55 protein-coding genes (2 of these 55 only partly in view) are annotated in these 54,737 nt (G+C 68.7%); 11 read left to right on the top strand and 44 right to left on the bottom strand.

The features are described from left to right. Positions 1-619: the 5' portion of a rod shape-determining protein RodA gene (gene rodA, locus ACSQ9I_RS25590; protein WP_093104041.1), read on the bottom strand. It extends 536 nt beyond the left edge of the window; 619 of the gene's 1,155 nt are visible here — the first part of the coding sequence; its start codon is at positions 617-619; its stop codon lies beyond the left edge, outside the window. 49 nt (positions 620-668) lie between these two features. Between rodA and ACSQ9I_RS25595 the strand changes: the two genes are divergently transcribed. The 8 genes from ACSQ9I_RS25595 (at position 669) to ruvC (ending at position 8,329) form a co-directional block, all read left to right on the top strand. Next, entirely contained in the window at positions 669-1,265 is a 597-nt protein-coding gene (locus tag ACSQ9I_RS25595) for a YqiA/YcfP family alpha/beta fold hydrolase (RefSeq protein ID WP_436314939.1), read from the top strand. Between the two features lie 49 nt (positions 1,266-1,314). Further along, positions 1,315-3,378 carry a ribonuclease catalytic domain-containing protein gene (locus tag ACSQ9I_RS25600; protein WP_436314940.1) on the top strand — a complete coding sequence of 688 codons (2,064 nt, stop codon included), beginning with the start codon at positions 1,315-1,317 and terminating at the stop codon, positions 3,376-3,378. Beyond that, a complete protein-coding gene (locus tag ACSQ9I_RS25605; protein WP_093104036.1) occupies positions 3,375-4,238 on the top strand; it encodes an energy transducer TonB in 864 nt (287 codons plus the stop codon). Before ACSQ9I_RS25600 ends, ACSQ9I_RS25605 begins: the two co-directional genes overlap by 4 nt. Before the next feature lie 2 nt (positions 4,239-4,240). Continuing rightward, positions 4,241-5,083, top strand: coding sequence for a shikimate dehydrogenase (gene aroE / locus ACSQ9I_RS25610; protein ID WP_436314941.1), 843 nt, complete (start codon positions 4,241-4,243; stop codon positions 5,081-5,083). After that, on the top strand, positions 5,080-5,829 hold the full coding sequence (locus ACSQ9I_RS25615) for a transglycosylase domain-containing protein (RefSeq protein ID WP_436314942.1): 750 nt from the start codon (positions 5,080-5,082) through the stop codon (positions 5,827-5,829). The genes aroE and ACSQ9I_RS25615 overlap by 4 nt, the downstream gene beginning before the upstream one ends. Positions 5,830-5,947: 118 nt before the next feature. Beyond that, positions 5,948-6,706, top strand: a complete 759-nt coding sequence (locus ACSQ9I_RS25620; protein WP_436309736.1) for a lysophospholipid acyltransferase family protein — start codon at positions 5,948-5,950, stop codon at positions 6,704-6,706. Beyond that, complete coding sequence (locus ACSQ9I_RS25625) at positions 6,703-7,773, top strand: phosphatidate cytidylyltransferase (RefSeq protein ID WP_436305447.1); 1,071 nt, start codon at positions 6,703-6,705, stop codon at positions 7,771-7,773. Before ACSQ9I_RS25620 ends, ACSQ9I_RS25625 begins: the two co-directional genes overlap by 4 nt. Before the next feature lie 7 nt (positions 7,774-7,780). Next, complete coding sequence (gene ruvC / locus ACSQ9I_RS25630) at positions 7,781-8,329, top strand: crossover junction endodeoxyribonuclease RuvC (protein WP_436314943.1); 549 nt, start codon at positions 7,781-7,783, stop codon at positions 8,327-8,329. A gap of 10 nt (positions 8,330-8,339) precedes the next feature. Here the strand turns inward: ruvC and ACSQ9I_RS25635 are convergent, their stop codons facing one another. From ACSQ9I_RS25635 to ACSQ9I_RS25780, 30 genes are all read right to left on the bottom strand, one after another. Beyond that, the gene (locus ACSQ9I_RS25635) at positions 8,340-8,738 is read right to left on the bottom strand and encodes a PIN domain-containing protein (protein ID WP_436314944.1); all 399 of its coding nucleotides are present in this window, start codon (positions 8,736-8,738) and stop codon (positions 8,340-8,342) included. Continuing rightward, the gene (locus ACSQ9I_RS25640; RefSeq protein WP_170855529.1) at positions 8,735-8,995 is read right to left on the bottom strand and encodes an AbrB/MazE/SpoVT family DNA-binding domain-containing protein; all 261 of its coding nucleotides are present in this window, start codon (positions 8,993-8,995) and stop codon (positions 8,735-8,737) included. Before ACSQ9I_RS25640 ends, ACSQ9I_RS25635 begins: the two co-directional genes overlap by 4 nt. 35 nt (positions 8,996-9,030) lie before the next feature. Beyond that, positions 9,031-9,207 (bottom strand): hypothetical protein, encoded by a 177-nt coding sequence (locus tag ACSQ9I_RS25645; RefSeq protein WP_170855528.1) that lies wholly within the window; start codon positions 9,205-9,207, stop codon positions 9,031-9,033. 18 nt (positions 9,208-9,225) lie between these two features. After that, positions 9,226-10,149 (bottom strand): UDP-3-O-acyl-N-acetylglucosamine deacetylase, encoded by a 924-nt coding sequence (lpxC, locus tag ACSQ9I_RS25650; protein WP_093104026.1) that lies wholly within the window; start codon positions 10,147-10,149, stop codon positions 9,226-9,228. 78 nt (positions 10,150-10,227) lie between these two features. Further along, complete coding sequence (ftsZ, locus tag ACSQ9I_RS25655) at positions 10,228-11,436, bottom strand: cell division protein FtsZ (protein ID WP_093104025.1); 1,209 nt, start codon at positions 11,434-11,436, stop codon at positions 10,228-10,230. A 158-nt stretch (positions 11,437-11,594) separates the two neighbouring features. Further along, positions 11,595-12,824, bottom strand: coding sequence for a cell division protein FtsA (gene ftsA, locus ACSQ9I_RS25660; RefSeq protein ID WP_214697744.1), 1,230 nt, complete (start codon positions 12,822-12,824; stop codon positions 11,595-11,597). A 16-nt stretch (positions 12,825-12,840) separates the two neighbouring features. Beyond that, positions 12,841-13,623, bottom strand: coding sequence for a cell division protein FtsQ/DivIB (locus ACSQ9I_RS25665; RefSeq protein WP_436314945.1), 783 nt, complete (start codon positions 13,621-13,623; stop codon positions 12,841-12,843). Positions 13,624-13,715: 92 nt separating this feature from the next. Continuing rightward, positions 13,716-14,675 (bottom strand): D-alanine--D-alanine ligase, encoded by a 960-nt coding sequence (locus ACSQ9I_RS25670; protein ID WP_436314946.1) that lies wholly within the window; start codon positions 14,673-14,675, stop codon positions 13,716-13,718. Then, a complete protein-coding gene (murC, locus tag ACSQ9I_RS25675; protein WP_436314947.1) occupies positions 14,672-16,129 on the bottom strand; it encodes a UDP-N-acetylmuramate--L-alanine ligase in 1,458 nt (485 codons plus the stop codon). The genes ACSQ9I_RS25670 and murC overlap by 4 nt, the downstream gene beginning before the upstream one ends. Next, positions 16,126-17,187 (bottom strand): undecaprenyldiphospho-muramoylpentapeptide beta-N-acetylglucosaminyltransferase, encoded by a 1,062-nt coding sequence (murG, locus tag ACSQ9I_RS25680; RefSeq protein WP_093104017.1) that lies wholly within the window; start codon positions 17,185-17,187, stop codon positions 16,126-16,128. The genes murC and murG overlap by 4 nt, the downstream gene beginning before the upstream one ends. Further along, on the bottom strand, positions 17,184-18,476 hold the full coding sequence (gene ftsW, locus ACSQ9I_RS25685) for a putative lipid II flippase FtsW (protein WP_093104016.1): 1,293 nt from the start codon (positions 18,474-18,476) through the stop codon (positions 17,184-17,186). The genes murG and ftsW overlap by 4 nt, the downstream gene beginning before the upstream one ends. Then, entirely contained in the window at positions 18,473-20,158 is a 1,686-nt protein-coding gene (gene murD / locus ACSQ9I_RS25690; RefSeq protein ID WP_436314948.1) for a UDP-N-acetylmuramoyl-L-alanine--D-glutamate ligase, read from the bottom strand. Before murD ends, ftsW begins: the two co-directional genes overlap by 4 nt. A 5-nt stretch (positions 20,159-20,163) precedes the next feature. Further along, positions 20,164-21,342 (bottom strand): phospho-N-acetylmuramoyl-pentapeptide-transferase, encoded by a 1,179-nt coding sequence (mraY, locus tag ACSQ9I_RS25695; protein ID WP_093104012.1) that lies wholly within the window; start codon positions 21,340-21,342, stop codon positions 20,164-20,166. Between the two features lie 16 nt (positions 21,343-21,358). Next, positions 21,359-22,804, bottom strand: a complete 1,446-nt coding sequence (locus tag ACSQ9I_RS25700; RefSeq protein WP_436293628.1) for a UDP-N-acetylmuramoyl-tripeptide--D-alanyl-D-alanine ligase — start codon at positions 22,802-22,804, stop codon at positions 21,359-21,361. Continuing rightward, positions 22,801-24,285, bottom strand: a complete 1,485-nt coding sequence (locus tag ACSQ9I_RS25705) for a UDP-N-acetylmuramoyl-L-alanyl-D-glutamate--2,6-diaminopimelate ligase (protein ID WP_436314949.1) — start codon at positions 24,283-24,285, stop codon at positions 22,801-22,803. Before ACSQ9I_RS25705 ends, ACSQ9I_RS25700 begins: the two co-directional genes overlap by 4 nt. Further along, positions 24,285-26,045, bottom strand: coding sequence for a peptidoglycan D,D-transpeptidase FtsI family protein (locus tag ACSQ9I_RS25710; RefSeq protein ID WP_436314950.1), 1,761 nt, complete (start codon positions 26,043-26,045; stop codon positions 24,285-24,287). The genes ACSQ9I_RS25705 and ACSQ9I_RS25710 overlap by 1 nt, the downstream gene beginning before the upstream one ends. Further along, positions 26,042-26,404, bottom strand: a complete 363-nt coding sequence (ftsL, locus tag ACSQ9I_RS25715; protein WP_093104006.1) for a cell division protein FtsL — start codon at positions 26,402-26,404, stop codon at positions 26,042-26,044. The genes ACSQ9I_RS25710 and ftsL overlap by 4 nt, the downstream gene beginning before the upstream one ends. Before the next feature lie 2 nt (positions 26,405-26,406). After that, positions 26,407-27,327, bottom strand: coding sequence for a 16S rRNA (cytosine(1402)-N(4))-methyltransferase RsmH (rsmH, locus tag ACSQ9I_RS25720; RefSeq protein WP_093104004.1), 921 nt, complete (start codon positions 27,325-27,327; stop codon positions 26,407-26,409). 8 nt (positions 27,328-27,335) lie between these two features. Beyond that, positions 27,336-27,764, bottom strand: coding sequence for a division/cell wall cluster transcriptional repressor MraZ (gene mraZ, locus ACSQ9I_RS25725; RefSeq protein WP_093104177.1), 429 nt, complete (start codon positions 27,762-27,764; stop codon positions 27,336-27,338). Between the two features lie 259 nt (positions 27,765-28,023). Continuing rightward, on the bottom strand, positions 28,024-29,349 hold the full coding sequence (gene hslU, locus ACSQ9I_RS25730; protein ID WP_436314951.1) for an ATP-dependent protease ATPase subunit HslU: 1,326 nt from the start codon (positions 29,347-29,349) through the stop codon (positions 28,024-28,026). Between the two features lie 19 nt (positions 29,350-29,368). Beyond that, positions 29,369-29,914 (bottom strand): ATP-dependent protease subunit HslV, encoded by a 546-nt coding sequence (gene hslV / locus ACSQ9I_RS25735; RefSeq protein WP_436293632.1) that lies wholly within the window; start codon positions 29,912-29,914, stop codon positions 29,369-29,371. Between the two features lie 161 nt (positions 29,915-30,075). Further along, complete coding sequence (locus ACSQ9I_RS25740; protein WP_436314952.1) at positions 30,076-31,665, bottom strand: STAS domain-containing protein; 1,590 nt, start codon at positions 31,663-31,665, stop codon at positions 30,076-30,078. A 32-nt stretch (positions 31,666-31,697) separates the two neighbouring features. Beyond that, positions 31,698-32,342, bottom strand: coding sequence for an RNA polymerase-binding protein DksA (gene dksA, locus ACSQ9I_RS25745; protein ID WP_093104176.1), 645 nt, complete (start codon positions 32,340-32,342; stop codon positions 31,698-31,700). A 565-nt stretch (positions 32,343-32,907) separates the two neighbouring features. Continuing rightward, the gene (locus ACSQ9I_RS25750; protein ID WP_436305458.1) at positions 32,908-33,954 is read right to left on the bottom strand and encodes a CobW family GTP-binding protein; all 1,047 of its coding nucleotides are present in this window, start codon (positions 33,952-33,954) and stop codon (positions 32,908-32,910) included. Positions 33,955-34,033: 79 nt separating this feature from the next. After that, positions 34,034-35,236: a class I SAM-dependent rRNA methyltransferase gene (locus tag ACSQ9I_RS25755; RefSeq protein ID WP_436305459.1), complete on the bottom strand. Its 1,203-nt coding sequence runs from the start codon at positions 35,234-35,236 to the stop codon at positions 34,034-34,036. Continuing rightward, on the bottom strand, positions 35,233-36,249 hold the full coding sequence (locus ACSQ9I_RS25760; RefSeq protein WP_436314953.1) for a tyrosine recombinase XerC: 1,017 nt from the start codon (positions 36,247-36,249) through the stop codon (positions 35,233-35,235). The genes ACSQ9I_RS25755 and ACSQ9I_RS25760 overlap by 4 nt, the downstream gene beginning before the upstream one ends. Further along, the gene (locus tag ACSQ9I_RS25765; protein ID WP_436314954.1) at positions 36,233-36,850 is read right to left on the bottom strand and encodes a YdcF family protein; all 618 of its coding nucleotides are present in this window, start codon (positions 36,848-36,850) and stop codon (positions 36,233-36,235) included. Before ACSQ9I_RS25765 ends, ACSQ9I_RS25760 begins: the two co-directional genes overlap by 17 nt. After that, a complete protein-coding gene (locus tag ACSQ9I_RS25770; protein WP_093103992.1) occupies positions 36,847-37,536 on the bottom strand; it encodes a DUF484 family protein in 690 nt (229 codons plus the stop codon). The genes ACSQ9I_RS25765 and ACSQ9I_RS25770 overlap by 4 nt, the downstream gene beginning before the upstream one ends. Next, the gene (gene dapF, locus ACSQ9I_RS25775) at positions 37,533-38,399 is read right to left on the bottom strand and encodes a diaminopimelate epimerase (RefSeq protein WP_093103990.1); all 867 of its coding nucleotides are present in this window, start codon (positions 38,397-38,399) and stop codon (positions 37,533-37,535) included. Before dapF ends, ACSQ9I_RS25770 begins: the two co-directional genes overlap by 4 nt. A gap of 7 nt (positions 38,400-38,406) precedes the next feature. Continuing rightward, complete coding sequence (locus ACSQ9I_RS25780; protein ID WP_436314955.1) at positions 38,407-39,042, bottom strand: 2-hydroxychromene-2-carboxylate isomerase; 636 nt, start codon at positions 39,040-39,042, stop codon at positions 38,407-38,409. Positions 39,043-39,063: 21 nt separating this feature from the next. Between ACSQ9I_RS25780 and ACSQ9I_RS25785 the strand changes: the two genes are divergently transcribed. Further along, the gene (locus tag ACSQ9I_RS25785; RefSeq protein WP_436314956.1) at positions 39,064-40,602 is read left to right on the top strand and encodes a SidA/IucD/PvdA family monooxygenase; all 1,539 of its coding nucleotides are present in this window, start codon (positions 39,064-39,066) and stop codon (positions 40,600-40,602) included. Beyond that, positions 40,602-41,498 carry a LysR family transcriptional regulator gene (locus ACSQ9I_RS25790; RefSeq protein ID WP_436314958.1) on the top strand — a complete coding sequence of 299 codons (897 nt, stop codon included), beginning with the start codon at positions 40,602-40,604 and terminating at the stop codon, positions 41,496-41,498. The genes ACSQ9I_RS25785 and ACSQ9I_RS25790 overlap by 1 nt, the downstream gene beginning before the upstream one ends. Here ACSQ9I_RS25790 and ACSQ9I_RS25795 read toward each other — a convergent pair. The 5 genes from ACSQ9I_RS25795 to ACSQ9I_RS25815 form a co-directional block, all read right to left on the bottom strand. After that, positions 41,486-42,472: a tripartite tricarboxylate transporter substrate binding protein gene (locus ACSQ9I_RS25795; RefSeq protein ID WP_436314959.1), complete on the bottom strand. Its 987-nt coding sequence runs from the start codon at positions 42,470-42,472 to the stop codon at positions 41,486-41,488. The genes ACSQ9I_RS25790 and ACSQ9I_RS25795 overlap by 13 nt on opposite strands. 49 nt (positions 42,473-42,521) lie before the next feature. Next, the gene (locus tag ACSQ9I_RS25800) at positions 42,522-43,352 is read right to left on the bottom strand and encodes an amidohydrolase family protein (protein WP_436314960.1); all 831 of its coding nucleotides are present in this window, start codon (positions 43,350-43,352) and stop codon (positions 42,522-42,524) included. Further along, a complete protein-coding gene (locus tag ACSQ9I_RS25805; protein ID WP_436315828.1) occupies positions 43,327-44,199 on the bottom strand; it encodes an isocitrate lyase/PEP mutase family protein in 873 nt (290 codons plus the stop codon). Before ACSQ9I_RS25805 ends, ACSQ9I_RS25800 begins: the two co-directional genes overlap by 26 nt. A gap of 2 nt (positions 44,200-44,201) precedes the next feature. Continuing rightward, positions 44,202-45,167: a tripartite tricarboxylate transporter substrate binding protein gene (locus ACSQ9I_RS25810; RefSeq protein WP_093103982.1), complete on the bottom strand. Its 966-nt coding sequence runs from the start codon at positions 45,165-45,167 to the stop codon at positions 44,202-44,204. Between the two features lie 142 nt (positions 45,168-45,309). After that, positions 45,310-45,753, bottom strand: a complete 444-nt coding sequence (locus tag ACSQ9I_RS25815) for a helix-turn-helix domain-containing protein (RefSeq protein ID WP_436314961.1) — start codon at positions 45,751-45,753, stop codon at positions 45,310-45,312. Between the two features lie 75 nt (positions 45,754-45,828). Between ACSQ9I_RS25815 and ACSQ9I_RS25820 the strand changes: the two genes are divergently transcribed. Then, the gene (locus tag ACSQ9I_RS25820) at positions 45,829-46,683 is read left to right on the top strand and encodes a class I SAM-dependent methyltransferase (RefSeq protein ID WP_436314962.1); all 855 of its coding nucleotides are present in this window, start codon (positions 45,829-45,831) and stop codon (positions 46,681-46,683) included. 161 nt (positions 46,684-46,844) lie between these two features. Here the strand turns inward: ACSQ9I_RS25820 and ACSQ9I_RS25825 are convergent, their stop codons facing one another. The 8 genes from ACSQ9I_RS25825 to ACSQ9I_RS25860 form a co-directional block, all read right to left on the bottom strand. Further along, a complete protein-coding gene (locus ACSQ9I_RS25825; RefSeq protein WP_093103977.1) occupies positions 46,845-47,873 on the bottom strand; it encodes a Bug family tripartite tricarboxylate transporter substrate binding protein in 1,029 nt (342 codons plus the stop codon). A gap of 103 nt (positions 47,874-47,976) precedes the next feature. Further along, positions 47,977-48,468 (bottom strand): nucleoside deaminase, encoded by a 492-nt coding sequence (locus ACSQ9I_RS25830; RefSeq protein ID WP_436314964.1) that lies wholly within the window; start codon positions 48,466-48,468, stop codon positions 47,977-47,979. Between the two features lie 14 nt (positions 48,469-48,482). Continuing rightward, positions 48,483-49,685, bottom strand: a complete 1,203-nt coding sequence (locus ACSQ9I_RS25835; protein WP_093103974.1) for an amidohydrolase family protein — start codon at positions 49,683-49,685, stop codon at positions 48,483-48,485. Beyond that, complete coding sequence (gene corA / locus ACSQ9I_RS25840; RefSeq protein WP_436314966.1) at positions 49,682-50,656, bottom strand: magnesium/cobalt transporter CorA; 975 nt, start codon at positions 50,654-50,656, stop codon at positions 49,682-49,684. Before corA ends, ACSQ9I_RS25835 begins: the two co-directional genes overlap by 4 nt. A 135-nt stretch (positions 50,657-50,791) precedes the next feature. Then, entirely contained in the window at positions 50,792-51,571 is a 780-nt protein-coding gene (locus ACSQ9I_RS25845) for a slipin family protein (RefSeq protein WP_436315829.1), read from the bottom strand. Positions 51,572-51,573: 2 nt separating this feature from the next. Next, positions 51,574-52,920: an NfeD family protein gene (locus ACSQ9I_RS25850; protein WP_436293649.1), complete on the bottom strand. Its 1,347-nt coding sequence runs from the start codon at positions 52,918-52,920 to the stop codon at positions 51,574-51,576. A gap of 20 nt (positions 52,921-52,940) precedes the next feature. Next, positions 52,941-54,230, bottom strand: a complete 1,290-nt coding sequence (locus tag ACSQ9I_RS25855; RefSeq protein WP_436314967.1) for a dihydrolipoamide acetyltransferase family protein — start codon at positions 54,228-54,230, stop codon at positions 52,941-52,943. Beyond that, on the bottom strand, positions 54,231-54,737 hold the 3' portion of the coding sequence (locus ACSQ9I_RS25860) for an alpha-ketoacid dehydrogenase subunit beta (RefSeq protein WP_093103968.1). The gene runs 507 nt beyond the window's last position; the window shows 507 of its 1,014 coding nt (coding positions 508-1,014); its start codon lies off the right edge, out of view — the gene reads right to left on this strand; the stop codon is at positions 54,231-54,233.

A 54,737-nucleotide genomic window follows, 5' to 3' on the forward strand; every position in this document is an offset into this window, starting at 1 on the left:
ACTCGAAGCCGACGATCAGCGCCACCGCGACCAGCCCGATCACCACCGGCGGCACGATCAGTTTCCACGAGAGCCCGGCGAAGAAGATCACCGACAGGCCGGCCGCCAGCACCAGCAGCGAGGTGCCCAGGTCGGGCTGCTTCATGATCAGGCCGACCGGCACGGCCAAGAGCACGGTGGCGACCACGAAGTCGAGCGTGCGCAACTGGCCCTCGCGGCGCTGGAACCACCAGGCCAGCATCAGGGGCATCGCGATCTTCAGGATTTCGCTCGGCTGGATCACCATGCCGACATTGATCCAGCGCGTGGCGCCCTTCTTGGTGATGCCGAACAGCGCCACCGCGATCAGCAGCCCCACGCCCAGGGCGTAGAGCGGCACGGCAAAGAACATCAGGCGCTGCGGCGGCACCTGCGCCACCACGAACATGATGAAGCCGGCCAGGAGCATGTTGCGGCCGTGGTCCGCGAAGCGCGAGCCATGGTCGAAACCCGACGAATACATGGTCAGCATGCCGGCGCAGGCCAGCAGCAGCACGGCGAAAGCGAGAAAGCCGTCGAAGCCCTGGAACACGGGGACGATGCGACGCGCGAGCGACGGCTGGTTGAACACGGCTGACATGGGCGCGGATTATCCGCGTCCCGGCGCGCTTCCGTAACAATCCAGCAGCATGAACCCGTTGCCCACCACCCATTTGTTGTATCTCCATGGCTTTCGCTCCTCGCCGCTGTCGACCAAGGCGCGGCAGATGGCGCAGCGCGTGGCCGAACGGCACCCGCAACTGCAGTGGTGGTGCCCGCAACTGCCGCCCTCCCCCCGCGAGGCCATCGAACTCGTGATGAACGGCATCGCGCCATGGCCGCGCAGCTCGATGGCGGTCGTGGGTTCCTCGCTCGGCGGCTTCTACGCCACCCATGTGACCGGCATGACGGACTGCCGCGCCGTGCTGCTGAACCCCGCGGTCCATCCGGCACGCGACCTGGCGAACTACATCGGCGAGCAGAGCTCCTGGCACGACCCGGCCGAGCACTTTTTTTTCCGGCCCGAGTACATCGATCAACTGCGTGCGCTCGAACTCGGGCCGCTGGCACAGCCCGAGCAGGTCTTCGCCGTCATCGCCAAGGGCGACGAGCTCCTGGACTGGCGCGAGATGTCGGCCCGCTACCCCGGAAGCCGCATCAAGCTGCTCGAGGGCAGCGACCATGCGCTGTCCGATTTCGAGCGCCATCACCTGGCCGATGTGATGGCCTTCATCGACCCGGCCTGAACGCGGTCCGCGGCCGGCGTTCATCGCCGCGCATGGGACAATCCGCGCCATGTTTGTTTTGTTCGAAGAAGCCGGCAAGTACCTCGGCGGCCGCGTGTTGTCGGAGGCCGAGGCCTCGGCGCAGGTCGAGCTCGAGTCCGGCAAACGCGTCAAGGTCAAGGGCGCCAACATCGTGCTGCGCTTCGAGAAGCCGGCTCCGGCCGAATTGCTGGCCGAAGCGCGCACCCTGGCCGCCGGCATGGATCTCGACCTGGCCTGGGAATTCGCGCCCGAAGGCGAGTTCGCCTTTGCCGAGCTCGCGGTTGACTACTTTCAGGCTCATCCGACGCTGGCGCAGCAGGCCGCCGCGCTGCTGGCGCTGTTCGAGGCGCCGCACTATTTCCGCCGCGCGGGCAAGGGCCGCTTCAAGAAGGCGCCGGCCGAGATCGTGCAGCAGGCGTTGGCCGCTATCGAGAAGAAAAAAGCGGTACAGGCGCAGATCGCCGAATGGTCCGCGCAGCTGGCGCAAGGCGTTTGCCCTGCGCCGGTGCGCGAGCAGCTCTTCAAGATCCTCTTCCGGCCCGACAAGAACGCGCCCGAGTACAAGGCCGTGGTCGAAGCCGCGCGTGCGACGCAGCGGCCGCCGCTCGAGTTGCTCAAGCAGGCGGGCGCGATCGATTCGCCCTACCAGTTCCACTGGCGCCGCTTCCTGTTCGAGAACTTCCCCAAGGGCACCGGCTTCCCGGCCCTGCAAGCGCCAGCCATCACCGACGAACTGCCGCTCGCCGAGGTGCAGGCCTTCTCGATCGACGATTCGCAGACCACCGAGATCGACGATGCGCTCTCGGTCACGGGCCTCGGCAGCGGCACGGTGCGCGTCGGCATCCACATCGCGGCGCCCGGCCTGGCGCTGGCGCCGGGCAGCCCGATCGACCAAGTGGCGCGCGCGCGCATGTCGACGGTCTACATGCCGGGCCACAAGATCACCATGCTGCCCGACGACGTGGTGGAGGCCTACACCCTGCAGGAAGGGCGCGACTGCCCGGCCGTCTCGCTCTACGCCAGCTTCGACGAAGCGACGCTGGAACTGAAAGGCGCAGAGACCCAGCTCGAGCGCGTGCCGATCGTGGCCAACCTGCGCCATGATCAGCTCGATGGCGTCGTCACGCAGGGCTGGCTCGAAGATGCCTCGGTGGACGGCGAGAACACGCCCGAGGTCGCGAAACGCGCGCGCGCCCCGCTGTCCTTCCTGTTCCGCCTCGCGAAGCAGCTGAAAGCGCAGCGCGAAGTGGTGCGCGGCAAGCCCGAGAGCTTCAACCGGCCCGACTACAACTTCCGACTGATCGGCAACGACAGCGAACCCACCGGCAACGAGCAGGTGCAGATCAGCACCCGCCAGCGCGGCGCACCGCTCGACCTGATCGTTTCCGAGGCCATGATCCTGGCCAACAGCAGCTGGGGCGGCTGGCTCGGCGAACTCGGCGTGCCCGGCCTCTACCGCAGCCAGGCCAGCCTGGCGCCCGGCATCAAGGTGCGCATGGGCACGCGGGCCCTGCCGCATGCCGGCCTCGGCGTGAAGAGCTACGCCTGGAGCACCTCGCCGCTGCGCCGCTACACCGACCTCGTGAACCAGTGGCAGATCATCGCGGCCGCGCGCCACGGCAAGACCGCGGCGTTGGCTGCGCCTTTCAAGCCCAAGGACGCCGACCTGTTCTCGATCCTCTCGGGTTTCGACGCGGCCTACGCCGCCTACAACGCCCACCAGGGCGGCATGGAGCGCTTCTGGACGCTCAAGTACCTCCAGCAGCGGGGCATCGCCGAACTCGACGCGACCCTGATCAAGGACGTGGGCAACGGCGCCCTGGTGCGCGCCGACACGCTGCCGCTGGTGTTCCAGGTCACCGGCACCCAAGGCTTGATGCGCGGCGCTCGCGTGCGCGTCAGGCTCGGTGAGATCGACGAGATCGCGCTCGACGTGCACGGCACCGTCATCGAGCGCCTCGATGCGGCGCCGGCCGAAGCTGCCGCGGAAGACGAGAGCGGCGAGGACGAGGAAGAAGTGGCCGGGCCGATCGCCATTGCGGTCGACCTCGCCGACAGCGACGAGGCTGCCCCGGAGAAGGTAACAGCATGAACCTGCGCGACCTGAGCAGCCTGCAGATCGCGCTCGGCCTGTCGGTCGCGGCGCACGCGCTGCTGCTCGGGCTGCGCTTTGCCGACCCGGAGACTTTCAACCGCGTGTTCACCGAAACGCCGCTCGAGGTCATCCTGGTCAACGCCAAGACCAACGAGCGCCCCGACAAGGCCCGGGCCATCGCCCAGACCTCGCTGGCCGGCGGCGGCGATCTCGAACGCGGCCGCGCCACCAGCCCGCTGCCGCCCTCCACCTTCACCGCCGTCGGCGACTCGATGGAAGACGCGCAGCGCCAGGTGGAGGCGATGCAGGCGCAGCAGATGCTGCTTTTGGCGCAGATCAAGCAGCAGCTCGCCGCCATGCCGATGCCCGACCCGCGCAACCAGGGCAGCCCGAGCGAGAACGCGGCGCGCGAGGAAAAGCGCCGCCAGCTGATCAAGATGCTGGCCGAGATCGAACGCCGCGTGAACGAAGAGAACGCGCGGCCCAAGAAGCGCTATCTGAGCCCGGCGACCCGCGAAGCCACGTATGCCGTCTACGTCGACGCGCTGCGCAGGCGCATCGAGCAACGCGGCACCGAGAACTTCCCCGAGCTCGCCGGCAAGAAACTGTACGGCGAGCTCACGATGATGGTGACCGTCAACTTCGACGGCTCGATCCTCGGCACCGAGGTCATCGAAGGTTCGGGCAACCAGGCCTTGGACCGGCGCGCCCAGGCGATCGTGCGCAGCATCGGCAATTTCGGCAAGTTCACCGACGCGATGCGCCGGCAGACCGACCAGATCGTGCTGCCCTCGCGCTTCAAGTTCACCCGCGACGAGACGCTCGAAACCCAGGTGTCTTCCTCATCGAGGCAATGAGCATGGACCAGTACTGCGTGATGGGCAATCCGGTGGAGCACAGCCGCTCGCCGTGGATCCATGCGCGCTTTGCCGAACTGACGGGCCAGACGCTGGACTACGGCCGCCGGCTGGTGCCGATCGACGGCTTCGACGAAGCGGTGGCGGCCTTCCGCGCCGAACCGGCCGGCACCGCGCGCGGCTGCAACATCACCGTGCCCTTCAAGTTCGACGCGGCGGCGCTGGCCCAGCACCTGAGCCCGCGCGCCGCGCTGGCGCGCGCCGTCAATGTGCTGAGCTTCGAGGAAGACGGCATTCATGGCGACAACAGCGACGGCGCCGGCCTCGTCAACGACATCACGGTCCATGCAGGGGTGTCGCTCGCCGGCAGCGAGCTGCTGCTGCTCGGCGCCGGCGGTGCCGCGGCCGGCGTGCTGGGCCCGCTGCTGGAAGCCGGCCCGCGCCGCGTGGTGGTCGCCAACCGCACGCTGGCCAAGGCCATCACGCTGGTGCAGCGCCATGCGGCGCTCGCGCTTGCGCACCACGTCACGCTGGAAGCACAGGAACTGCACGCGGTGCCCGGCAACTTCGACATCGTGGTGAACGCCACGGCCTCGAGCCTGGCGGGCGGCGAAGTGCCGGTCGCGGCGAGCGTGCTGAAGCGCGGCGCGCTGGCGGTCGACATGATGTACGGCCCGGCCGCCGCGGGCTTCATGAACTGGGCGCGCGACCACGGCGCCGTGCCGCGCGACGGCCTCGGCATGCTGGTCGAGCAGGCGGCCGAGGCCTTTGCGCTCTGGCGCGGCGTGCGGCCGCCCGCGGCACAGGTGCTGGCCGAGCTGCGCGCCATTGTTGATCGGACGTGAAAGCGCTTCTTCGCTGGGCGCTGTGCCTGATCGTCGCGGGCTTCGCGCTCGAAGTCTTTTTCATCGCGCGCATCGCCGCGATGGCGGCGATCGATCCGCAGTCCTCCGCCTTCCAGCGCTCCGAGGCCTGGCAACTCGCCACCGAGGGGCGCAGCAATGGGGAACGGGACTGGAAGCAGCGCTGGGTCCCCTACACGCAGATCTCCGACACGCTCAAGCGCGCGGTGATCGCCAGCGAAGACGACCAGTTCATCTACCACCAGGGTGTCGAGTGGGAAGCGATCGAGCGCGCGCGCCAGCGCAATGCCAAGGCCGAGCAGATCGCCGCGCGGCGTGCCGCCAAGATGCGGGCACGCGGCAAGGAACCGCGCCCGCCCCAGCTGCGCGGCGGTTCGACCATCACCCAGCAGCTCGCGAAGAACCTGCTGCTCTCGGGCGAGCGCACGCTGCTGCGCAAGGGCCAGGAGCTGGTGCTGGCCACGGCACTGGAGCTTCTGCTCGACAAGGAACGCATCCTCGAGATCTACCTCAACAGCGTGGAATGGGGCGAAGGCGTGTTCGGCGCCGAAGCGGCCGCACAGCACTACTTCAGGAAGCCGGCCGCGCGGCTTAGCGCCGGCGAAGCGGCGCGGCTCGCGGTGATGCTGCCGAGCCCCAAGTGGTACGAACGCCGGTCCGGCTCGGCCTATCTCTCGGGCCGCGCGGCCACGATCGCGGCGCGCATGCCGTCGGCGGAACTGCCCTGAGTTCCCCAAACCGTTCGGGCTGAGCCTGTCGAAGCCTTGCGCAGCCCTTCGACCCTTCGACAAGCTCAGGACAGGCCAAGCTCTGGGTGAACGGGTTCGGGCCCGTATCATCGCCGCCATGCTTGCAAAGTTCACGGGGTGGGCCCTGCTGGTCGTGATCCGGCTCCTCACCGGCGCCCAGGCGCGCTGGTGGGGCTGCCCGCCCAAGGCCGAGCAGCGCATCTATTTCGCCAACCACCAGAGCCATCTCGACCTGGTGATGATCTGGGCCGCGCTGCCCGAAGAACTGCGCAGCATCACGCGGCCGATCGCGGCGCGCGACTACTGGGCCACGACGCCCTTCAAGCGCTGGATCACGACCGAAGTGTTCAATGCGATCTATGTGGAGCGTGGCGGCAGCGCGCCGGTTCCGCCGCCCACCGCGGCGCCAGGGCCCGCGGAGCGCATCGAGCCCTCGTTCGACGGGGTGGTGCAAACGGAACTGCCGCTCGCGCCGCCGGCGGCCGAGATCGCGGAACCGGCGGCTGCGGTAGTGCCCGGCAGCGCCGAAGCCCTCGCGCCGCTGCAGCCCCTGATCGAGGCGCTGCAGAGCGGCGACTCGATCATCATCTTTCCCGAGGGCACGCGCGGCCACACGGGCGAGCCGCAGAAGTTCAAGTCGGGCCTCTTCGCGCTGGCCCAGATGTTCCCGGAGGCGGTGCTGGTGCCGGCCTGGATCGACAACGTGCAGCGCGTGATGCCCAAGGGCGAGGTCGTGCCGGTGCCCATTCTTTGCTCGGTCACTTTCGGCGAGCCGGTTCGCCTCGAAGAAGGTGAAGAGCGCCGGCCCTTCCTCGATCGGGCGCGCGAAGCGGTCGTCGCGCTGCGCTACGTATGAACGAATACCTGCGCCATCTCGCGCCGAACCACCAGGTCGCGGCCCTGTTCCTGATCGTCTTCGGCCTGCTCGTCATCGTCAGCACCGTGGCCTTCCTGCTGACCTTCAGGGAGCGCCGCAACCCGGTGCACGACGAGACCTGGCAACGCGAACTGCTGCACTTCCTCACCCTGCTGCGCACCACCTGGGTCATGGTGGTGATCTTCTGGATCGGCTGGGCGCTGGGCGAAACGGTCGCCACCGTGCTGTTCGCGCTGATCTCTTTCTTCGCGCTGCGCGAGTTCATCACGCTGTCACCGACGCGGCGCGGCGACCATCGCAGCCTGATCCTGGCCTTCTTCGTCGTACTGCCGATCCAGTTCTGGCTGGTCGCAACCGCGCACTTCGACCTGTTCACCGTGTTCATCCCGGTCTATGTGTTCATCGCGATTCCCGTGGTGAGCGCGCTGGCCGACGACCCCAACCACTTCCTGGAACGCAACGCCAAGCTGCAGTGGGGCATCATGGTCTGCGTCTACGGCATGAGCCATGTGCCGGCGCTGCTCCTGCTGTCCTTTCCGGGCTACGAGGGCAAGAGCGCCTTCCTCGTGTTCTTCCTGGTGTTCGTGGTCCAGACCTGCGTGCTGACGCAGCATCTGATCTCGCGGCGCAGCACCATGCCCGGGGATGCTTCCGCACCGGCGCCCGAGGAACAGGCCAAGGCCCGGCTCGGCAAGCTCGGGCACTGGCTGTTCCGGCAGGAACCCGTCGCACCCCACGTGAGCCGCAGCTTCAACTGGACCAGCTGGGCGATCGGCATGGGCATCGCGAGCCTGGTCGGCGCGCTGTTCTCCTTCATCACGCCCTTCAAGTTCGCCCAGGCGCTCGCGGTGTCGCTGATCGCCTGCGTCGCCGGCTCGATGGGCCACCTCGTGATGAAGGCGCTCAAGCGTGACCGCGGCATTCCCAACTGGGGGCAACGCGGCGTCGGCGTGACGGGCGCCAACGGCCTGCTGGACCGCGTCGATGCGCTCTGCTTCGCGGCACCCGTGTTCTTCCATTCGGTGCGCTGGTATTTCGGCGCATAAGGCTCGCATGCGCATCCTCGGCATCGACCCCGGCTTGCAGACCACCGGCTTCGGCGTGGTGGACATGGACGGCCACACGCTGCGCTATGTCGCGAGCGGCACCATCAGCACCAAGCGCGTCGCGCAGGGCGAGCTGCCGGCCCGGCTGAAGGTGCTGTTCGACGGCATCTGCGAAGTCGTCGAGCGCTACAAGCCCGATGCAGCAGCGGTGGAGATCGTGTTCGTCAACGTCAATCCGCAATCGACCCTGCTGCTCGGGCAGGCGCGCGGCGCCTGCCTCACGGCGCTGGTGACGAGCAACCTGTCGGTCGCCGAATACACCGCGCTGCAGATGAAGCAGGCGGTCGCGGGCCACGGCAAGGCCGCGAAGGCGCAGGTGCAGGAGATGGTCAAGCGCTTGCTGCAACTACCCGGCCTGCCCGGCAGCGACGCGGCCGATGCGCTCGGCATCGCGATCACGCACGCCCATGTCGGCAGCTCGATGGCCCGACTCGGCCAGGCCGCGGTGCTCGCACGCAGCACCAACGGGATGTACAGGCAGGGGCGCACGCGCTGATTCGGGCGCGTCAGCGCAGCAACCGATGCGTTGGTGTTTTGGCCGCCTTCTTATCGAAGGTCAGCACCGGCGCGTAGCCGGCGGCCTGCGCACGCACGGCCAGCAGGTAGTCCGAAAAGTCGGCCGGACCAGCTTCGTACAGGCCAAGCGCCTGCCGAACCAGGCCCGGTGATTCGACCTTGAGTTGATCATGGTTCAGCAATGCGCTCATGGCTTGGTGAACAGCATCACGCGCGTAGCCATAGCTGCGCTCCAAGACCCAACTCAGCTCGCAAAGAACGCCGTGATCGACGTAAGCCGGTGAACGCGCGCTGGCGTTGTCGCGAAGCCAAGCTTCGGCTTTGGCCGCCTGCCGCGCATCGTCGTTGGTGAGGAGCCTCACCAACAGGTTGGTATCGAGCGCGATCACTTCGCCGTGCCGGGGCGATGTTTCTCGCCCAGGTGGGCTGCAACCCCAACGTCCATCTCTTCGACGGTCAGCGCCCGCTTGGGCCGCGCCAGCAGACCCCGCAGCGCCTTGACAGGCGTTGGTGTCGGCCTTTTCAGAACGATGGTGTCGTCGTCCACCACCGTCACCAGAAGCCGATCGCCTGCCTCCAGGCCTAGCCGCGCCCTGGCGGCACTTGGCAGCGTCATCTGGCCCTTTGATGTCAGGGTGGTTTGCATACTAACCTTCCTTACCAAAAGGTAAGGATATCAGGTCAAACCACGCGCTCCGCGATCAGCACCGCGAAGAAGCCGAAGGCCGCGAACAGCGTCCACTTGAGCACGATCCAGCCGAAGCGCTTGTACTTGGGCTGGCCGGTGCCGGCGAAGAAGGCGAAAGAGATGCCGGCCACCAGCAGAAGCAGCAGGATGGCCCAGCGAAACAGCAGCATCGTCTGGAAGGCCCCGCGCTACCAGGCGCGCGCGACTTCGGCGAAGCCAGCCGGCGCGCGACTCTGGTCGTCGAAAGTGACGATCTCGTAGGCGTCTTCGTGCGCGAGCAGTTCGCGCAGCAGCTTGTTGTTGAGCGCGTGGCCCGAGCGGAACGCGCTGTAGGCCGCGAGCAGCGGCCGGCCGATGACGTAGAGGTCGCCCATGGCGTCCAGAATCTTGTGCTTGACGAACTCGTCGTCGTAGCGCAGTCCGCCCGCATTCAGCACCTTGGTGTCGTCCATCACGATCGCGTTGTCGAGCCCGCCGCCGAGCGCCAGGCCCTTGGAGCGCATGTACTCGACCTCCTTGGTGAAGCCGAAGGTGCGCGCGCGTGCGATGTCGCGGCTGTACGAGCCCGACCCCAGGTCGAACTCGACGCGCTGGCCGGTCGAATTGACCACGCGATGATCGAAGTCGATCTCGAAGCTGAGCTTGTAGCCGTGGTAGGGCGAAAGCCGCGCCCACTTGGTATCGGCCCCCTCGCCTTCGCGCACCTCGACCGGCTTGGTGACGCGGATGAAGCGGCGCGGCGCCTTCTGCAGCTCGATGCCCGCGCTTTGCAGCAGGAACACGAAGGACGATGCCGAGCCGTCGAGGATCGGCACCTCGTCGGCGGTGATGTCGATCAGGAGGTTGTCGATGCCGAGGCCCGCGCAGGCCGACATCAGGTGCTCGACGGTCTGGACCTTGGCACCCTTGGACGACACGGTGGACGCGAGCCGCGTGTCGGTGACGGCCTCGGCCGTCATCGCGATCTCGACCGGTTCCGGCAGGTCGACGCGGCGGAACACGATGCCGGCATCGATGGGCGCCGGCCTGAGCGTGAGTTCCACGCGCTGCCCGCTGTGCAGCCCCACGCCGACCGCGCGGGTGATGGATTTGAGGGTACGTTGTTGGAGCACGGCAGCGATTTTAGGAGGGCGAGGCGCCCGGCGTGCCGTGCGCCTCGCTATGTCCGTGATAGCTGCCATCTGGGACGGTCAATCGGCCTGGCGGCGGAGAAAGGCCGGGATCTCGAAATCATCCATCCCACCCGAGGACAGCGCATCCACTTTGGCAGCGGCCATGGTGCGGTTGGTGCGCCACACGCTGGGCACCGCCATGCCGTCGTAGTTGGGCTGGCCGCTCGCATGCCCGTGGCCCGCGCCGCCGAGCGTCGGCACGTTGAACGGGATGTTGTCGGTGCCGGTGCGGATCACTTCCAGCGTCGGCGCCTGGCGGCGCGCATCCGCGCGCGAGAGGCCGGTCGCGACCACGGTCACGCGCATCTCGTCGCCCAGGTTGTCGTCGTAGGCAGCGCCGTAGATCACGTGCGCGTCCGGCGAAGCGTAGGCACGGATGGTGTTCATCGCGAGCTTCGATTCGCTGAGCTTCAACGAGGACTTCGACGCCGTCACCAGCACCAGCACGCCCTTGGCGCCCGAGAGGTCGATGCCTTCGAGCAGCGGGCAGGCCACGGCCTGTTCGGCGGCGATGCGCGCGCGGTCCGGGCCGGCGGCCGCGGCGGTGCCCATCATGGCCTTGCCGGGCTCGCCCATCACGGTGCGCACGTCTTCGAAGTCGACGTTCACGCCGCCGTACTCGTTGATGATTTCCGAGATGCCGCCGACCGCGTTCTTGAGCACGTCGTTGGCATGCGCAAAGGCCTCGTCCTGCGTGACGTCCTCGCCCAGCACGTCGAGCAGCTTCTCATTGAGCACCACGATCAGCGAATCGACATTCGCCTCGAGCTCGGCCAGGCCGGCATCGGCGTTGGTCATGCGGCGGCCGCCTTCCCAGTCGAAGGGCTTGGTCACCACGCCCACGGTGAGAATGCCCATCTCCTTGGCCACGCGCGCGATCACCGGCGCCGCGCCGGTGCCGGTGCCGCCGCCCATGCCGGCCGTGATGAACAGCATGTGCGCGCCGGCGATGGCTTCGCGGATGTCGTCGATCGCGGCTTCCGCGGCATCGCGCCCCTTCTCGGGCTTGCTGCCGGCGCCCAGCCCGTTGGTACCGAGCTGGATGGTCTTGTGCGCGTTGCTGCGCGAGAGCGCCTGCGCGTCGGTGTTGGCGCAGACGAACTGAACGCCCTGCACGCCGCGCTCCATCATGTGCGCGACCGCATTGCCGCCGCCGCCGCCGACGCCGATCACCTTGATCTGCGTGCCTAGGTTGAACTCTTCGATTTCGATCATTTCGATGGCCATTTCTGACTCCTTGGATATTTGCAGTTGCCGTGTATGTATGAGTGAATTTTTTCTAGGGAACCGTCAACGATCGAGCGGTGGGCCGGTTCGTCGCCATCGCTCGTTGAAATGACGTTGAGGACTTCCGCGTGCCAACCAAAGTGGGTAGAAGTTCATGATCAGAAGTTCCCCACGATGAAGTCCTTGAAGCGTCCGAAGGCCGTCTTGACAGAGCCGTTCTTCTGCGCCACCTTGAAGCCGCGCAGCCGCGCATAGCGCGCCTCCTCGAGCAGGCCCATCACGGTCGCGGCGCGCGGCTGCGCCACCATGTCCGACAACGCGCTCGAATACTTCGGGATGCCGCGCCGCACCGGCTTCAGGAAGATGTCTTCGCCGAGCTCGACCATGCCGGGCATCACGGCGCTGCCGCCGGTCAGCACCACGCCCGAGGAGAGCACCTCTTCGTAGCCCGACTCGCGCACCACCTGCTGCACCAGCGAGAAGATCTCTTCCACCCGCGGCTCGATCACGCCGGCCAGCGCCTGCTTGCTCAGCATGCGCGGCCCGCGGTCGCCCAGGCCGGGCACCTCGACCTGCGTGTCCGGATCGGCCAATAGCTGCTTGGCATAGCCGTTCTCGACCTTGATGTCCTCGGCGTCCTTGGTCGGCGTGCGCAGCGCCATCGCGATGTCGCTGGTGATCAGGTCGCCGGCGATCGGGATCACCGCCGTGTGGCGGATCGCACCATTGGTGAAGATCGCGACGTCAGTGGTGCCGGCGCCGATATCGACCAGCACCACGCCCAGCTCGCGCTCGTCCTCGGTCAGCACCGCCTGGCTGGAGGCCAGCGGGTTCAGCATCAGCTGGTCGACCTCCAGGCCGCAGCGGCGCACGCACTTGATGATGTTCTCGGCCGCGCTCTGGGCGCCGGTGACGATGTGCACCTTGGCCTCGAGACGCATGCCGCTCATGCCGATCGGCTCCTTCACGTCCTGGCCGTCGATCACGAACTCCTGCGGCTCCACCAAGAGCAGGCGCTGGTCGCTCGAGATGTTGATCGCGCGCGCCGTCTCCACCACGCGGGCCACGTCCGCCTGCGTGACTTCCTTGTCCTTGACCGCGACCATGCCGCTCGAGTTGATGCCGCGGATGTGGCTGCCGGTGATGCCGGTGTAGACGCGGCTGATCTTGCAGTCGGCCATCAGCTCGGCTTCCTTGAGCGCCTGCTGGATGCTCTGCACGGTGGCGTCGATGTTCACCACCACGCCGCGCTTGAGCCCGTTGCTGGGCGCAATGCCGAGCCCGGCCAGCTTGAGCTCGCCGTTGGGCAGCACTTCGGCCACCACCGCCATCACCTTGGCGGTGCCGATGTCGAGTCCGACAACCAGGTCTTTGTATTCCTTGGACATGAAGCTTCCTCAGTTCCTATTTCTTCTTGGGGTCGGTGACGACCGTGGTGACACCGCGCAAGCGCAGCGCGTAGCCTTCGTTGTGCCGCAGGTCGGCGCCCTCGACCGAAGCGACCGTGCGCCCGTACTGCCGCGCGACCGGCGCCACCGTGACCAGAAAACGCTGCGTGCGCGCCGCCACTTCCTCGCTCCGCCCGCGGCCGAGTTCGATCGCGGCGCCGGTGTCCAGCACCGCGCGCCAGCTGCCGCGGCTCGACAGCGTGAGCGCGTCGAGCGACAGCTCGTAGGGCGCAAACAGCGGCTGCAGCACGCGGTACATGCCCAGCACCTGGCCGGACTGCTCGGTCGGCCCGTCCAGCCGCGGCAGGCTGTCGTCGACCTCGGCCACGTTGGCCTCGAACACTTCGCCGAAGCCGTTGATGAGGCGCGATTGCGCCTCATCGCCCCAGTGCGCCACCGGCACATGCTCGGTGAGGGTGGCGCGCAGCTTGTTCGGGAACTCGCGCCGCACCACCGCCTTGCGCACCCAGGGTACGGCCTCGAAGGCGACACGCGCGCGCGCCAGGTCGACCGTGAAGAAGTTGCCCGCCAGCTGCGGCGCGACGTTGGCGCGCAACGTGACCGCGTTGTTGTGCGTGACCTCGCCGTCGACCTTGATGCCGGCCAGCGGGAAGAAGGGCTGGCGCAGCACCCACCATGCGCCCGCCGCCAGCAACACGAGCGCGAACAACGCGTACACCAGGGTCGCGGTCACGTTCATGAGCTTGACGTCGAAGGGCACGGGGATGCTGGCAGCCATCTAGATCTCCCCCAGGCTGCGCCGCTGCGCGGCTGCGCCACCCCCCCCGCAAGCGAGGGGGCGAGCACTTTCGGGCGGCCGTGCAGTGCTCATCAGACCTCCGCTTTCGAGTCCAGGGTGGCCGATGCCAGCACGCGCAGGCACAGGTCCTCGTAGGAGATGCCGGCCGCGCGCGCCGACATGGGCACCAGCGAATGGGTGGTCATGCCGGGCGAGGTGTTCATCTCCAGTAGGAAGGGCTTGCGGTCGCTGGCGCGGATCATCAGGTCGGCGCGGCCCCAGCCGCGGCAGCCGAGCTGGTGGTAGGCCGCCAGCGTGATGCGCCGGATCTCCTGCTCCTCCGCATCGGGCAGGCCGCTCGGGCAGTGGTACTTCACGTCGTCGGTGAAGTACTTGTTCTGGTAGTCGTAGGCGCCCTCGGGCGCGGCGATGCGCACCACTGGCAGCGCCACGGCGCCGAGGCCGCCGCCGAGCACGGCGCAGGTGACTTCCTCGCCCTCGATGAACTCCTCGCAGAGCACGTCGGTGTCGTAGCCGACGGCCAGCGTCACGGCGTCCTGCATCTGCGAGTAACCCTCGACCTTGGTCACGCCGATGGAGGAACCCTCGCGCGGCGGCTTCACGATCAGCGGCAGCCCCAGCACGTCGGGCACGGCCAGCACCTGCTCGCGGCTCTGCTGGTCGAAGGCCAGGCGCACATAGCGCGGCGTCGGCAGGCCGTCGGCCTGCCAGATGCGCTTGGTCATGACCTTGTCCATCGCCACGCTCGAGGCCATCACGCCGGAGCCGGTGTAGGGAATGCCGAGCAGTTCCAGCGCGCCCTGCACCGTGCCGTCCTCGCCGTGTCGGCCATGCAGCACGACGAAGCAGCGTGCGAAGCCTTCATGCTTGAGCTCGACCAGCTCGCGCTCGGCCGGATCGAAGGCGTGGGCGTCGACGCCGCGCGAGCGCAGTGCCTCCAGCACGCCGGTGCCCGACATGATGGAAATCTCGCGTTCGGCCGACGTGCCGCCGAAAAGCACGGCCACCTTGCCGAAGTCCTGCGGCTTCACAGTGCTCTCCCTTCGCGCGTGAAGCGCTCCGATTTCTTGGAAGAGGCCGCGCCGCCGAGCTCGACCACCTTGGCGGGCACGGCGCCGATCGAGCCCGCACCCATGCAGATCACCACGTCGCCCTCGCGCGCGTTGTCGAGGATGGCCTGCGGCATGTCCGCGATCTCGTCGACGAACACCGGCTCCACTTTGCCCGCCACGCGCAGCGCGCGTGCCAGCGAGCGGCCGTCGGCGGCCACGATCGGCGCTTCGCCGGCGGCATAGACCTCGCCCAGCAGCACCGCGTCGGCCGCGCCGATGACCTTGACGAAATCCTCGAAGCAGTCGCGCGTGCGCGTGAAGCGGTGCGGCTGGAAAGCCAGCACCAGGCGCCGCCCCGGGAAAGCGCCGCGCGCGGCGGCGATGGTGGCCGCCATCTCGACCGGGTGGTGGCCGTAATCGTCGATCAGCGTGAAGCTGCCGGGCCCGTGTGCGTGCGGCAGCTTGACCTCGCCGTAGCGCTGGAAGCGCCGGCCCACGCCCTTGAAGTCGGCCAGGCCGCGCTGCACCGCCTCGTCGGGCACGTTGAGCTCGACCGCCACCGCGATCACTGACAGCGCATTGCGCACGTTGTGCTCGCCGGGCAGGTTCAGCACGATGTCCAGGTCCGGCAGCGTAACGCCGTTGCGCCGCTGCGCGGTGAAGTGCATCTGCGCGCCGACCGCGCGCACGTTGACCGCACGCACCTGCGCGTCCTCGCTGAAGCCGTAGCTGGTGACCGGGCAGGACACCTCGGTCACGATCTCGCGCACCGCCGGATCGTCGGTGCAGAGGATCGCCGTGCCATAGAAAGGCATGCGATGCAGGAAATCGACGAAAGCTTTCTTGAGCTTCGCGAAGTCGTGCCCGTAGGTCTCCATGTGGTCGGCATCGATGTTCGTGACCACCGCCATCACCGGCAGCAGGTTCAGGAAGGAAGCGTCCGACTCGTCGGCCTCGACCACGATGTAGTCGCCGCTGCCGAGCTGCGCATTGGCGCCCGCGCTGTTGAGCCGGCCGCCGATGACGAAGGTCGGATCGAGCCCTGCCGCCGCGAGCACGCTCGCGACCAGGCTGGTCGTCGTGGTCTTGCCGTGCGTGCCGGCGATCGCGATGCCCTGCTTGAGCCGCATCAGCTCGGCCAGCATCAGCGCCCGCGGCACGACAGGGATGCGCTTCTCGCGCGCGGCGACCACCTCGGGGTTGTCGGCATTCACGGCGGTGGAAGTCACGACCGCGTCGGCGCCCGCGATGTTCGCCGCGTCGTGGCCCACGAAGGTGGTGATGCCCAGCCCCGCGAGCCGCTTGAGCGTCGCGCTGTCGGCCAGGTCGGAGCCGGTGATCTTGTAGCCCAGGTTGAACAACACCTCGGCGATGCCGCTCATGCCGGAGCCGCCGATACCGACGAAGTGGATATGACGAATTGCGTGCTTCATTTGACAAGCTCCTCACAGGCCTGCACGAGCACGTTGACCGCCTCGGTTTTCTGCATCGTCTTGGCCTTCACGGCGCGTTCCATGAGCGCAGGGCGCCCGGTTTTCTGTAGCAAGTCGGCCAACAATTCGGGAGTCAATTCGGTTTGCTGAACGAGCCAGCCGCCGCCTGCGTCGACAAGAAAGCGCGCATTGGTGGTCTGGTGGTCGTCCACGGCGGATGGAAATGGCACGAACAGCGCTGCTGCGCCGACGGCCGCGATTTCGGTGACGGTGCTCGCGCCGGCGCGCGCGACGATCAGGTCGGCGTCGGCATAGGCGCTTGCGGTGTCTTCGATGAAAGGGGTGAGCTCGCCTTCGACGCCGGCAGCCGCATAGTTGGCGCGCAGCTCGTCGATCTGCTTGGCGCCGCTCTGGTGCGTGACCGTCGGACGCTGCTCGGGTGCGATGCGCGCGAGCGCCTTCGGCACGACGGCGTTGAGCGCCTTCGCGCCCAGGCTGCCGCCGACGACCAGCAGCTTGAGCGGACCGCTGCGGCCCGCGAAGCGCGTGGCCGGGTCGGGCTGCGAAGTGAAGGCCGCGCGCAGCGGGTTGCCGACCCACTGGGCTTTCTTCATCACGTTCGGGAACGCGGTGAAGACGCGGTCCGCGACGCTGGCAAGCACCTTGTTGGCGAGCCCGGCGACCGAGTTCTGCTCGTGCAGCACCAGCGGCTTGTTGAGCAGCACGCTCATCATGCCGCCCGGAAAGGTGATGTAGCCGCCGAGGCCAACCACCACATCGGGCTTGACGCGGCGAACGACGGCGATGCTCTGCAAAAACGCGCGCAAGAGGCGCATCGGCAGCAGGAACAGCGTGATCGGCCCCTTGCCGCGCACGCCGCCGAAATGCACCGGCTCGAAGGCGAAGCCGCGCGGCGGCACCAGCTTTTCTTCCATGCTGCCGGGCGCGCCCAGCCAGTGCACGCGCCAGCCGCGCTCGCGCAGGGCCTCGGCCACGGCCAGTCCCGGGAAGATATGCCCGCCCGTGCCGCCCGCCATGACCAGTGCCGTCCTGCTCATACGCGGCCTCCGCGCATGAGAACCCGGTTCTCATAGTCGATGCGCAGCACGATCGCGAGCGCGACTACGTTCATCAGGATGGCCGAGCCCCCGAAGCTCATCAGCGGCAAGGTCAGCCCCTTGGTCGGCAGCGCACCCAGGTTCACGCCCATGTTGATGAAGGCCTGGAAACCGATCCAGATGCCGACGCCCTGCGCCACGAGTCCGGAGAACACGCGGTCGAGCGCGATCGCCTGGCGGCCGATGTGCATGATGCGGCGCGTGAGCCAGAGGAAGAGGCCGATCGCGAGCAGCACGCCGACCAGGCCGAACTCCTCGCCGATCACCGCGAGCAGGAAGTCGGTGTGCGCCTCGGGCAGCCAGTGCAGCTTCTCGACGCTGCCACCGAGGCCGACGCCGAAGATCTCGCCGCGGCCGATCGCGATCAGCGAATGCGACAGCTGATAGCCCTTGCCCAGCGCATGCTCTTCGCTCCACGGATCGAGGTAGGCGAAGATGCGCTCGCGCCGCCACGGACTGGTGGCCACGATGGTGCCGAACGCGACGACCACCAGCGCGGCGATCACGAAGAACATGCGCGCGTTGACGCCGCCGAGGAACAGGATGCCCATCGCGATCACCGCGATCACCATGAAGGCGCCCATGTCGGGCTCCGCCATCACCAGCATGCCGACCACCACCACCGCGATGCCCATCGGCAGCACGGCGCGGAAGAAGCGCTCCTTGATTTCCATCTTGCGCACCATGTAGCTGGCGGCGTAGAGGATCATCGCGAGCTTGGCCAGCTCGGAAGGCTGGAAGCGCATGAAGCCCATTGGCAGCCAGCGGCGCGCACCGTTGACGTTGATGCCGATGTGCGGAATCAGCACCGCGACCAGCAGCAGCAGCGAGGCGACGAAGAGCCAGGGCGCCGCGCGCTCCCAGATCGCCATCGGGATCTGAAAGGCCAAGAGCGCGGCGATGAAGGCGATCACCACCGAGGCCGCATGGCGCGTGAGGAAGAAGGCCGGGCCGTAGCCCTGGCGCGCGAAGCGCGGGTTGTCCGGCAATGCGATGGAGGCCGAATAGACCATCACCAGGCCCCAGGCGAGCAAGGCGACCGTGACCCAGACCAGCGCCTGGTCGAAGCCCAGCACACGCACCGGCGCCGCCTTGGTCTGCGTCATCCCGGCATTGCCGAGACGCACCGGCAGGTGCATGGGCAGCGCGTCGATGCCGCTCGTGGCGCGGCTGAACCAGCCGGCGAAGCGGCTCGTCTTGTTGGGGGTGGCTGCGGCGGTCGTGCTCATGCGAGCTCCTCCCCGCCGGTGCCACGCGGTGCCTCGGCGAGTTCCTGCACCGCCTCGCAGAACACCGTCGCGCGGTGTTCGTAGTCCTTGAACATGTCGAAGCTCGCGCAGGCCGGCGACAGCAGCACGGCATCGCCGGGATGCGCGCGGCCGGCGGCCAGCGTCACGGCCTCGGGCAGCGAGGCGGCGGGCAGCAGCGGCACGCCGGTCGATGCCAGCGCCGCCTCGATCAGCGGCGCGTCGCGGCCGATCAGCACCACGGCGCGCACGTACTGGCGCACCGGTTCCGCGAGCGGCGCGAAGTCCTGGCCCTTGCCCTCGCCGCCGAGGATCACGACCAGGCGGCGCTCTTCGCCCAGCCCGATCAGGGCCGCGACCGTCGCGCCCACGTTGGTGCCCTTGCTGTCATCGAAATACTCGACCTCGTCGACGATCATGACCGGCTCGACCCGATGCGGCTCGCCACGGTATTCGCGCAGGCCGTAGAGCATGGGCGCGAGCTGGCAGCCGGCCGCGGCGGCGAGCGCGAGCGCCGCCAGGGCGTTGAGGGCGTTGTGCCGGCCGCGGATGCGCAGCGCATCGGCCGGCATCAGGCGCTGGATGTGGATCTCTTCCTCTTCGGCCGCGGCGCCGCGCTTGCGCTTCTGCGTCTCGTCGGCTTCCAGCGCGCGCACCAGCCAGGGCATTCCATTCAGCCGTTCGAGCCCGTAGTCGCCGGGACGCAGCGGCATGCCGGCGCCGAACGTGACGATGCTGCGCGGCGACTGGCCCTTCGCCAGCTTCACCGGCGCGGGCCGCATCGCCATCACCGCCTCGTCCTCGCGATTGAGCACCATGGTGCCCTTGGCGCCGAAGATACGCGCCTTGGCCGCTGCGTAAGAAGCCATGTCGCCATGCCAGTCGAGGTGGTCCTGCGTCAGGTTGAGCACCGCGGCCGCGGTCGGCTCGAAGCCCTGCACGCCGTCGAGCTGGAAGCTCGAGAGCTCGAGCACCCACACCTCGGGCAGCGTGCCGGCGTCGAGGTGCGCGGCCAGCGTGTCGAGCAAGGTGGGGCCGATGTTGCCGGCCACCGCGACCGTCTTGCCGGCGCGTTCCACCAGTTGGCCGGCGAGCGCGGTGACCGTCGTCTTGCCATTGGTGCCGGTCACGGCCAGCACCGCCGGCGTGTAGCCCTGGGGCGCCGGCGGGACGGGCACGAGGATCGGGGTCGGCGCTTCGGCGGCGTCGTCGTCGTCGTCTTCGATAGCGGCGGATTCGGCTTCCTGCTCCTGCGGCGGCGACACCGGCGCCGGCTCGGCCTCTTCCACCGGCGCATCAACTGCGTCGGCAGCTTCCACGGTGCGCAGGTCCGCCAGCGCCTGCGCGAACAGATCGAGCTCGCCGCCCACGGGAAGGCCCATGGCGCGTGCCGCATCGACCACCACCGCGATCGAAGCCGGCGACAGGCCCGGCGAGCGATAGACGGCGCGCACCGACGTGCCTTCGACCAGTGCGGCCGAGAACGGCCCGCCGACAAAATCCGCTTCGGGCAGCTCGGCAAGCAGCGCATCGCGCTGCGGCGGCGCCTCGCGCGTGTCGGCCACGGTCAGCCTGGCGCCATGGCGCGCGCACCAGCGCGCCATCGCCAGTCCCGAGGCGCCCAGGCCCAGGATCAGCACGTGTTGGTCTTGAAGATGCCGCATGCGGCCTACCGCAGCTTCAAGGTGGAAAGACCCACCAGGCACAACAGCATGGTGATGATCCAGAAACGCACCACGACCTGCGTCTCGCGCCAGCCGCTCTTCTCGAAGTGGTGGTGCAAGGGCGCCATCTTGAGCACGCGGCGGCCTTCGCCGAAGCGCTTCTTGGTGTACTTGAAGTAGGTCACCTGCGCCATCACCGAGATCGCCTCGACCACGAAGATGCCGCCCATGACGAAGAACACGATTTCCTGGCGCACGATCACCGCGATGGTGCCGAGCGCGCCGCCCAGCGCGAGCGCGCCCACGTCGCCCATGAAGACCTGCGCCGGATGGGTGTTGAACCAGAGGAATGCGAGCCCGGCGCCGGCCATGGCCGAGCAGAACACCAGCAGTTCGCCCGAGCCCGGGATGTGCGGGAACAGCAGGTACTTGGAATAGACCGCGCTGCCGGTCACGTAGGCGAACACGCCCAGGGCGGAGCCGACCATCACCACCGGCATGATCGCCAGGCCGTCGAGCCCGTCGGTCAGGTTCACCGCGTTGCTGGCGCCGACGATCACGAGGTAGGTCAGGATCACGAAGCCGATGCCGCCGAGCGGGTAGCTCACTTCCTTGAAGAAGGGCACCAGGAGGTTGATCTTGGGCGGAAAGTCGAGGTCGAAGCCCGAGCCGACCCAGCTGTAGAACAGCTCGAGCACGCGCCAGTTGGAGCTTTCGGAGATGCTGAACAGCAGGTAGAAGCCCGCCACCAGCCCGACCACCGATTGCCAGAAGTACTTCTCGCGCGAACGCATGCCTTCCGGATCCTTGCGCACCACCTTGCGCCAGTCGTCGACCCAGCCGATGGCGCCGAAGCCCAGCGTGACCCACAGCACGATCCAGACGAAGCGGTTGGACGGGTCGAACCACAGCAGCGTCGCGAAGGCGATCGAGAACAGCACCAGCACGCCGCCCATGGTGGGCGTGCCGCTCTTGGTCAGGTGCGTCTCCATGCCGTAGCCGCGTATCGGCTGGCCGATCTTGAGCGCGGCAAGGCGGCGGATCACGTAGGGCCCGGCCAGGAGGCCGACCAGCAGCGCGGTCAGCGCGGCCATCAGCGCGCGGAAGGTCAGATACTGGAAGACGCGCAGGAAGCCGAACTCCGGCGAGAGCGTCTGCAGCCACAGGGCGAGGCTCACTAGCATGATGCGCAGGCCGGGTTCATTGGCTGCCCTCCTTGTCTTGTTGTTCTTTGGCAGCCGCGGCGACGGCCTGCACCACACGCTCCATCTGCATGAAGCGCGAGCCCTTGACCAGCATGCTGGCCGTGCGCGGCACCTGCGCCAGGACCGCCGCGTTGAGTGCCGCGATGTCGTCGAAATGCCGGGCCTCGGCGCCGCCGGCGGCCTTGAAGGCCGCGATGCCGTGCGCCGATTCGCGGCCGAGCGCGAAAAGTGTTTCGATGCCGCGCTGGCTCGCCCATGCACCGACCTCGGCGTGGAATTGCGGTCCCTGGTCGCCGACCTCGCCCATGTCGCCCAGCACCAGGAGGCGCGGGCCCGGCAGGCCGCTCAACACATCGATCGCGGCGCGCACCGAGTCAGGGTTGGCGTTGTAGCTGTCGTCGACGAGCGTGATCGTGTGCCGACCCGCGAAACGCAGCTCGGTGGCCTTCGAACGCCCCTTGACCGGCTCGAACGCGGCCAGCCCCTCGGCAATCTTCTCGAGCGACACGCCGCTGGCGAGCGAGCAGGCCACGGCGGCGAGCGCATTGACCACGTTGTGCCGGCCGGCGATCCGCAGGGTGGACTTGATGTCGCCGAGCGGCGTGCGCGCCTCGAAGCGCCAGGCGTCGCCCCGCCATTCGGCGCCGGCCAGCGCGATGTCCGCGTCGGGCCGCTCGCCGAAGGTCAGGCAGCGGCGCGATGCACCCTCGTGCGCCATTTCGTTCCACAGCGAGGTGAAGGCGTCGCCGTAGGGGAACACGGCGGTGCCGCTGTCCGGCAGCGCGCTGATCGCCGCGCCGTTCTCGCGCGCCACCGCGTCGACGCTCGCCATGAACTCCAGGTGCTCGCGCTGCGCGTTGTTGACCAGCGCGATGGTGGGACGCGCAATCGCCGCCAGTCGCGCGATCTCGCCCGGGTGGTTCATGCCGAGCTCGACCACCGCGAGCTGGTGCTGTTCGCGCAGGCGCAGCAGCGTCAGCGGCACGCCGATCTCGTTGTTGTAGTTGCCGGCCGTCGCGAGCGCGCGCTCGGCACCGGCGGCGCGCAGGATCGACGCAATCATCTGCGTGACGGTGGTCTTGCCGTTGCTGCCGGTGACCGCGACCAGCGGCAGCTCGAACTGCGCGCGCCAGCCCGCAGCCAGGGCGCCGAGCGCAGCCAGCGTGTCCGGCACCTCGAGCCCCGGCAGCCCGGCGGCCGCCAGTCCGCGGTGCGCGATCGCAGCGACCGCGCCGCGCGCGCGCGCATCGGCCAGGAAGTCGTTGGCGTCGAAGCGTTCGCCCTTGAGGGCGACGAACAGGTCGCCGGCCGCCAGCGTGCGCGTGTCGGTGTGCACGCGCGAGATGGGCGTGGCGGGATCGCCGACCAGGCGCGCGCCCGGAATCCAGGCCTGTGCCTGGCCGAGCGTCATCATGGGTGTTCCTGGCTGATGAACGCTCATGCGCCACTCCTTAGCGTCAAGGCTTCGATCGCATGCGTTCGATCGGAAAACGCGATGCGCTCGCCGGCGATTTCCTGCCAGGCCTCGTGGCCGCGCCCGGCCAGCAGCACCACGTCTTCGGGCGCGGCCTGAGCCAGCGTCTCGCGGATCGCCTTCGCGCGGTCGGGCTCGACCTGGGCTGCCTCGGGACGCGCGAGCCCGAGGAGGATCTGGCTGATGATGGCGTTGGGCTTCTCGCTGCGCGGGTTGTCGCTGGTCAGGACCAGGCGGTCGGCCTGCTTTTCGGCCACCGCGGCCATCATGGGCCGCTTGGCGGTGTCGCGGTCGCCGCCGCAGCCGAACATGCACCAGAGCTGCCCGCCGCGCAGCCGCGCCAGCGGACGCAGGCCAGCCAGCGCCTTGTCGAGCGCGTCGGGCGTGTGCGCGTAGTCGACCACCGCCAGCGGCTGGCCCGCGATGGCGACGCGCTCCATGCGGCCCGGCACGCTGTCGAGCCGCGCGCAGGCCGCCACCGCTTCCTTCAGCGACAGCCCGAGCGCGCGCAGCGTGCCCAGCACGCCCAGCAGGTTCGCGACGTTGTACTGGCCGATCAGCTGCGTCTTCAGGTGTTCGGCCGGCACGCCCTGCTCGACCACCGAGAACTGCAGGCCCTGCGCGTCGTAGCCGATCTCCGTCGCCCGGAGGCGCGCCGGCGCGCCGGCGGCCGACACGGTCCAGACGTCGAGTGCACCGACGCCGCGCTCGATCAGGTTCGCGACCAGGCTGGCGCCGTGCACGTCGTCGATGTTGACCACCGCGGCGCGCAGGCCCGGCCAGCCGAACAGCTCGGCCTTGGCCTGCCAGTAGGCATCCATGCTGCCGTGGTAGTCGAGATGGTCCTGCGTGAAATTGGTGAACACCGCGACCGCGATCCGCGTGCCGTCGAGCCGGCGCTCCGCGATGCCGATCGAGGAGGCCTCGATCGCGCAGGCGCCGAAGCCGCGATCCGCGTAGTTGCGCAGCTCGCGCTGCAGCATCACCGGGTCGGGCGTGGTCAGGCCGGTATAGCTCAGGTCCGGCGGCACGCCGATGCCCAGCGTGCCCATCACGGCGCAAGGCGAGCGGACCGCGAGCGCCTGCGCCAGCCACCAGGCGGTGGAGGTCTTGCCGTTGGTGCCGGTGACAGCAAGCACGTCGAGCCGGGTCGAAGGATCGTCGTGGTAGGCCGCGGCGATCGGCCCGGTCGCGGCCTTGAGGCCGACGTAGCGCGCAATGGCCTCGCCTTCGAAGCCGAAGGCCTCGACGCCCTCGGCTTCGACCAGGCAGGCCGCGGCGCCCTGCGCCAGCGCGGCCGCGACGTGGCGCCGGCCGTCGGTGGCCGCGCCGGGCCAGGCGACGAAACCGTCGCCCGCCCCCACCGGCCGGCTGTCGGCATGCAGCACGCCGCGCACGCGGGCCTTGAGCCAGCCGGCGGCCTCGAGGGGACTGTGCAGCGTCAGCATCAGAAGCTCTCTTCCACGCCGTTGGTCACGACCAGCGGTTTGACTGCCATGTCGGGCGGGACGTTCATCATGCGCAGCGTCTGCTGCACGACCTCGCTGAACACGGGCGCCGCCACCAGGCCGCCGAAATACTGGCCGGCGCTCGGCTCGTCGATCATCACCGCCACGATGATGCGCGGTTTCTCGATCGGTGCCATGCCGGTGAACCAGGAACGGTACTTGTTGCTCGCGTAGCCCTTGCCGACCTGCTTGTGCGCGGTGCCGGACTTGCCGCCCACCGAGTAGCCGATGGTCTGCGCGCGCTGGCCGGTGCCGCCGGGACCGGCCGCCATCTGCAGCATCTTGCGCACCGCGAGCGCGTTCTGCGGCGAGAACACCTTCACGCCCACCGCCGGGTCGGGACTCTTGAGGATGGTCGCGGGAATGAGCTGGCCGTCGTGCGCGAAGGAGGTGTAGGAATGCGCCATCTGGAACAGCGAGGCCGACAGGCCGTAGCCGTAGGCCATGGTGGCCTGCTCGACCGGGCGCCAGCTCTTCCAGGGCCGCAGCCGCCCCGTCACCGCACCGGGGAACTGCAGCTGGGGCTTCTGGCCGTAGCCGAGCGCCGTGTAGGTGTCCCACATCTCGTGCGGGCTCATCTTCTGCGCGATCTTGAGCGCGCCGACGTTGCTCGACTTCTGGATCACGCCCTCGACCGTCAGCGTGCCGTAGTTGTGGGTGTCGCTGATGGTGAAGCCGCCGATGCTGAATCGGCCGGGGCCGGTTTCGATCAGCGTCTGCGGCTTGATGCGGCCGGCTTCGAGCGCCATCGCGACCGTGATCGGCTTCATCGTCGAGCCGGGCTCGAAGGTGTCGGTGAGCGCGCGGTTGCGCAGCTGCTCGCCAGTGAGGTTCTGCCGCTTGTCGGGCACGTAGCTCGGGTAGTTGGCCAGCGCCAGCACCTCGCCGGTGACGGCGTCGAGCACCACCACGCTGCCGGCCTTGGCCTTGTTGGCCGTCACCGCATCGCGCAGCTTCTGGTAGGCGAAGAACTGCACCTTGCTGTCGACGCTCAACTGGATGTCGCGGCCGTCGACCGGCGGGATCTGCTCGCCCACGCCCTCGACCACGCGACCGAGCCGGTCCTTGATGACGCGGCGCGCGCCCGCCTTGCCGGCCAGCTCCTTGTTGAACGCGAGCTCGATGCCTTCCTGGCCGTTGTCCTCGACGTTGGTGAAGCCCACCACGTGCGCGGCCGCCTCGCCCTCGGGGTACTGGCGCTTGTATTCCTTGCGCTGGTAGATGCCCTTGATGTTGAGCTCGGCGATGCGCTTGGCGATGGGCTCGTCGACCTGCCGCTTGATCCAGACGAAGGTCTTGTCCTCGTCCTCCAGCTTCTTGTCGAAGTCCTTCTGCGTCATCTCCAGCAGCCTGGCGACCTGTTTGAGCTTGGCCTTGACCTCGGGGTCGTCGCGCTCGATGTCCTCCGGAATCGCCCAGATGCTGGGCGCCACCACGCTGGAGGCGAGCAAGAGCCCGTTGCGATCGAGGATGCGGCCGCGGTTGGCCGGCAGCTCCAGCGTGCGCGTGAAGCGCACCTCGCCCTGGCGCTGGAAGAAATCGTTGCCGATCACCTGCACGTAGGCCGCGCGGCCGGCCAGCACCAGGAAGCCGAAGGCGATGCCGGCCACGATGAACTTGCTGCGCCAGACCGGGGTCTTGCTCGCGAGCAGCGGGCTGGTCGTGTATTGCACGCTGCGGCTGCTGCTGCGGCGACTCATGGCGTGGCCCTCCGCGTCGTCGCCGCACGCGCCGGCGAGGCCGGCGTTGGCGCGGCTGCAGCCGCAGGCACCGCTGCAACCGCCGGGATCACGGTGCCGTCCTGCCGCACGTACTGGGTGATGGCCGGCGTGGTCGTGCGCATCCTGAGCTGCTCCTTGGCCAGCTTCTCCACGCGCAGCGGCGTTGCCTGCGCGCGCTTCTCGACCTGCAGCCGGTCGTGGTCGAGCTCGAGCCGGCGCGCCTCGTTCTGCACGCGGTGCAGCTCGGTGAACAGCTGGCGCGACAGGTACTGCGTGTGCACCAGGTAGATCGCCGAGGCCAGCACGGCCATGAGCAGGAGCAGGTTGAGGCGGGCCATGTTCAGGCTTCCGTGCGCTCGGCGACGCGCAGGATCGCGCTGCGCGCGCGGGGGTTGCCGTCCACCTCGGCCTTCGACGGCTTGACGCGTCCCAAAGCCTTCAGCTTCATCGCCTTCGGTGCAGCAAAGGGCGCGCGGCGGTCGTAGACCTCGCGCGAATGCTTGGCGATGAACTGCTTCACGATGCGGTCTTCCAGCGAGTGGAAGCTGATCACCGCGAGCCGGCCTTGGGGTTGCAGCACGGTAAGGCTCGCTTCTAGCGCCTGTTGCAGCTCTTCAAGCTCGGCGTTGATGAAAATCCGAAGAGCCTGAAATGTGCGCGTTGCAGGGTTCTGGCCCGGCTCGCGGGTTTTGACCGCGCCAGCCACGAGCTCGGCCAGCTCGGCGGTGGTTGAAATTGCGCCCCGTTCTTGTCGGCGAGCTGCAATCGCCTTTGCAATCTGAACAGCAAACCGTTCCTCGCCATAGTCACGAATCACCTCCGCAATCTGCTGTGGTTCGGCCGTTGCCAGCCATTCGGCCACGCTCTCGCCGCGCGTGGTGTCCATGCGCATGTCGAGCGGGCCGTCGAAACGAAAAGAAAAACCCCGTGCGGGGTTGTCGATCTGGGGGGAGCTGATGCCGAGGTCCATCAGCAGGCCGGCCACACTCGCCGGCGGCAATTCCCCCACGTCCTTGAAACCCTGGTGCCGGATGGAAAAACGCGCATCCTCGATGCGCGCTGCTTCGGCCACCGCTTCCGCGTCCTTGTCGTACGCGATCAGCCGGCCGGCCGGCGCCAGCCTCTCGAGGATGGCGCGCGAATGGCCGCCGCGGCCGAAGGTGGCATCCACGTAGGTGCCGGAGGCCCGCGACGCATCGGGAAGGAGGGCTTCCACCGCTTCCTTCAACAAAACCGTCGTATGGGTCCATGCCTGTTCCACTGCCGGCCTCAGAACGAAAAGTCCTGGAAAACATCGGGCATCTCGCCCTGCGTGGCTTCGGCCTCCTTGGCGTCGTAGGTGGCCTTGTCCCAGAGCTCGAAGTTGTTGCCCATGCCCAGCAACAGAACGTCGCGCGTGATCCCCGCCGCCGAGCGCAGCTCGGGCGAGATCAGCACACGGCCGGTGCCGTCCATTTCGACGTCCATCGCATTGCCCAGGAAAACGCGCTTCCACCACTGTGCCGACATCGGCAGCGCGGCGATGCGTTCGCGGAATTTCTCCCACTCGGGACGAGGGAACAGCATCAGGCATCCGTGCGGATGCTTGGTGATCGTGAGCTGACCGGCCGCGGTGGCGCTCAGGACGTCACGATGCCGGGTCGGCACGGAGAGCCGCCCCTTGGCATCCAGACTGAGCGATGAAGCGCCTTGAAACACGACCACGAACCCCTGTGGTGGGAGGCGTCGCGCACCCAAAAGAGGCACCGCTCGACACTTTTTCCCACTTAACTGCACTTTTTTGCACTGTAGCAGGAAACACTTAGCGCGCAACGGGCCGTCGCAGGTATTTTTTGTAATGGAATCAACGACTTAGCGGTGTTTTTGCAATTCCAAGAACACCGAATTTCGTTGCAGATGAAGCACTTAGCTCACGCAATGAATGTGATGCGTGAACCGCACAAGTGAAAAGCGCCGATCAGAGGATGAATCGAGAGAGGTCTTCGTCGTGACTTAGTGCCGAGAGGCGTGCGTCCACGTAGGCGGCATCGATGCGGATCGCCTGGCCTTCGAGCTTGGTGGCGTCGAAGCTCACTTCGTCGAGCAGCCGCTCCATGACGGTCGACAGGCGCCGCGCGCCGATGTTCTCGGTGCGCTCGTTGACATCGTAGGCGATGCTCGCCAGCCGCGTGATGCTGTCGGGCGCGAATTCCAGCGTCACGCCCTCGGTCGCCAACAGCGCCTGGTACTGCTTCACCAGCGAGGCCTGGGTCTGGGTCAGGATGCTCTCGAAATCCGCCACCGAGAGCGACTGCAACTCGACGCGGATCGGGAAGCGGCCCTGCAATTCGGGGATCAGGTCGCTCGGCTTGCTCAGGTGAAAGGCACCGCTCGCGATGAAAAGGATGTGGTCGGTGCGCACCACGCCGTACTTGGTGGTCACGGACGTGCCTTCGACCAGCGGCAGCAGGTCGCGCTGCACGCCCTGGCGCGACACGTCGGCGCCCTGCGCCTCGGTGCGCGTGGCGACCTTGTCGATCTCGTCGATGAAGACGATGCCGTTCTGCTCGGCGTTGTGGATCGCCTGGGTGCGGATCTCGTCCTCGTTGACCAGCTTGGCGGCCTCCTCTTCGATCAGCAAATGCATCGCCTCGCCGATCTTGAGCTTGCGCGTCTTGCGCCGGCCCTGACTCAGCTGGCCGAACATGCCGCGCAGCTGTTCGGTCATGTCCTCCATGCCGGCGGGGCCCATGATCTCGAGCGGCGCGCGCGCTTCGGCCAGGTCGATCTCGATCTCCTTGTCGTCGAGCTGGTGTTCGCGCAGCTTCTTGCGGAAGGCCTGCCGCGTGGCATTGCCGCTGCCGTCTGTGGCGGCGCCATCGGCCAAACGCGCCGGCGGCAGCAGCACGTCGAGGATGCGCTCTTCCGCCCCGTCCTCGGCGCGCATGCGCACCTTGGCGCTCTCGCTTTCGCGCGTCTGCTTGACGGCGATTTCGGCCAAGTCGCGGATGATCGAATCGACGTCCTTGCCGACGTAGCCGACCTCGGTGAACTTGGTCGCCTCGACCTTGATGAAGGGCGCATCGGCCAGGCGCGCAAGCCGGCGCGCGATCTCGGTCTTGCCCACGCCGGTGGGGCCGATCATGAGGATGTTCTTGGGCGTGATCTCGGCGCGCAGCTTTTCCTCGACCTGCTGGCGGCGCCAGCGATTGCGCAGCGCGATCGCCACCGCGCGCTTGGCGTCGGGCTGGCCGACGATGTGGTGGTCGAGTTCGGAAACGATTTCCTGGGGGGTCATGGACATGGATGGACTCGGAGCGGCCTCACAGGGTCTCTACCGTGTGATGCATATTGGTGTAAATGCAGAGTTCGCCCGCGATCTCGAGCGATTTCTTGACGATGTCGGCGGCGCTCATCTCGGTGTGGTCGACCAGCGCCTTGGCCGCGGCCTGCGCGTAGGCGCCGCCGGAGCCGATCGCGATGATGCCGTTCTCGGGCTCCAGCACATCGCCGCTGCCGGTGATGATCAGCGAGGTGGTGGCGTCGGCCACCGCCAGCATCGCCTCGAGCCGGCGCAGCACGCGATCGGTACGCCAGTCCTTGGTGAGCTCGATGGCGGCGCGCGCCAGGTGGCCCTGATGCTTTTCGAGCTTGGCCTCGAAACGCTCGAAGAGGGTGAAGGCATCGGCGGTCGCGCCGGCAAAACCGGCGAGCACCTTGCCGTGATAGAGCCGGCGCACCTTGCGTGCGCTGCCCTTGATGACGATGTTGCCGAGGGTGACCTGGCCGTCGCCGCCGATCGCGACCTGGTCGCCGTTCGGGGTCTTGCGCCGCACGCTGATGATCGTGGTTCCGTGAAATTGTTCCATCGAAGCAATATGGCGACGGCCGGCGCGAATGCAAGCCGAATAAGCGTAGTGCCCTCGTGAGCTTGAGAGACTATATCGGCCGCCGCCGGGCCGCCCCAAGGCGGCCGAGCCTCCCCCTCGGGGGGTGGTACACGCAGCGAAGCGACGTGAAAAGCCGGGGCCTAGTTCGTTCTGACTGCGACCTCGGCGTGGTCGGCAATGCCGATCACGCCGAAGAAGGCCGCGATCAGCCGGTGCGCGTCCACGAAGGCCACGCGCTGTTCGCGCGCATCGCGGGCCGTGACCCAGTTCAGGAGCGTGCCGGCCGCCACGAAATCGATGCGCACCAGCGCCGCGCACGACACCGACAAGTTCGGTGCGCCGACCAGCTCCGTATCGAGTCGCTCCCAGGTCGAGAGCGACTCGCCCACGAGCTCCCCCGCCAGCGTGCTGTGGCCGATGGGTCCGGCCGGCGCCAGGTCGTCGCCGGGCTCGTCGTCGATGGCCGAGATCGCGAATCCGGACGCCGGCTCCGGTGCGGGCCCCTGCGGCTGTGCTTCGAGCTCGCCGAAATCGCCCTTCGGGTCTTCCCAGGGCGGCGGCGACACCTCGTAGGTGATGCAGTAGTTGAGCGCCAGCAGTTCGAATTCGTCGGCCCGGTGCATGACACGCAAGGCGGCCATGTGCAGCTGCCACCAGACCGCATCGACCTGGCGGTTGTTGACGGGCGTGGCCTCGGTGAGCACGATCAGCAGGCGATCGCTGCCGGCAAAGCGCAGTTGCACCGCCGAATCGGCCCAGTGGTTGAACAAGGCGCGCAGCGGCCCGGCGGCATCGGCTTCGATGGCGTCGAGCGCATTCCAGTCGAGCTTCCACGACGCGCCGGCCGCGGCGAGCGCACGGGTGAGGCCGAGCAGGCTTTCGCGCGTCAGCCGCGCGGGGCTCGCCCAGTCGGCGCCGCCGACCGGTGCCGCCCTCGGCGCCGATTCGCTATCGGCAGCCGCCGAGGCCTGGACATTGCGCGCCAGCGCGCGCAGCGAAATCCATTCGGGCGCAGCCCGCTTCGTGTGCTGCGCATAGCGAACGCCGGCGGCCGCGAACTTCTCGGCATCGCCGGTGGCCCGGTAAAGGTCGAGCAAGGCGAGCCAGGTGTCGTCGTGATCGGCGCTCGGGCTGTCCGGTGCCAGCGTCTGCAACAGGATGGCTTCGGCGCCGACATCGTCGCCGTGGGCGAAGCGGATGGCGGCTTCCTCGATGCTGCCGTCGTAGACGGAGCGTGCGCCCTGCTGCCCGGTCGCCCCGGGGGGCGGCGGCACGCCGGGCACGGTGTCGGCATAGGCGCGCGCATGCTGAGCGGCCATGTCGGAGTTCCGGGAAGCCGCGCCGTCGGGGCCGGCTGCGCCTCCAGGCCCGCGGTTCTTCCACCATTGCTGCGACATCTGCTCTTCGATCTCGTCGATCTTCTTGAGCGTGAGCGCCCGGCCCTCGGTCTTGCCCGAGGTGCTGCTGACGTTGAAGGAGGACGGCGTGGCCGCGGCATCCCGGCCGCCGGCCGCCTCGCGCTGGCGCAACTTGCGCAGCATGTCGAACTCACGGCGGCGCACGAAGTCGTTGCGCTGCCGCCGCTCGATCATTTCCTTGAGCATCTCGCGGCTGTAGCCGTTCTCGAGCTGCGACGACTCCTCGGCGTCGAGCTCGGACCAATCCTTGAGCGGATTGCGAACGAACTTCGCAACCTTCGACAACAAGCGACCGGAATCTTCCTTGGCCATGCGCAGCGTCTCCCCTTCGGCTTCGTGAAAGATCAGTCGCCGAACATCTTCTGCTTCAGTTCACGACGCTGTTGCGCCTCCAGGGACAGTGTGGCGGTCGGCCGGGCCAGCAGGCGGCCGACACCGATCGGCTCGCCGGTTTCGTCGCAGTAGCCGTAGTCGCCGGCGTCGATGCGCTGGATCGACTGCTCGATCTTCTTGAGCAGCTTGCGCTCGCGGTCGCGCGTGCGCAGTTCGAGCGCATGCTCTTCCTCGATGGTGGCGCGGTCGGCCGGGTCCGGCACGACCACCGTGTCTTCGCGCAGATGCTCGGTGGTCTCGCCGGCGTTCTCGAGGATGCCGCGCTTGAGCTCCTGCAGCTTGAGGCGGAAGAAGGCCATCTGCTTCTCGTTCATGTACTCCGAATCCGGCATCGCGATCACCTCGGCATCGGTGAGTTCGTGGGCCGGCTTGCTCTTCCAGTTGTTGGCCAGCTTCGGGTCCTTCTTGACGGCGATGGGCGGCGGCGGCACCAGCGGGTTCGTCGTGATCTGGACGAAGCTCGATTTGGCCGCGGTGGAGGCCACCGACTGGGGCATGGAGGGCACGGTCAGCTGCGACAGCCGCGAAACGCGTCCGCCGCGTGCGGGGGCAGGCGTGGCGGCGGGGGTATTGGTGGGGGTGGTCGGAGTGGTCATGGAAGGTGTCGCCGTGGCGGGAGTGGAGGCGGCAGCCGCTTTTTTCACGGGAGTCGGTGATGCAGCATGTGCGGTGGCACGAGGGCCGGCCGCCTTGGTTGACGAAGCGCCTGCACTCGCCGTCGTGGCCTTGCTCTTGGCAGGGGCCTTCGACGGCGCGGCAGACTTGACTGGCTTGACCGGAGAAACCTTCTTCGCCGCGGGCACAGCCTTCTTGGCAGCCGGTGTCTTCTTGACCGCCGGCTTGGTCACGGGCTTGGCTTTGGCGACGGGTTTCTTCACGGTGACTGGCTCCTTCGACGAACGTTGTCAGGGTGCTCGCCGGTGGCGAACCCCGGGGTTATACCCCCGAAAGCAGGCCAGAAACGTGCGCAGTCCTATGCCGAAAGTCACACATCCCCATAAAGACAGGACAGGTGCGCTCCCGGAACAGGCGCGCGATTGTATAGACAAAGAATGTTGGCCCCCGGCTTTTCACTTCGCTACGCTGCGTGTAACTCCACCCCCGAGGGGGAGGCGCGGCTCGCCTTGGGGGGCCCGGCGGCGGCCGCCTCGCACTCGATCATCAGACCAGGCACTGCTCCAGGCCCTGCTCCAGGATTTCGCGCGGCAGGTCGATGCCGATGAAGACCATGCGGCTGTTGCGTTTTTCGTCCGCGCCCCAGGCCGGGCCGAGGTCGCTGCCCATCAGCTGGTGCACGCCCTGGAAGATCACCTTGCGCTCGGTGCCCTGCATGTGGAGCACGCCCTTGTAGCGCAGCATGCGCGGGCCGTAGATGTTGACGATGGCGCCCAGGAAATCCTCCAGCCGCGCCGGGTCGAAGGGCCGGTCGGCGCGGTAGACGAAGCTTTTCACGTCGTCGTCATGGTGATGGTGGTGGCCGTGGCCCTCGTTCGCATGCGAGGGGTGGTCGCAATCCTCGCCGTGTTCGTGGTCGTGGTGCTCGTGCTCGTCTTCCTTGAGAAAGTCCGGGTCGATGTCCAGCTTGGCGTTGAGGTTGAAGCCGCGCAGATCGAACACGTCTTTCAGCGGCACCTCGCCGAAATGCACCTTCTGCTGCGGCGCGCGCGGGTTCATGTGCTTGAGCCGGTGGATCAGCGCCTCGGTCTCGTCGGCGGCGACCAGGTCGCTCTTGCTGATGAAGATCTGGTCGGCAAAGCCGACCTGGCGGCGCGCCTCCTGGCGGTCGTTGAGCTGCTGCGGCGCATGCTTGGCGTCCACCAGCGTGAGGATCGAGTCGAGCAGGTAGCTCTCGGCGATCTCGTCGTCCATGAAGAAGGTCTGGGCCACCGGGCCGGGGTCGGCCAGGCCGGTGGTCTCGATCACCACGCGGTCGAAATCGAGCAAGCCCTTGCGCTTCTTGGCCGCCAGCAGTTGCAGCGCCTCGCGCAGGTCCTCGCGGATGGTGCAGCAGATGCAGCCGTTGCTCATCTGCACGATCTGCTCCTTCGACTCGGTGACCAGGATGTCGGTGTCGATGTTCTCTTCGCCGAATTCGTTCTCGATCACCGCGATCTTCTGTCCGTGCGCCTCGTTCAGGATGCGCTTCAGCAAGGTCGTCTTGCCGGCGCCGAGGAAGCCGGTCAGGATGGTGGCGGGAATGAGGGCCATGAAGTGCTCCGGGGTGGAATCGGGGAAAGGCGGAAAGTTTAGCGACGGCGGTCCGGCCGCGCTCCGGCAAGGGCAAAAGCTATTTGCGCACCACCACCAGGCCCTTCAGGTACTCGCCCTCGGGGAATTCGATGGTCATCGGGTGGTCCGGCGCGGCGCCCAGGCGCTCGCTGATGTAGCCGTCGACCCCGGCATCGATGCCGGCGCCGGCCACGATTTTGTGGAACAGGTCGGCACCGATGCCGCCCGAGCATGAAAAAGTCAAGAGCACGCCGCCCGGCGCCAGCAGCTTGAGCGCCAGCCGGTTGATGTCCTTGTAGGCCCGCGCGGCGCGCTCGGCGTGGGCGACGGTGGGCGCGAACTTGGGCGGATCGAGCACGATGGCGTCGAACACCCGGCCCTCCTCGATGAAGCGGCGCAGCGCGGCATTGACGTCGGCATCGAGGAACTCGGTGCGCGCGCCTTCGAAGCCGTTCAAGGCGACATGCGCACGCGCACGCTCCAGCGCCGGCAGCGAGGAATCGATGGACACCAGCTCGGCGCCCTCGACCGCGCCGGCCGCCTTCAAGCCCGCGAGCGCCGCGACCGTGAAGCCGCCGGTGTAGCAGAAGCAGTTGAGCACGCGGCGAAAGCGGCGATGCCGGGCCAGTTCGGCAAAGCGCCGGCGGCTGTCGCGCTGGTCCAGGTAGAAGCCGGTCTTGTGGCCGGTCGCGATGTCGAGCGTGAGCTGCCAGTCGTGCTCGCGGATCGTGAGCTCTGTGGGACCGCTGCCGCGCAGCCAGCCGGTCTGCGGCGCGAGGCCCTCGCGCTCGCGGCCGCTTGCGTCGGAGCGTTCGTAAAGTTTTGCAAGACCGGTGGCAGCCAGCAAAGCATCGGCCAGCACCTCCTTCCAGCGCTCCACGCCGGCCGACAGGAACTGCGCCACCAGCGTGTCGCCATAGCGGTCGACGATCAGGCCCGGCAGGCCGTCGGCCTCGCCGTGGACCAGCCGCACGCCGTCGCTCTGCAGGTCGAAGAGCTGCCGGGCTGCGACCGCACTCGCGACACGCGCCGCAAAAAAGGCCGCGTCGATGCGCTGCTTCTCGTCGAAGCTCCAGGCGCGGGCGCGAATCTTCGAATGCGGGCTGAAGGCCGCCCAGGCGAGGAACTTGCCCTCGTCCGATTCGATGCGCACCGTCTCGCCCGCATCGCCGCCGCCTTTGGCGATCGCCGATTCGAAGACCCATGGATGGCGGCGCTGCAGCGAGCGCTCCTTGCCGGGCCGAAGACGCAGAAGTTTCATGGCTTGTTCTTGCCTTTATGGGCGCGCACCGATGCGCCCTCGTCGCGCGCGTGCGCCCGCGGATGCGCCGCGTCGTAGGCCTTGGCCAGGTGCTGGAAATCCAGCCGCGTGTAGACCTGCGTGGTTGCGATGTTGGCGTGGCCCAGCAGCTCCTGCACCGCGCGCAGGTCGCTGCTGGACTGCAGCACGTGGCTGGCAAATGAATGGCGCAGCATGTGCGGATGCACCGGCGCGGCCAAGCCGGCCTTGAGGCTGCGCTGGCGCAGCTGCTTCCAGACCGAATGGGGGGAGAAACGCAGGCCGTTGCGGCCGATGAATAGCGCGGCGGCGTTCGCCGGATCGCGCAGTCGGGCGGCCTCGAGCGCGCTGCATTCGTCGCGCACCGCGAGCCAGGCCGCAAGCGCCTCGGCCGCCTTGGCGCCCACCGGCACGATGCGGCGCTTGCTGCCCTTGCCGAGCACGCTGGCTTCCGGCGCATCGAGATCGACCCAGCCGCGCGCGGTGTTGCTGGCGCGCACGTCCAATCCGGTCAGTTCGCCGACGCGCAGGCCGCAGCCGTAGAGCAGTTCGACGATCGCGCGATCGCGCGCCTCGGCCCAGGGGTCGGCATCGGCGTCGTGCAGGTCGGCCAGCTGCACGGCCTCGTCGACCGCCAGCGCCTTCGGCAAGGGCCGAGCTGCCTTGGGCGCATGAACGTCCTGCACCGGGTTCGCGCCCACCAACCCCTCGTTGCCGAGCCAGCGGTAGAAGCCGCGCCAGCACGAGAGCACCAGCGCGATGCCGCGCGCTTCGCGGCCGGCGCTGTGCAGCTGCGCCATCCAGCGCCGCACGTGGACGGTCTGAACCTTGTCGAGCGCCAGACCGCCCGCCAGGGCCCTCTCGGCCAGCGTCTTCAGATGGATGGCGTAGAGCTCGACGGTGCGCGCCGCAAGCCGGCGTTCCACGCGCACGTGCTCGAGGTACTTCTCGACCAGTGCTGGGGTCGCGATCTGCGACTCAGTGGAGGTATCCATTGGCGGCATTGTTCACGATGGCAAGCGGCTCGCGCAACGCGCCCTTGAAGAGCATGCCCCAGCGGCGCCAGCAGGAGGTCGGCGCCGCGGCGTATTGCAGCTCGAACATCCGGTCGAAGGCGGCCGCGCGCGCCAGGCGCTCCACGCGCCACAGGTGGTAGGGCTCGGACACGATGATCACGCTCTTCACGCCGGCTGCCTGCAGCACGGCGCGCGACATCGAGAGGTTCTCGCGCGTCGTCGACGACACGGGCTCCAACAGCAGCGTGCCCGTGTACCCGGCGTCGCGCGCATGCTGCTGCATCACCTCGGCCTCGACGCGCCCGTCCTCGCGGTCGATGCCGCCGGACAGCACGAGCTGGCGCACACGTCCCTCCCGCGCCAGCGCGATGCCGGTGTCGACACGGCCGGTGAGGCAGGGGTTGGGCTTGCCGTCGCGATACGCGCGGTTGCCGAGGATCAGTGCCGCATCGGCCGCGCGCTGGGGCGGATGGCCCAGCAGGTCGAGCGCATGCAGCCAGATCGTGATCGCGATGGCTGCATAGCCCAGCAGCAGGACCCCCAGCGCGCCGAGTACCGCGCGCCTGAAGCCGCGGATCAAGGCCGCAGCCGCGAGAGCGCGCCCGAGGCCAGCTCGGCGATGCGCTCCAGGAAGTCGGTGCCCATCTCGGCATTGAAGCGCTGCGCGTCGGGCGATGCCAGCACCAGCAGGCCGAAGGCCGGCGCCTCGGCGTCGGGCCGCAGCGGAATCAGCGCGATCGACACCGCGGCACGCGGCTCGGCCAGCCAGTTGGCGGCTTCGAAGCCGGCGTTCAGGCCGCAGTACGGCGCCGTCAGCGAGGTGGCCAGCGCCTTCACGTCGTCGCTGACCCACTGCGCGTACGGCTCGTTGAGGTAGCTGCTGTCGCAGTCCCAGATCTTGATCGCGGTCTGCGGCACCAGGAACAGCGTCTGCAGCTGCTCCGCGATCTGGGTCGGCAGCCCGCGCGGGTCGCGCGTGGTCAGGAGGCCTCGCGTCCAGCGCTGCAGCCGGTCGGCCGTGACCACGTTCTCGGTGCCATGGCGCACCATATCCATCACCCGGTGCTCCAGCGCCTTGATCTTCTCGCGCAGCATCTCGGCCTGCCGTTCCTGCAGGCTCACCGCGCGGTTGCCGTGCGGGCTGGTGAGCTGCACCTGGCCCAGCAGCTGCGCATGGCGTTCGAAGAAGTCCGGCGTGTTCGAGAGGTAGTTGGCGATGTCGTCTTCGGTGATCGGGTTCATGGCGTTGGAGTTGAATTTGTTCATGGCACTTCGATTTCGCCTTCGAACACGGTGTCGGCGGGCCCGGTCATCAGCACCGGAGCGCCGTCGCCGGCCCATTCGATGGTGAGCAGTCCGCCGCGGGTCTGGACGTCGACCCCGGTGTCGAGCCGGCCGAGACGGATGCCCGCGACCACCGCGGCGCAGGCGCCGGTGCCGCAGGCCAGCGTTTCGCCGGCGCCGCGCTCGAACACGCGCAGGCGCACGTGCGTGCGGTCGACGACCTGCATGAAGCCGGCGTTGACGCGCTGCGGGAAGCGCGGATGGTGCTCGATCGCCGGACCCTGGGTGGCCACCGGCGCCGTCTCGACGTCCGGCACGATCTGCACCGCATGCGGGTTGCCCATCGACAGCACGGCCACCGACACCTTGGCGCTTTCGGCGTGCGTGCCCAGGGTCAGGTGCCAGGTGTGCCAGGCGCCGTCGTGCTGCGGGTCGAGGCCGGCGGTGTCGAAGGGCACGCGTGCGGGCTCGAAGATCGGCGCGCCCATGTCGACCGTCACGCGGCCGTCGGCGCCCATGTGCGGCTCGATCACGCCCGAGAGCGTCTGCACGCGCACCGTGTCCTTCGGCGTGAGGCCGTGCTCGCGCACGAAGCGCATGAAGCAGCGCGCGCCGTTGCCGCACTGCTCGACCTCGCCGCCGTCGGCGTTGTGGATCACGTATTGGAAATCGATGCCCGCCGCCGGCGAAGGCCGCACGGTGAGGATCTGGTCGGCGCCGACGCCGAAGTGGCGGTCGGCCAGGAAGCGGTACTGCGCCGCACTCAGGCCCAGCGCGCCACGGGTTTCGTCCAGCACGACGAAGTCGTTGCCGGCGCCCTGCATCTTGGTGAAGCGGATTCGCATCGGGGGATTATCCGCCGCGGCCAGCCCTGATCCGGTCGAGCGCCCGGTCGAGGAAGGCCAACCGGTCCTGCCCCCAGAAGCGCTCGCCCTCGAGGATGAAGGTCGGCGCGCCGAACACGCCCTTCTCCACCGCCTCGGCGCTGTTGGCACGGTAGCGGGCCTGGGTTTCGGGCCCCTGCTCCAGCGCCTGCAGCGCGGCACCGTCGTAGCCGCTGTCGTCGGCGACCGCGATGCGCACCGCGGCATCCGAGGTGTCGCGTTCCTCGGCCCACAGCGCGCGCAAGAGCGCATGCGAGAGCGGCTGCGCATCGAGCCCCTGCAGTTGGGCGGCGATCACCATCCAGCCCGGGTACTTGTTCCAGTTCGGATCGGCCGGCGGGCCCTTGGGATAGTGCTTCGGCTCCAGGTTGAGCGGCATGCCCAGGTACTCGCGCCAGCGCGCGAGTTCGAGCGCATGGTAGGTGCGGCGCGGCTCGGGCCGCGTCTTGAGCGGAATGCCGCCGGTCTGCGGCACCACGGCCTGGAAATCGTAGGGCTTGAGCACGAGCCGCACGTGGTGGCGGCGCACGATGTCCTGCAGTTGCGGACCGCCGAGATACGCCCAAGGCGAAGAGAGGCTGTAGTAGCAGTCGAGTTCGATCATGTTCTGGATTATCTTCAGGCGATGCCTGACGACCTCTCTTCCGACGCCCTGCCGCCGGTGCCTGTGCAATTCACCGCGAGCCCGCGCGATGCGGCGGCGCTCGAAAAGCTGGCTGCGCAAGTGCGCGCCGATCTCGAGCGCATCAACCTGCCGCCGCCCGCCTGGGTGCTGCCGGCCGAATCGGCCGATGCCGACACGCCAGTGCTCGACGTGCTGGTGGCCGGCGCCGGCATGTGCGGCCAGACCGCCGCCTTCGCATTGCGCAAGGAAGGCGTGACCCACATCCGCGTGATCGACCGCGCCGCGCGCGGCGACGAAGGCCCATGGGGCACCTATGCGCGCATGCTCACGCTGCGCAGCCCCAAGCAGGTCGGCGGCCCCGAGCTCGGCGTGCCATCGCTGTCTTTCCGCGCCTGGTACGAGGCGCAGCACGGCATCGAAGGCTGGGCTGCGCTGCACAAGATCGGCCGCATCGACTGGCGCGACTACCTGCTGTGGGTGCGCGACACCGTCGGCCTGCCGGTGGACAACGGCGTCGCGCTGCGCTCCGTGTCGCACAGCGACGATGGGCGGCTGCTCGCGGTCGAACTCACGGACCCGCAGGGCCGGCGCGAAACCGTACGCACGCGGCAGCTGGTGCTGGCGCTGGGCCGCGACGGCAGCGGCGCGCCGCGCTGGCCGTCTTTTCCGTCCTTGCGGCGCGACGACCCGCACGCGGCCGGCCGGGTGTTCCATTCGGCCGACGCGATCGACTTCGCCGCCCTCGCCGGCAAGCGCATCGGCGTGCTGGGCGCTGGCGCCTCGGCCTTCGACAACGCGGCCTGCGCGCTGGAGGCCGGTGCCGCGGAGGTCGTGCTGTTCGCGCGCCGGCCGCAATTGCCGCAGGTCAACAAGAGCAAGGCCGCATCGAGCCACGGCTTCCTGCGCGGCTTCGAAGGCCTGGACGATGCGCGCAAGTGGCGCGTCTACACCTACATCTTCGACGAGCAGGTGCCGCCGCCCTGGGAAACCGTGCGCCGCTGCGATGCGCATGCGGCCTTCACGCTGCTGCTCGGCACGCCCTGGCTGGACGTGGCGCCCGATGCGCAAGGCGTGGAGGTCAGCACGCCGAACGGCGGCAGCGAGCGCTTCGACGCCGTGATCTTCGGCACCGGCTTCGACGTCGACCTGCTCGACCGCCCCGAGATCGCGCGCTACACGCCGCTGGTCGACACCTGGGCCCAGCACGTGCTGCCCGAGGAGGCGCAGCGCTATCCCGAGCCGGCGCGCTTCCCCTACCTGGGTGCGGGCTTCGAACTGCGCGGCCGCACGGGCGTCGCCAGCAGCACCGAGGCCGAGGCGCTCTCGCGCATGCGCCTGTTCAACTGGGGCGCCACCATGAGCCACGGCGCGCTGGCGGGTGACATCCCCGGCCTCGCGATCGGCGCCACGCGCCTGGCCCACGCGATCGCGCGCGACCTGTTCGTCGAGGACGCCGACCGCCACTGGGCGCGCCTGCTGGAACACGATGAGCCGGAACTGATCGCGACCCGCTGGTACGCGCCGGACAAGCGAAGCTGATGGACACCCGCCAGATGCGCTGCATCCTCGCGGTCAGCGAGGCCGGCAGCCTCACGCGCGCGGCCGAGCAATTGGGCCTCGCGCAGCCGGCGCTCACGCAGACGCTGAACCGGCTCGAGCGCGAGATCGGCACGCCGCTCTTCACGCGCACGCGACGCGGCGCCACGCTGACCGAGGCCGGCCTCGCGATCGTGGAGGACGTTCGCGCCAGCCTGGCCCACGCCGACGCGGCGGCCGAGCGCGCACGGGCCATGGCGGCGGGCCGCGCCGGCCGGCTCACCATCGGCTTCGTGACCCATGCCATCTACGAGGTGTTGCCGCGCGCGCTGCGCCTGCTGCGCGCCGCCCATCCGCAGCTCGACGTGGTGCTGCGCGAGATGAGCAATGCCGAGCAGGTCGACGCACTGGCGGGCGGCCGCATCGACATCGCGCTGCTGCATCCGCCTGTCTCGGTCGATGCCAAGGTGAACGAGCTGCGCCTGGGCGAGGAGCCGATGGTGGCCGCACTGCCCGCCGGCTACGAGGTGGCCGCCGACGGCTGCGTGTCCCTGGCCGAAATCGCGCAGCATGGGCTGGTCTGGTTTCCCGAGCAGCAGATTCCGGCCCTGCGCAGCCAGCTGCTGGGCGCGATCCGCCGCACCGGCCATCAGGTGCAGGTGGTGCAGGACGCCAACCGCACGCTGACCGTGCTGGCCTGCGTGGCCGCCGGCCTCGGCTGGTCGCTGCTGCCGCGCTCGGTGCATGCGCTGCGCCATGAAGGCGTGCGCTATGCCGAGGTGCGCGACGGCGCGGACCTGCCCGCCTTCGAGCTGTCGGCGATGTGGCTGGCGCGCTCGCGACCCACCTTTGCCGATGCGTTCGCCGAATTGCTGGGCCCCGTACCTCAATCGAGCTGAAGCTTGTTCTCCTTGGCGAGCCGGCTCCACTTCGCGAGCTCGGCGCGGCGGAACGCATCGAGCTCTGACGGATCGGAGCCGATCACCTCGGCGCCCATGGCCTCCAGCCGCTGGCGCACCTCCGGGTCCTTGACGGTGGCGGCGATCTCCTTCGAGAGCCGCGCGATCACCGCAGCCGGCGTGCCCGCCGGCACGAAGACCGCATTCCACTCGTACATCTCGTAGCCCGGCAGGCCCGACTCGGCGAGAGTCGGCACCTCGGGCAGCACCGGCGAGCGCGTCTTGCCGCCGATTGCGAGCGGCCGCAGCTTGCCGCTCTGGATGTAGGGCATGCCCGAACCCAGGCTGGCGAAGAACACCGGCACCTGGCCCGCCATGACGTCGGTGAGCGCCGGGCCGCCGCCCTTGTAGGCCACGTGCGTCATGCGCGTCTTGGCCATCGAATCGAAGAGCTCGGCCGCCAGATGCGGCGAGGACCCGTTGCCCGAGGAGGCGTAGTTGATCTCCCCCGGCCGCGCCTTGGCTTGGGCGATCAGGTCCTTGACGCTCGCGATCGGCGCACCGGGATGCACCACGAGGATATTGGGCACCCTGACCAAGAGCGAGACCGGCGCGAAGTCGCGCAGCGTGTCGAAGGGCATCTTGCTGCGCAGCGCCGGGTTCTGCGCATGGTTGGAGGCGTCGAGCATCAAGGTATAGCCGTCGGCCGGGCTCTTGGCGACCAGCTCGCCACCGATCGCGCCGCCGGCGCCGCCGCGGTTGTCGATCACCACCGGCTGGCCGAGCCGGGCCGAGAGCTTGGGCCCGATGATGCGCGCCACCGCATCGACCGTGCCGCCCGGCGGATAGGTCACGACCAGGCGCACCGGCTTGGCCGGCCAGGCTTGCGCCTGTGCACCGAGGGCTGCGAGCAGCAGGGTCGCGCCGCCCGCGGCACGGAAGATGGCGCGCACGAGGCGCGAGGGATGGAACATCGGTGTCTCCTTCGGGCGCCGATGCCGGCGCCCCTTTTCTGTTGATGACTCAGGCGAAACGGAACAGCGCGGCGGGTGTGTCGACCAGGATGCGCCGGCGCGCCTCGGCATCCGGCACCCAGTCGGCCAGCGCCGCCTGGGTGGATCCGTAATCGGCCAGATCCTGGTGTTGCGTGTGCGGCCAGTCGCTGCCCCACAGCAGGCGGCCGGCACCCAGCGCCTGCAGCAGGGCCTGTGCAGCGGCGCGGGCCGCGCTGCTGCGCTGATCGGGCCAGTTGCGGTAGGCCGCGGAGAGCTTGACCCACACGCGCCCGGTCGAAGCGCTGCGCAGCAGCCAGGCGAAGCCTTCGTCGTCGCCGGGCGCCGGGCCGGGCCGGCCGAAGTGGTCCACCACCAGCTTGCAGCCGGCATCGAGGATGGACTGCCCGACCAGCGGCAGGTCGTGCGATTCGCGATGCAGCTCCACATGCCAGTCGAGCGCACGCACACGCTCGAACAGGCGCTGCCATTCGGCACGCGCGAAGTCGGGAATGGGCAGCCCGACGAGGTTGAGCCGGATGCCGCAGACGCCTTGCCGGTCCAGCGCCGCCAATTCGTTCTCGCCGATGCTCGGCTCGACGATCACGACGCCGCGCAGCCGCTCTGGACAGGCGCGCAGCGCATCGAGCAGGAAGCTGTTGTCGGTGCCCAGGAAGCTCGGCTGCACCAGCACCGCATGCGAGACCGCTTGCGCGTCGAGCAGCGCGAGGTAGTCGGGCAAGAGCGCGTCGTAGTCGGGCGCGTGGCGATGCACCGGCGCCAGCGGCAGGCCGCGCCGGAACACGTGGGCGTGGCTGTCGACCGCGGTGATCGGCTCAGGCATAGCGCGCATCGAGCTCATCGAATTCCTTCTTGCGCACCAGCGCCTGACGCTCGGCGAAAGTGGCGACCAGGCCGCTCGCCTCGTCCAGCCGGCCGCGCTCGCGCAGGCCTTGCAGCGCCAGCGTCATGCCCCGCACCGCGCCCTGCAGCGCGGCGTTGGCATAGAGCACCAGGCCGAAGCCCATGGCGCCGAACTCGGCCGCGTCCAGCATCGGCGTCTTGCCACCGATCACCACGTTGACCACCTGCGGGCAGGCCAGCTCGCGCGGAATGCGGCGCAGCGCTTCGAGCGACTCGGGCGCCTCCACGAAGGTGATGTCGGCCCCGGCCTCGGCATAGGCCGCGGCGCGCGCGATCGCAGCGTCGATGCCTTCGACCGCGGCCGCGTCGGTGCGCGCGATCACCAGGAAGTCGGCATGCACCCGGGCATCGACCGCCGCCTTCACCTTGCCGAGCATCTCGTCCTGCGCGATCACCGCCTTGCCCTCGAAGTGCCCGCACTTCTTGGGGCTCACCTGATCTTCCAGCTGGATCGCGTTGGCGCCGGCGCGCTCCAGCGTGCGCACCGTGTGCTGCACGTTGAGCGCATTGCCGAAGCCGGTGTCGGCGTCGACGATGATGGGCAGCTTCACCGCATCGCGCAGCGCGGCCGTGTGCTGCGCGAGATCGCCCAGGTGGACGAAGCCCAGGTCGGGGATGCCGTAGAAGGTGTTGGTGAGCCCGGCGCCGCTCAGGTAGACGGCCTCGAAGCCCAGCTCCTCGATCACTCGCGCGGCCAGCGCGTTGGCCGCGCCCGGCACCAGCAGGCCGCGCTTGGCTTCGACCTTTTGCCGCAACAGCGTGCCGGGATGGATGGCCTTCGTCATCGTCATTCGTCCTTCATGCCCGTGGCCTTGACCACCGCGCCCAGGCGCGCGCGCTCGGCATCGACGAACTGCACGAAGGAGGCGCGCGTGCCGCCGATCGGCTCGATGCCCATCCCCTTGAGCTTGTCGGCGATGGCCGGGGTCTTCATGGCCGCGTCGATGGCGGCGCTCATCTTGTCGAGCACCGCCTCGGGCGTGCCGTGCGGCGCATGCACGCCGGCCCAGTGGGCGATGCGCACGTCCGGGAAGCCTTGCTCCGAGGCCGTGGAGAGCTCCGGATAGGCCGAGATGCGCGTGGTCCAGGTGTTGGCCAGCGCCTTCAGCTTGCCGCTCTTGAGGTAGGGCAGCGCGACGATGCTGGCCTCCGACGTCGCCTCGACCTGCTTGCCGAGCACCGCGGTGATCGACTCCGAGCCGCTCTTGTAGGGCACCACGTCGAGCTTGGCGCCGTACTTCGTCTCCAGCATGCCCTCGACGAAATGCGGCGTGCTGCCGGTGCCGGCGGTCGCCCAGTGGAAGCCGGCGCCCGTCTTGGAGGCCGCGATGAATTCCTTCAGGTCCTTGTAGGGCGCGTCGGCCGGCACCAGGATCACCGAGGGCGCGAGGCCGATCATGCCGACCGGCACCAGGTCGCTGTCCTTGTAGGGCAGGTGCTTCTTGATCATGCTGTTGGAGATCACGCCGGCTGCGCTCACCAGGAAGGTGTAGCCGTCGGGCGCGCTCTTGGCGACGATGTCCGCGCCCAGCGTGGCGCCGGCGCCGGGCTTGTTGTCGACCACGATGGGCTGGCCCAGCGCCTTCGATGCGCCTTCGGCCGCAGCGCGCGCCATCAGGTCGTTGGCGCCGCCGGCCGCGAAGGGCACGACCAGTCGGATCGGCTTGGCGGGCCAGGTCTGGGCGGACACAGTCCCGCAGGCCAGCGCGGCTGCCAGGCCGGCGAGCAGGACGAGTCGGGAAGAAAGATGCATGACGATGTCTCCAGGGTACGTGTTGTGAGGGATGCCGCAGCGTGGCTGGCGACAAGTATCGACACGCACAGTACTGAAGGGAACGCCGTTTTGCGTTGCTTTTACATAAGCGCGACTTATGGGCGCGCGGCGCTGCGCAGGATCAGGCGATGCGTGCCGGTGGCTGCGGAGCCCTCTTCTTTCGCGCTCCGACAGCGCCGGTCGCGGCGGCCTGCAGGATGCGACGGAAGGTGGGGCATTCCATGTGGCTCGGTGCGGGGCAGGCAGCGGCGTGCAGCAGGCCGTCGCGCATGGCGCTCAGTTTGCGGATCGTCTTGTCCAGCTCCTGCGCCTTGGCCGCGAGCATCTGGCGGTCGATGCGCGGCTGCGCCTCGCGCGTGAACAGGAGCGCGATCTCGTCGAGCGAGAAGCCGGCCGCGCGCCCCAGCGCGATCAGCGCCAGCCGCTCCAGCACGCTGGGATCGAACAGGCGGCGCAGGCCGCGCCTGCCGGTGGAGGCGATCAGCCCCTTTTCGTCATAGAAGCGCAGCGTGGACGCGGGAACGCCGGATCGCTGCGCCACCTCGGCGATGTCCAGGTGCATCATTCTCTTGACCTCAAGTCGACTTGAAGTTGCACAGTCTAGCTTCCGCCTCTCGAGGGCAAGCAAAGGAAAACGACCATGGATGCCACACTCCAGACCGACAACAACGAGCAGACGGCGCTTTGGAACGGCCGCGCAGGGCGTGCCTGGGTCGAGGCACAGGAGGTGATCGACCAGGTGCTCGAGCCCTTCGAAGACCTGCTGGTCGAAGCGGTCCGCGCCGGCCCCGGGCAGCAGGTGCTCGACGTCGGCTGCGGTACGGGCAGCACGACGCTCGCCGTTGCGCGGCTGCTCGGCGCGACGGGCCACTGCATCGGCGTCGACATTTCGGATCCGCTGATCGCCGCCGCCCGGGCACGCGCCGAACGGGAAGACACGCCGGCAAGCTTCATCCGTGCCGACGCGCAAATCCACGCCTTCGAGCCCGCAAGCTTCGACCTGATCATGTCGCGCTTCGGCGTCATGTTCTTCGACCACCCGGTCCTGGCCTTCGCGAACCTGCGGCGCGCCGCACGGGACGACGCCAGGCTCCGCTTCATCGTCTGGCGGAGTGCCGCGGAGAACCCGTTCATGACGACGGCCGAGCGCGCGGCGGCACCGCTGCTGCCGAACATGCCCGCCCGCCAGCCGGGCGCGCCCGGACAGTTCTCCTTCGCAGACCGGCATTGGGTCGCTGCCATCCTGGAAGAGAGCGGCTGGGCCGGGATCGACATCCGGCCGATCGATGTCGACTGCACCCTGCCCGAGAAGGAGTTGGTCGGCTACTTCACCCGGCTCGGTCCCGTCGGCCTGATCCTTCAGGAGGTGGACGAGCGGACGCGCGCGCAAGTCATCGACACCGTCCGCGCCGCCTTCGATCCCTATGTGCACGGAACCGAGGTTCGCTTCGCCGCCGCCTGCTGGATGGTCAGTGCCCGAGCGCCGTCTGCGTAAGCCGCACAAGAGGAGGCCGCCAGTGTCTGAGGGGCAGTGCAGCGGCTCTTAATCGAAGCCCGTTCCAGAAACACCACGGAACCGGCTTTGCCGGGCCGTCGGTGTTGCCCCCGGTGAGGGGGTTGGCGTAGCGACACGAAGTGCGCGAAGCCTGGGGGAGTTCAAGTCTCCGAGCGAATGCCCCGCATCAGGATCACGCCGCCCAACTGCGAGGTGTCGGAGCGCATCCGGTAGGCCAGCGCTTGTGGCGTGCCGGCCTGCGCTTGCCAGCCCGCCTTCAGCAGTTGCTGCTGCACTTCGGCGGAGCGAAGCACCTCGCCCAGCGCCGCGTTGAGCCTGGCCACCGCCGGCTTGGGCAGGCTGGCCGGCGCCGCGAGCGCGGTCCAGATCTCGAGGTCGGCGCCGCGCACGTCGGCTTCGCGCAGCGTGGGCAGCTCGCTGAACAGCGGGCTGCGCAGGGGAGAAGTGACGCCGAGGGCCTTGAACTTGCCCGAGGCCACATGAGGCTTCGCGAGGCCCGGCGGCAGCAGCGCCATCTGGATCTGTCCCGCCAGCATGGCGGCGATGACCTGCGGATTGCCGTTGAAGGGCGCGTGCTGCGGCGAGATGCTGGTGCGGGTCTTCAGCAGTTCCATGCCCAGGTGGCCCACGGTCCCGACGCCGGGCGTGCCGTACTTGCCCTTGTCGCCGAGGTTGCGCGCCCACAGCAGCAGCTCGGTGGCGTTCTTGCCCACGGCGTCGCCCGAGACCGCGAGCACCAGCGGCGCGGTGCCGATCAGGCCCACGGGCGCGAAGTCTTTCTCGGGGTCGAAGGGCGTGGCGGGATTCAGCAGCTTGGCGATCGTCAGGTTGCCATTGATCAGTGCGCCGATGGTGTGATCGTCCTGCGCCTTGGCCACCAGGTCGGCCGCGAGGTTGCCGCTGGCGCCGGGCTTGTTCTCCACCGTCACCGGTTGGCCCAGCAGCTTGGAGAGCGGCTCCGCGATGGCACGCGCCGCGAGGTCGGGCGAGGCGCCGGCCGGGAAGCCGACCAGGATGCGCACCGGCTGGGTCGGCCAGGCGCCGGGGGCGGCGGAACCGGCGGGGCGCGCGGCGCGCGGCGCGGTGGAAGACGTTGCCTGTTGGGCCCACGCGGCCGGGGCACAGGCCGAGGCGGCGAGGCTTTGGAGCAAGCGGCGTTTGGAGATCATGAAGCGGCGGATGTTGCAAAAATAAGTAACACAACGTTACGCGACACCGTCTTCCGGCGCAAGACAACCAAATGCTTCGTCGGGCCCGCACGCCCACCGGTGCTCAAGCCTTTTTCGACGCGGCCCAGGTCGCGAGGATCTGCACCGCTTCGCGATCCATCTTCTGCTCCGCGGGCAGCGTCCGCCGCTCGATCGGCGCACCGGCCTCGGCACGCAGGTCTTCGATGTCGATCGGGTGGCGCGCCTCTGTCGGCAGCCCGGCGAAGGCCTGGCCCGACTGCGCAAGCGAGGCCGCGTAGTAGAGCCTGGCGATGCCCGCGATGCGCATGGCGGCCACGCACAGGGCGCAGGGCTCGCACGAGGTGTAGAGCTCGCAGCCGCTCAGGTCCACGCGCTGCAGATTGCGGCAGGCATCGCGGATGGCCTCCACCTCGCCGTGCGAGGTCGGGTCGAAATGGGCCACCGAGTGGTTGAAGCCCTCACCCACCACGCGGGCGTCCTGCACGACGACGGCGCCGAAGGGTTCGGTGCCCGGTGTGCGCAGCGCCTGCGCCGAGAGCGCGATGGCGCGCCGCATGAATTCTTCCTGGTACATCGTCGTCTGCTCCTTCACACGGGAACCGCATCCGACAGCAGCGCCCCATCGCGCGCCACGATGCGGCCGCCCGCCACCACGAGCCGCCGCACCGGCCGCGCCACCACCGCCTCGGCGACGGTCTGCGCATCGACCAGCACCAGGTCGGCCCGGCAGTCCGGCGCCAGGCCATAGGCTTCGAAGCGCAAGCCGCGCGCGCCCGCATGGGTGACGCAGTCGAGCGCGACCTCGATCTCGTCGTCGCGCCGCAGGTTGTAGCGCAGGCCGATCAGCATCGCGCGCTCCAGCATGTCGGGGCTGCCGTAGGGCGTCCAGGTGTCGCGGATGCCGTCGTTGCCGCCGAGCACGGTGACGCCGGCGCGGCGGCAGGCCATGAGCGGCGGCACGCTGCGCGAAGGCGGCGCACTGGTGACCAGCACCACGCCGAGCGCGGCCATGCGCGCCAGCAGCGCCTCGCATTCGCGCTCGGGCAGGTCGCCCAGGCAGAAGCCGTGGCTGATCGCGACCTTGCCTTGCATGCCGAGCGCTGCCGTGCGCGCGAGGATCAGGTCGAGCGAAAAGGCGCCCATGGCGCCGGGCTCGTGCAGATGGATGTCGAGCGGGCAGCCGCGGCGCTCGGCGATGGCGAAGAGCGCGTCGAGCGAGCGCACCGGATCGCCGTCGATCGCGCACGGGTCCAGGCCGCCAAGCACGTCGGCGCCGCGGGCGATGGCCTGGTCCAGCAGCTCGGCCGTGCCGGGCCGGCCCAGGAGGCCCGATTGCGGGAAGGCGACGATCTGGATCTGCTGCAGCGCCTGCATCGTGTCGCGCGTCTGCAGCACGCCTTCGAGATGGCGCAGCCCTGCCTGGGTGTCGATGTCCACGTGGGTGCGCAGCCGCGTCGTGCCGCGCGCCAGGAAGGCCCGGGCCAATGCCAGCGACTGCGCGGCCGCGTCATGGCCGCTGGCCTGGCGAAAGGCGCGCTCGTTGTCGATCCTGTCGATGAGCCGGGTGCCGACCTCGTTGCGGTACCAGTCCATGCCCCACAGCGTCTTGTCCAGGTGCGTGTGGCCTTCGACCAGGCCGGGCAGCAGGAGCGCGCCGCCGCCCTCCTCCACCGCGCAGCCGGCTGCGGCGTGCAAGGCCGGGCCGAGGGCCGCGATGCGGCCGTCCTGCACCAGCACGTCGGCAGGGGCGGCGCCCATGGGGCGCACATGGCGGATCAGAAGCATGCTCACACCCAGCCCGCACGCCGGAAGCGGTAGTACACGTAGACGCAAAGGCTCGCGATGAGCGCCAGCGCGGCCGCATAGCCGTAGCGCCATTTCAGCTCGGGCATGTGCTCGAAGTTCATGCCCCAGAGGCCGGCGAAGGCGGTGCACACGGCGAAGATGGCGGCCCAAGCCGCGAGGCGCTTGGTCACTTCGCCGTCCTCGATGGTGACCATCGAGAGGTTGACGTGGATCGCGGTGCCGATGGTGTCGCGGATCGAGTCGATGGTGTTGTTGATGCGGCTCAGGTGGTCGACCACGTCGCGGAAGTACTCCTGCGTGCTAACGCAGATCTGCGGCACGCGGCCGCCGTGCAGCTTGCCGGTGCCTTCAAGCAGCGGCGCGACCGCGTGCTTGAGCAGCGTCAGGCGCTGCTTCAGTTCGTACAGGCGCTTGATGCTGTCGCGCGCGGCGCCCTTGGTGAAGATGCGCTGCTCGATGGTGTCGAGTTCGTCCTCGAACGCATCGATGATCGGAAAGTAGCGGTCGACCACGGCATCCATCAGCGCGTAGAGCACGAAGCCCGGACCGTTCTTGAGCAGCTCGGGCTCGCGCTCGCAGCGCTCGCGCACTTCGGTGAAGCCGTGATCGCTGCGGTTGCGCACCGACACCACGTAGTTGCGCCCGACGAAGACATCGAGCTCGCCAACCGTGAGCGTGGCGGGCTCGCCGGCACCCGCTTCGAGCAGGTGCATGACGACGAAGAGCGAATCGGCGTACTCCTCCACCTTCGGCCGCTGGTGGCCGTTGTGGGCATCTTCCACGGACAGCGGATGAAGACCGAACTCGGCCTGCACTTCGGCCAGCTCTTCGGGCGTGGCGTCGCGCAGCGCCACCCAGACGAAGCAACGCGGCAGCGACGCGTACTCGCTGATTTCGGAAACGGGAATGTCGGCCAGCTTGGTGCCGTCTTCGTAGACAACGCAGTTGATGAGCATGCGGGGCGCCGGGGCAATAGGGAAGACGAGGCATCTTGCCACGCGCGAGCGGCGTCGCAAGGGCGCGCAAGTCTTTACGCGCAACCGCTGATCGTCACGCTGACCAAGACGCTGTAGGTCGCCCGGGCGCCGGCGCTACGGCGCGTCGGCCTTCTTCTTGATCCATTGCAGCAAGGGTCCGATGACCTCCAGCGGCAAGGGAAACACGATGGTCGAATTCTTGTCGGCGGCGATCACGGTCAGGGTTTCCAGATAGCGCAACTGCAGCGCCTGCGGCTGGCGCCCCAGAATCTCGGCCGCTTCGGCCAGCTTGACCGAGGCCTGCAGTTCGCCCTCTGCATGGATCACCTTGGCGCGCCGTTCGCGCTCGGCCTCGGCCTGCCGCGCGATGGCGCGCACCATGTTCTCGTTGAGGTCGACGTGCTTGATCTCGACGTTGGTCACCTTGATGCCCCAGATGTCGGTCTGCGCCTCGAGGATCTTCTGAATATCGAGATTGAGGCGCTCGCGCTCGGACAGCAAGTCGTCGAGCTCGTGCTTGCCGAGCACGGCACGCAGCGTGGTCTGCGCCAGCTGGCTGGTGGCCTCGAGGTACTTCTCGACCTGAATGACCGCTTTCTCCGCATCGATCACGCGGAAGTAGAGCACCGCGTTCACCTTCACCGACACGTTGTCGCGCGTGATCACGTCCTGGCTCGGGATGTCGAGCACCATCACGCGCAGCCCCACGCGCACCATCTGCTGGATGCCGGGGATCAGGATCACCAGGCCAGGTCCCTTGACCTTCCAGAAGCGGCCGAGCTGGAACACCACGCCTCGCTCGTACTCGCGCAGGATGCGCAGCGACGCCGCGGCGAGCATCACCGCCAGCACCAGGAGCAGCGCGATGAGCGCGACGGTGAAATTGAAGAACATGGTCATTGGCCGTCCGGGGCCACCTGCAGCACGACGCCTTGCACGCCACTGACCCGGACTCGTCCGCCGGTATGCAGATCACCCGCGCCGGTCACGCGCCAGTAGTCGCCCTGGATCTGCGCCCAGCCCTCGCCGTCCGAGAACTCGACCAGTTCGCCGGTGGTGCCCACGAGGGCCGAGATGCCGCTCTTCACCGGCCGCCGACGCGCCTTCGCGGCCATGCCGGCGACCGCGAGGATGAACAGGGCCGAGACCGCGCTGATCACCGCCACCACCCACAGCGGCACGCCGAAGCCCGGCGCGTCGCTGTCGATCAGGAGCACGGCGCCGATCGCGAAGGCCGCGATGCCGCCCAGCCCCAGCACGCCGAAGCTCGGCAGAAAGGCCTCGGCGATGAGGAAGGCCACCCCCAGCAGGATCAGCGCCAGTCCCGCGTAGTTGACCGGCAGCATCTGCAGGCCGAACAGCGCCAGCGTCAGGCAGATGGCGCCCACCACGCCGGGCAGCACGAAGCCGGGGTTGGAGAACTCGAACAGGAGGCCGTAGATGCCGATCATCAGCAGGATCAGCGCCAGGCTGGGCTCGGTGATCACCGACAGCAGCCGGCTGCGCCAATCGGCGTCGAAGGCGAGCAGCTGCGCGCGCTGGGTGGCCAGCCGCACGGTGCCATGCGCCAGGCTCACTTCGCGCCCATGCACCTGCATCAGCAGGTCAGCCACGTCGCGCGCGACCAGGGTGATGACCTTTTTCTCCAGCGCCTCCTGCGCCGACAGGCTCACCGACTCGCGCACCGCCTGCTCGGCCCAGTCGGCATTGCGCCCGCGCAGCTGCGCCAGGCTGCGGATGTAGGCCGAGGCATCGGCCAGCCGCTTGGCGCTCATCGCATCGGGAGCGGGCTCGGCACCCTTCTCGGAAGAGGACGGCGGCTTCGGCTCCGGCCGGCCCGGCGTCGGCATGCCGATGGCCACCGGCGTCGCCGCGCCGAGGTTGGAGGCCGGTGCCATGGCTGCGATGTGGCTCGCGTAGAGGATGTAGGTGCCGGCACTCGCGGCGCGGGCGCCGCTGGGCGCCACGAAGGTCGCCACCGGCACGGGCGAAGCGAGGATGTCCTTGATGATGTTGCGCATCGAGGCGTCGAGCCCGCCCGGCGTGTCGAGCTGCAGCACGGCGAGCTGCGCCTGTTCCTTGGCAGCCAGCGCGAGGCCGCGGCGCACATAGTCTGCGGAAGCGGGCCCGATGGCGCCCTCGACCTGCATCAGGACCACGATGCGGGGCGCCTCGGGAGCCGCGGCAGACACAGCTTCGGCGCTGGCCACAGCCGCAGCTTGGGCCAGGAGGACCAGTCCCATCAACCATGTTCTGGCGGACCTCATAGCTGGATTCTAGGAGTCGCGGGCGCCGCTGTCACACACTGCAACAGGCCCTGGTCGACAAAGAGCAAGGCGGGGCATTCGAGCAAGGCCCGCACGGCCTGCACGAACTCGGCCGCAAGCTGGCCGTCGACCACGCGGTGGTCGAAGGAGGAAGACAGGTTCATCATCCGGCGCGCGACCACCGCGCCGTCCTGCATCACCGGGCGCAGCGCGATGCGGTTGACGCCGACGATCGCCACCTCGGGCGCGTTGATGATCGGCGTGGAGGCGATGCCGCCCAGGGCGCCGAGGCTGGTGATGCTGATGGTCGAGCCGCTCAGTTCGTCGCGCGTGGCCCGGCCCGCGCGCGCGGCCTCGGCCAGGCGCGCGATCTCGGCCGCGCTGGACCACAGGTCGCGCGCTTCCGCGTGGCGCAGCACCGGCACCATGAGGCCGGCCGCGGTCTGGGTCGCGATGCCGACGTGCACTGCGCCGTGACGCGTGAGCACGCCCGCCTCGTCGTCGAAGCGGGCATTGATCTGCGGGAAGCGCGGCACCGCCAGCACGACGGCACGCACGAGCAGCGGCAGCAGCGTCAGGTGGGCCCGCTCGCTGCCCCAGCGTTCGTTGAGCCGCGCGCGCAGCAGCTCCAGTTCGGTCACGTCGATCTCCTCGACGTAGGTGAAGTGCGGGATGCGACGCATCGCATCCTGCATGCGCTGGGCGATGCGGCGGCGCACGCCGGTCACGGGCACGGCTTCCTCGTCGTCCCGCTGCGCGTAGCGCGCCGCACTCGCCGCCTGCGGACCGGGCCGCCGGACCAGCCAGGCGTCGAGGTCCTCGTGCAGGATGCGGCCGTCCACGCCGCTGCCCGGCACCTGCTGCAGATCGATGCCGAGCGCCGCGGCCCGATGGCGCACCGCGGGCGAGGCAGTCGGCTTGCCGGTGGATGGCAGGCTCGTGCGTTCGGCCGGCGCGGTCTCAGGTGCTGGTGCTGGTGCTGGTGTAGGCGCAGGCGTGGCCGCGGGCGTGGACGTGGGCGGCGCCGCGCCGGTGTTGTCGCCACCCTCCACATCGATGCGGATCAGCTCCGCACCCACCGCCATCTGCTGCCCCACTTCGCCGCCGAGCGCAAGCACCTTGCCCGCGACCGGCGACGGGATCTCGACGGTCGCCTTGTCGGTCATCACGTCGGCCAGCACCTGGTCTTCGGCCACCGTGTCGCCGGGCTGGACCCGCCATGCGACCAGTTCCACTTCGGCGATGCCTTCGCCGATGTCCGGCACCTTGATCGCATGCGTGCCCATTCAGTTCTCCATGACGCGCCGGAAGGCCGCGCCCACGCGTGCCGGGCCCGGGAAGTAGGCCCACTCCTGCGCATGCGGATAGGGCGTGTCCCAGCCGGTCACGCGCTCGATCGGCGCCTCGAGGTGATGAAAGCAGTGCTCCTGCACCAGCGCCGTCAGCTCGGCGCCGAAGCCGCTGGTGCGCGTGGCCTCGTGCACGATCACGCAACGGCCGGTCTTCTTGACCGAGGCGACGAGGGTCTCCAGGTCCAGCGGCCACAGGCTGCGCAGGTCGATGATCTCGGCATCGATGCCGGCTTCGCGCGCGGCCGCCTCCGAGACGAAGACCATGGTGCCGTAGCTGATCACCGTCAGGTCGGCGCCGGGGCGGAACACGGTGGCCGATTCGAGCGGCACCGTGTAGTAGCCCTCGGGCACCTCGCCCAGCGGATGGGCCGACCAGGACACCAGCGGCCGGTCGTGGTGGCCGTCGAAGGGGCCGTTGTAGAGGCGCTTGGGCTCCAGGAA

The sequence above is a fragment of the Variovorax sp. LjRoot84 genome (assembly GCF_964254305.1).
In the GTDB taxonomy this organism is placed as follows: domain Bacteria; phylum Pseudomonadota; class Gammaproteobacteria; order Burkholderiales; family Burkholderiaceae_C; genus Variovorax.

Excerpts from the sequence above, each read along its gene's own strand:
- ACSQ9I_RS25595 (WP_436314939.1), top strand. The coding sequence starts at position 669 with ATGAACCCGTTGCCCACCACCCATTTGTTGTATCTCCATGGCTTTCGC.
- ACSQ9I_RS25600 (WP_436314940.1), top strand. The coding sequence starts at position 1,315 with ATGTTTGTTTTGTTCGAAGAAGCCGGCAAGTACCTCGGCGGCCGCGTG.
- ACSQ9I_RS25605 (WP_093104036.1), top strand. The coding sequence starts at position 3,375 with ATGAACCTGCGCGACCTGAGCAGCCTGCAGATCGCGCTCGGCCTGTCG.
- aroE (WP_436314941.1), top strand. The coding sequence starts at position 4,241 with ATGGACCAGTACTGCGTGATGGGCAATCCGGTGGAGCACAGCCGCTCG.
- ACSQ9I_RS25620 (WP_436309736.1), top strand. The coding sequence starts at position 5,948 with ATGCTTGCAAAGTTCACGGGGTGGGCCCTGCTGGTCGTGATCCGGCTC.
- ACSQ9I_RS25625 (WP_436305447.1), top strand. The coding sequence starts at position 6,703 with ATGAACGAATACCTGCGCCATCTCGCGCCGAACCACCAGGTCGCGGCC.
- ruvC (WP_436314943.1), top strand. The coding sequence starts at position 7,781 with ATGCGCATCCTCGGCATCGACCCCGGCTTGCAGACCACCGGCTTCGGC.
- ACSQ9I_RS25640 (WP_170855529.1), bottom strand. The coding sequence starts at position 8,995 with ATGCAAACCACCCTGACATCAAAGGGCCAGATGACGCTGCCAAGTGCC.
- ACSQ9I_RS25645 (WP_170855528.1), bottom strand. The coding sequence starts at position 9,207 with ATGCTGCTGTTTCGCTGGGCCATCCTGCTGCTTCTGCTGGTGGCCGGC.
- ftsZ (WP_093104025.1), bottom strand. The coding sequence starts at position 11,436 with ATGGCCATCGAAATGATCGAAATCGAAGAGTTCAACCTAGGCACGCAG.
- ftsA (WP_214697744.1), bottom strand. The coding sequence starts at position 12,824 with ATGTCCAAGGAATACAAAGACCTGGTTGTCGGACTCGACATCGGCACC.
- ACSQ9I_RS25665 (WP_436314945.1), bottom strand. The coding sequence starts at position 13,623 with ATGGCTGCCAGCATCCCCGTGCCCTTCGACGTCAAGCTCATGAACGTG.
- murC (WP_436314947.1), bottom strand. The coding sequence starts at position 16,129 with ATGAAGCACGCAATTCGTCATATCCACTTCGTCGGTATCGGCGGCTCC.
- murG (WP_093104017.1), bottom strand. The coding sequence starts at position 17,187 with ATGAGCAGGACGGCACTGGTCATGGCGGGCGGCACGGGCGGGCATATC.
- ftsW (WP_093104016.1), bottom strand. The coding sequence starts at position 18,476 with ATGAGCACGACCGCCGCAGCCACCCCCAACAAGACGAGCCGCTTCGCC.
- murD (WP_436314948.1), bottom strand. The coding sequence starts at position 20,158 with ATGCGGCATCTTCAAGACCAACACGTGCTGATCCTGGGCCTGGGCGCC.
- mraY (WP_093104012.1), bottom strand. The coding sequence starts at position 21,342 with ATGCTAGTGAGCCTCGCCCTGTGGCTGCAGACGCTCTCGCCGGAGTTC.
- ACSQ9I_RS25700 (WP_436293628.1), bottom strand. The coding sequence starts at position 22,804 with ATGAGCGTTCATCAGCCAGGAACACCCATGATGACGCTCGGCCAGGCA.
- ACSQ9I_RS25705 (WP_436314949.1), bottom strand. The coding sequence starts at position 24,285 with ATGCTGACGCTGCACAGTCCCCTCGAGGCCGCCGGCTGGCTCAAGGCC.
- ACSQ9I_RS25710 (WP_436314950.1), bottom strand. The coding sequence starts at position 26,045 with ATGAGTCGCCGCAGCAGCAGCCGCAGCGTGCAATACACGACCAGCCCG.
- ftsL (WP_093104006.1), bottom strand. The coding sequence starts at position 26,404 with ATGGCCCGCCTCAACCTGCTCCTGCTCATGGCCGTGCTGGCCTCGGCG.
- hslU (WP_436314951.1), bottom strand. The coding sequence starts at position 29,349 with ATGTCCATGACCCCCCAGGAAATCGTTTCCGAACTCGACCACCACATC.
- hslV (WP_436293632.1), bottom strand. The coding sequence starts at position 29,914 with ATGGAACAATTTCACGGAACCACGATCATCAGCGTGCGGCGCAAGACC.
- ACSQ9I_RS25740 (WP_436314952.1), bottom strand. The coding sequence starts at position 31,665 with ATGGCCAAGGAAGATTCCGGTCGCTTGTTGTCGAAGGTTGCGAAGTTC.
- dksA (WP_093104176.1), bottom strand. The coding sequence starts at position 32,342 with ATGACCACTCCGACCACCCCCACCAATACCCCCGCCGCCACGCCTGCC.
- ACSQ9I_RS25750 (WP_436305458.1), bottom strand. The coding sequence starts at position 33,954 with ATGGCCCTCATTCCCGCCACCATCCTGACCGGCTTCCTCGGCGCCGGC.
- ACSQ9I_RS25755 (WP_436305459.1), bottom strand. The coding sequence starts at position 35,236 with ATGAAACTTCTGCGTCTTCGGCCCGGCAAGGAGCGCTCGCTGCAGCGC.
- ACSQ9I_RS25760 (WP_436314953.1), bottom strand. The coding sequence starts at position 36,249 with ATGGATACCTCCACTGAGTCGCAGATCGCGACCCCAGCACTGGTCGAG.
- ACSQ9I_RS25770 (WP_093103992.1), bottom strand. The coding sequence starts at position 37,536 with ATGAACAAATTCAACTCCAACGCCATGAACCCGATCACCGAAGACGAC.
- dapF (WP_093103990.1), bottom strand. The coding sequence starts at position 38,399 with ATGCGAATCCGCTTCACCAAGATGCAGGGCGCCGGCAACGACTTCGTC.
- ACSQ9I_RS25780 (WP_436314955.1), bottom strand. The coding sequence starts at position 39,042 with ATGATCGAACTCGACTGCTACTACAGCCTCTCTTCGCCTTGGGCGTAT.
- ACSQ9I_RS25785 (WP_436314956.1), top strand. The coding sequence starts at position 39,064 with ATGCCTGACGACCTCTCTTCCGACGCCCTGCCGCCGGTGCCTGTGCAA.
- ACSQ9I_RS25790 (WP_436314958.1), top strand. The coding sequence starts at position 40,602 with ATGGACACCCGCCAGATGCGCTGCATCCTCGCGGTCAGCGAGGCCGGC.
- ACSQ9I_RS25795 (WP_436314959.1), bottom strand. The coding sequence starts at position 42,472 with ATGTTCCATCCCTCGCGCCTCGTGCGCGCCATCTTCCGTGCCGCGGGC.
- ACSQ9I_RS25800 (WP_436314960.1), bottom strand. The coding sequence starts at position 43,352 with ATGAGCTCGATGCGCGCTATGCCTGAGCCGATCACCGCGGTCGACAGC.
- ACSQ9I_RS25805 (WP_436315828.1), bottom strand. The coding sequence starts at position 44,199 with ATGACGAAGGCCATCCATCCCGGCACGCTGTTGCGGCAAAAGGTCGAA.
- ACSQ9I_RS25810 (WP_093103982.1), bottom strand. The coding sequence starts at position 45,167 with ATGCATCTTTCTTCCCGACTCGTCCTGCTCGCCGGCCTGGCAGCCGCG.
- ACSQ9I_RS25815 (WP_436314961.1), bottom strand. The coding sequence starts at position 45,753 with ATGATGCACCTGGACATCGCCGAGGTGGCGCAGCGATCCGGCGTTCCC.
- ACSQ9I_RS25820 (WP_436314962.1), top strand. The coding sequence starts at position 45,829 with ATGGATGCCACACTCCAGACCGACAACAACGAGCAGACGGCGCTTTGG.
- ACSQ9I_RS25825 (WP_093103977.1), bottom strand. The coding sequence starts at position 47,873 with ATGATCTCCAAACGCCGCTTGCTCCAAAGCCTCGCCGCCTCGGCCTGT.
- ACSQ9I_RS25830 (WP_436314964.1), bottom strand. The coding sequence starts at position 48,468 with ATGTACCAGGAAGAATTCATGCGGCGCGCCATCGCGCTCTCGGCGCAG.
- corA (WP_436314966.1), bottom strand. The coding sequence starts at position 50,656 with ATGCTCATCAACTGCGTTGTCTACGAAGACGGCACCAAGCTGGCCGAC.
- ACSQ9I_RS25845 (WP_436315829.1), bottom strand. The coding sequence starts at position 51,571 with ATGTTCTTCAATTTCACCGTCGCGCTCATCGCGCTGCTCCTGGTGCTG.
- ACSQ9I_RS25850 (WP_436293649.1), bottom strand. The coding sequence starts at position 52,920 with ATGGGACTGGTCCTCCTGGCCCAAGCTGCGGCTGTGGCCAGCGCCGAA.
- ACSQ9I_RS25855 (WP_436314967.1), bottom strand. The coding sequence starts at position 54,230 with ATGGGCACGCATGCGATCAAGGTGCCGGACATCGGCGAAGGCATCGCC.